This is a genomic window from Kitasatospora sp. NPDC058048 (assembly GCF_042885555.1).
GTDB classification, from domain to species: domain Bacteria; phylum Actinomycetota; class Actinomycetes; order Streptomycetales; family Streptomycetaceae; genus Kitasatospora; species Kitasatospora lactacystinica.
Genome location: NZ_JBHVRT010000010.1, coordinates 138,072 through 195,553 on the forward strand (window position 1 = coordinate 138,072; position 57,482 = coordinate 195,553).

Genomic DNA, 57,482 nt, shown 5'->3' on the forward strand with positions numbered 1-57,482 from the left:
TTTGACCGATGACCGGTCGGGTTCCGGTCCGATCCACCGTGGCGGACCGGACGGCCGTTCGGGGGTGGGTGGGCCCGTGCCCCGGCCCGCCCGGCGGGACACGGACCCGGCTCTCAGGCGGCCAGTCGGGGGCCCTCCCCGCCGTCCCCGGCCGGAAGCCGATCATCCGTATTCACCCGTTCGGCCGATGCTGTGTCCGGCCGGTCCCCGGGGCCGGTTCCGGTGGGGTTCTCGGCGTGGTGTTCGATTCCGTTCGTGCGATTGCCGGTGCGGGCCTCGATCGGGCTGAACGTCCCGGCGGCCCGGTCCAGGACATAGGCCTGGGCCGTCGCGAAGTCGAAGTACATCCCGACCAGCCGCAGGGTGCCCTCCTCGACCCGGCGCTCCACCGCCGGGTTCGCCATCAACTGGTCCAGCTGCTGGACCACGTTGGTGATGCAGAGCTGCTCCACGACGTCCACCGCCGGCCGGGCGGCGAACTCCGCCGGGACGCGTCGGAGCCGGTCCAGCGAGCCGCGGCCGTTGCGCAACCAGCGGGCCAGGGGGGTGGGCGGCCCGGGGCGCTCGTGCACGCCGTCCAGCAGGGCCTTCATCGCGCCGCAGCCGGAGTGGCCGCAGACCGTGATCGAGCGGACCTCCAGCACCTCGACCGCGTACTGCACCGCGGCGGCCACCGAGTCGTCGGCCGCTCCGGGTTCGTGCGGGGCCGGCACCAGGTTGCCCACGTTGCGCACGGTGAACAGGTCGCCCGGGCCGCTGTTGGTGATCATGCTGGTGACCATCCGGGAGTCCGCGCAGGTCAGGAAGAGCTGGGAGGGCGCCTGCCCCTCGCGGGCCAGCCGGGCGAGTTCCGGCCTGATCAGCGGGGCGGTGTGCCGCTGGAACACCCGGACGCCGTCCAGCAGTCGGCCGTGCGGGTCCTCCTGCTGATCGATGCAGTGGTGGCCGACCCAGGGCGTCCAGGCCCGGCACCGGTGCGGGCCCGGTGAACTGCCCGCGCGCACGGTGCCGTCCGGGTCCAGCACTTCGTCGTCCTGGCGGCGCGTCACCATCGAGACCCGGCCGCCCGCGTCCTGGTGCGCGGCCCGCCAGGTGTGCAGCGTCTCGTACGCGGCGTGGTCCAGGAAGGAGCCGTCGTGGATCACCGTGACCCCGGCCCCGGCGGGGATGCCGGCCAGCGCCCGGCTGAGCCGGGGTACGGCGGTGAAGGTGAGCGGGCCGTGCGTCCGGACGGTGACCGTCCCGTCGGGGCCGGTCTCCACATCCACGTGGGCGCGGGTCAGCCGGTAGAGCGCGAGCAGTACGGCGGTGCCGGCGCCGATCGCGACGCCCCACAGCACGCCGGCGGCCACCACGCCGAGCACGGTGATCAGGTAGACGGGGAACTCGCGGTGCCGGTGCACCCTGCGGATGTGCGCGAAGCTCACCATCTGCAGCCCGACCACCAGCACCAGCGCGGCGAGCGCGGCCAGCGGGATGTGGCGCAGCCCGCCGGTCAGCGCCAGCGCGGCGGCCAGCACCCAGATGCCGTGCAGCACCGAGGCCCACCTGGTCCGGCCACCGGCTCGCACGTTGGCAGTGCTGCGCACCGCGCCCCCGGCGACCGGCAGCCCGCCGACCAGGCCGCTCACCAGGTTGGCGAGGCCCTGGCCGCGCAGTTCGCGGTCGAGGTCGCCGGTCCGCCGGGACATCCGGTCGATCGCGACGGCGGACAGCAGTGACTCCACGCTGGCCACGGCGGTGACGGTGAGGACGGCGGCGAGCAGCCCGAGGACCGGGCCGTGCGGAAGCGCGGGCAGGAGCGACTGCGGGCGCCAGGCGGGCAGCTCGATGTGGGCGAGCCGCAGGTCCAGGGCGAGGACGAGGGCGGTGGCCAGCGCGACCCCGGCCAGTGGGCCGGGCACCTTGGTCAGCCGGGCGCCGAACTCGCCGGCACGGCCGGGGAGTCGGCCGAGCCGGGGCCAGCCGACCAGGACGGCGACGGTCACCGTGCCGGCCAGCACCGCGGCCGGGTGCGGGCCGGACAACTGGCCGGGAAGGGCCAGGATGTTGGCGATCGCGGAGCTCTGCGGGGAGCCGCCGAGGACGACGTGGAGCTGCGCGATCGCGATGGTGATCCCGACCCCGGCCAGCATGCCGTGCACGATCGCGGGTGAGACGGCGAGCGCTGTCCGGGCCACCCGGCGTGCGCCGAGGAGGAGTTGGAGCAGGCCGGCGGCGACGGTGATGGCGCAGGTGGCCTGCCAGCCGTACCGGGCGATCAGCCCGGCGGTGATCACCGTCAGCGCTGCCGAGGGGCCGCTGACCTGGAGCGGTGTGCCGCCGAACAGCCCGACCACGATCCCGCCCACGGCCGCGGCGGCCAGGCCGGCGGTGAGCGGGGCGCCGGTGGCGAGCGCGATGCCGAGGGAGAACGGTACGGCGATGAGGAAGACCACGAGGGAGGCGGAGAGGTCCTGGGCCCACCGGATCCGGGGGGTCGGGCCCGGTGGCGCGTGGTCGGTGGTGTCGGAGGCGATGGGGGCGCTGGAGATGTCGAGGGTCATTGTCTTCCCGTCTGTCCGGGGGAGCGAACGCAGTCAGGTCCGGCGGTGAGTCCGGGGTGGGGCTCCGGGGCGGATCGGCTGTCGTGGGTCGCGACGGTGTGGCGGGATGGCGTGGGCGCGGCGGGGGAGTGCGGGTGTCACCGGCCGACGTTGACCATCAGGCCCGCCAGGGCTCCGGGCGAGGTGCGGGACGTCTCACCGGGGGCCGCCGGGCGAACCATCAAGACTCGGTAAACCGAGGGTAATGAAAGCTTTGCACAGCGTGGTTCCGGGAGGGAAGCGGAAAACCCCCTGATTCACCCCAATGGGTGGTGGCCGAACGGTCGGGAATCTGCTGGTGGCAGGGGTCGTGGCACCCGCCCGGGGTCGGGAGCGGCGCCGGGGTCGGGGCGGTCCCGGAGCGGGAGCAGGCACGGCGAACGGGCCGCGGCCTCCCGGGGTGGGGAGGGCCGCGGCCCGTTCGGCTGCGGTGGTGCGGGTCAGACGTGGGCGCCCGCCGGGGCCGTGCGCCCGCCGTCGTCCGCGAAGCCGCCGAGGACGAACTCCTCGTCCACCTGTGTCGCGAGGTCGATGCCGACCTTGGAGTTGGCCCAACTCTCCGCGTTGCGGCGGTGGAAGAGCACCGCCTGCTCGGTGTAGCGGCGCGCGTCCCGCCGCCCGTACGCCGCGTCGGCCTCGAGCCGCAGCTCCTCCAGCACGGCCCGGTTGGCCGGCTCCAGGGACTTCAGCGGCGGTTCGGCGCCCTGCTCCAGGCGGCGTACCCAGTCCGACTGCCCGAAGGTGGTGAGCAGGTCGGCGCCGACCTCGCGGCGCAGGAAGGCCAGGTCGTCCGGGCCCTGCACCTTGTTGCCGACCACTCGCAGCTGCACGCCGAAGTCGCGGGCGTAGTCCCTGTACTGGCGGTAGACGGAGACGCCCTTGCGGGTCGGCTCGGCGACCAGGAAGGTCAGGTCGAAGCGGGTGAACAGGCCGGAGGCGAAGGAGTCCGAGCCCGCGGTCATGTCGGTCACCAGGTACTCGCCGGGGCCGTCCAGCAGGTGGTTGAGCAGCAGTTCCACCGCGCCGACCTTGGAGTGGTAGCAGGCCACCCCGAGGTCCTCCTCGGTGAACGCGCCGGTCGCCAGCAGCCGTACCGAGCCCTCGTCCAGCGCGATCGGGCGGGCGCAGGAGGCGTAGACCGGGTTCTCCTCGACGATCCGCAGCAGCCGCGAACCGCGGCCGGGCGGCGTGGTTTTGATCATCTCGTCGGAGGAGCGGATCAGCGGGTTGCTGCCGCGCAGGTATTCCTTGATCTCCGGCAGGTGTCCGCCCAGCGGGGGTAGTTCGGCGGCCTGATCGTCGGTCAGCCCCAGGGCGGGCCCCAGGTGCTGGTTGATGTCGGCGTCCACGGCGACGACCGGCCGGCCCATGGCCGCCAGGTGGCGGATGAACAGCGCGGACAGCGTGGTCTTCCCGCTGCCGCCCTTGCCGACGAAGGCGATCTTCATCTGGGGACTCCCGCTCTCGCTCAGGGCCCTCGCTGCGGGCCGCCTGCCCGGGGTGCGCGTGCCGCGACCCCTAGTTGGAAATCGTTATCGTCTCCGATAGTGGCCATGCTAGCCGGGGTTTGGGTTCCGCCGCGGGCGGGAAGTGAGGATTGCCTCTAATGGGTGATGCGGGGTTGCTGTTCCGGGAGGGGCGGCCCGTTCATTACTCTCGGGTAGGTGAGCACTGGAACTGATCCCCTCGCCCCGCTGGCCCAGCTCCCCGGGGTGCCCGACGCGGTGGCCGAGGTGCGCAAGGCCGTCGACCGCCTCTACGGCCACCGGGTGATGCGACGCCGGGCGGCCGAGGTCACCTCCGAATCCGCGCTGCGCGGCGCCCGCGCGTCGGCGGCCCTGGCCGGGGCCGACTGGCCGCTGGAGGAGGTCCGCCGCCGCAGCGACTTCGGCGCGGACCCCGAAGCCCGGACGGTCGGCGCGGCCCTGCGGATCGCCGCCGAGGCCGGCCAGCTGCTCAGCATCTGGCGGCACTCGCCGCTCCAGGTGCTGGCCCGGCTGCACCTGCTCGCGGCGGGCGACGGCGATCCGGCGGCCGGGCGCCCGCGACGGGCCGGCGAGGGCGCCGAGGAGCTGTTCCCGCTGGAGCTGGCGCCGGTGGAGAGCGTCGAGGTCGACGCCGTGGACGGGCCGCTGCCCGTGCTGCCGCCCGCTCCGGGCGCGGAGGAGGTCGCGGCCCGGCTCGACCAGCTCTCCCGGCTGCTGGTGGCGCGCGCGGAGGGCCAGGGGGTGGGCACGCCGGCCCTCGTCGTGGCCTCGGTGGTGCACGGTGAGCTGCTCGCGCTGCGGCCGTTCGGTACCCACAACGGGGTGATCGCGCGGGCTGCCCAGCGGATCGTGCTGATCGCCGAGGGGCTCGACCCGAAGTCGATCTGTCCGACCGAGGTCGGCCTGGCGGAACTCGGCACCGCCGCCTACCGCCGGGCCCTGGCCGGCTACCTGGCGGGCACTCCCGAGGGGATGGCGGCTTGGATCGCGCACTGCGGCCGGGCGTTGCGGCTCGGCGTCCGGGAGAGCACGGCGGTCTGCGAGGCGATGCAGCGCGGGATGGTCTGAGCGGCCGGACCGGAGCGGCGCGCGCTCCGCGAGGGGGCGCGCGAAGACGCGGATGCGGCGGCACCTGATCCTGCCGGGTGCCGCCGCTGGTGCAGATACCGGGTGACCATGCATGCACCGGAAGTGCCGATCAGACGGGGATCCTGCCCGTTCGTCTGGTCCGGCGGCCCGACAGCGGGTCGGCTGCATGTGGGTGCCCGGATATCTGTACGTGCGGTCCGTGGGGCCTGAACTGCGTTGTCGGTTTGACCTCTTAGGTCCTGACCGGGTCTCGCGGGCCGTGCTTCATTTGTATCGCGTTTCGGGCGAAAGGGGAACCCGAAACGAGAAGTCTGTCCCGGTTGACCGTTTTGTCCAAGGGGTGCCGGGCGGTGCGGCCTCAGGCGGCGGGGCGCCGCCGGCGGGCCAGGTACCAGATCACCCCGGCGGTCACCGCGGCCGTCCCGACCGCCACGGCGGTCAGCACCGAGCCGCTCGGGGCGGAGAACTCGGGCAGCCGGCGCCGCAGTTCCACCGGCTTGTCGAAGACCAGCACCGGCCACTCCCGCGCCTGCGCCTCCTTCCGCAGCGCCCGGTCGGGGTTGACCGCCGACGGGTGGCCGACCGCCTCCAGCAGGGGCAGGTCGGTGGAGGAGTCGCTGTAGGCGTAGGACGCGGCCAGGTCGTAGCCCTCGGTGGCGGCCAACTCCCGGATGGCGGCGGCCTTGTTCTCGGCGTAGGCGTAGTACTCGATCTCGCCGGTGTAGCAGCCGTCCTCGACCTTGAGCCGGGTGGCGATGACGTGGTCCGCGCCGAGCAGGCGGCCGATCGGCTCGACCACCTCGGAGCCGGAGCTGCTGACGATCACGACGTCCCGGCCGGCCGCGTGGTGCTGCTCGATCAGCGAGGCCGCCTCGTCGTAGATGATCGGGTCGATCAGGTTGTGCAGCGTCTCGGCGACGATCTCGCGGACCTGCTGGACGTTCCAGCCCCGGGTGAGCGCGGAGAGGTACTCGCGCATCTTCTCCATCTGGTCGTGGTCCGCGCCGCCGACCAGGAAGACGAACTGGGCGTACGCACTGCGCAGGACCGCCCGACGGTTGATCAGGCCGCCCTGGTAGAAGGGGCGGCTGAAGGCCAGTGCGCTGGACTTGGCGATGATGGTCTTGTCGAGGTCGAAGAAGGCCGCCGTGCGCAGCCCGCCGGGTCGGGGGCGCACGGGCGGGCGGAGTTCTCCGGGCCCGGTGGTGTCGCCCTGGGACTCGTCGGCGTACTCGTCGGCGTTCTCGGTGGTGTCCACGGGAACCGAGGATAGAGGGAGCCGCAAAACACCCCGCCATTCGGCGTACTCGTGGGCGTGCGGGTTTGTGTTTCTGGCCGCTCGGGTACACCATGGAAGTCACGGATCGTTCGCGACCGTGCTAACCCGGTCCGGCTCCTCCCCCCCGAGCCGGGCTGTGGATAGACGACCCCCGCTCTCCCCCCCGGCGGGGGTCGTCGCACGTCCGGGGCCATTTTCAGGGCTTGAACGCCCCTCGCGGCGCGTTCGCCGCCGTCGTGCCGACGGGTTCCAGGGGGTGTCGTCACCTCGGCCCGCCGATCGACTTTCGTCACTCTGCGTTGCCATTTGCTCAGGTTCGTCGGAGATCGAACGGCTGGTTCCGATCGGTGCCGCGGGCCCGCTCGGAAGCGGTCTCGGGAAGGTGTCGAGCACTCGTCGGGAGTGCCTTCGAACGGGATGCGGAGGGTCGCCGGTTCATCTCGGTGACCTCTTTTCGTCAATTCTTCACCGATTAACCCCCCGCCCGGGTGAACGTTTTCCTCCACAGGCCACGAGTTATCCACAGGCAATCGGAACTCGGATGACGGAATCCGGATCTCCCCCCACCGTGATGTCCGGCGGCGGTCGCCGGACAGGGCCTCACCCCTTCCATCCCCAGAGGATCTGTCGGGCGGCCGTCCGCCGGAACCGTCCGACGTGCGCCGCCGGCCACCCCGGTGGCCGGCGGCGCGGAGGGGAGAATCCATGTCGACGCCGATCGCCGACCACATCACCGCCGAGGGCCCCGCGGTCGCCGGGCCGCTCGTCGTCACCGAGGACGACGGCCTGGCCGAGCACCTGCTGCGGATCTGCGCGGCGGCGGGCACCGAGCCGAGGCTGGTTCGGGGCGCTCCGCCGACGCGGGAGCTCTGGGAAGGGGCCTCGCTGGTCCTGGTCGGGGACGACCAGGCCGTCCGCTGCTCCGGGCTGGGGCGGCGCGGCGGGGTGCTGCTGCTCGGGCTGGACCTGGACGACCCCGGGGTGTGGGTCAGAGCCGTCCAACTCGGGGCCGAGCACGTGCTGTTCCTGCCCGACGCCGAGGCCTGGCTGCTCGACCGGATCGCCGACGCGGCCGAGGGCGTCGGCTGCCCGGCGGTCACCGTCGCGGTGCTCGGCGGGTCCGGCGGGGCCGGAGCCTCGACCCTGGCCTGCGCGCTGGCGGTCACGGCCGCGCGGGCGGGTCGGCGGACGATGCTGCTGGACGGCGATCCGCTGGGCGGGGGCCTGGACATCCTGCTCGGCGGCGAGCGGGTCAGCGGGCTGCGCTGGCCCGATCTGGCCGGCTCCCGCGGGCGGGTCAGCGGGGCCGAGCTGGCCCGGGCACTGCCGGCGCTCAAACGGCTCTCCGCGCTGTCCTGCCTGTCCTGGGACCGCGGCGACACCCTGACGGTGCCGCCGGAGGCCATGCGCAGCGTGCTGGCCGCCTCCAGACGGCGCGGCGGGCTGGTGGTGGTCGACGTACCCCGCCACCTCGACGCGGCCGCCGGGCAGGCGCTGGAGCAGTCCGACCTGGCGCTGCTGGTGGTGTCGGCCGAGCTGCGCGCGGTGGCCGCCGCCGACCGGGTCGCGGCGGCGGCCCGGATGAGGCTCGGGGACGTCCGGGCCGTAGTGCGCCCGGCACGGGCCGGCGGACTCCCGGCCCGGCAGATCGTCCGCGGGCTGCGGTTGCCGCTGGCGGGAGAACTGGAGCCGGAGCCGGGCCTGGCCCAGGACGTCGTGAAGGGCGTCCCGCCCGGGAGCCGGGAGAGCGGCCCGCTCGCGCGCTTCTGCGCGAGCTTCCTGAACGAGGTGCTGCCGCCGGTGCCGGCGGTCGGAGGGGGTGTGTACTGATGGTCCGTCTGCGCAGAACGGTCCTCCGGACCGGCTCGCCCGAACCGGGCGGCGGTGCGCGGGAGCACCGGCCGCTGCGGAGCGTGCCGCCGCCCGGCGGGCCGCCCGAGCCCGCGCACGAGCCCTGCCCGTACGGCCGGACGGCCCGCGAGCAGCGCACGGCGGCGCTGGTGGACGCGGTCCGGCTGCGGCTGGCCGAGTCGGGGGCAGCCCCGACGGCCGGCTCGGTCGCCGCCGCGCTGCGGGCCACCCGCCCGCCGCTCGGCGGGGACGAGGTCCTGGACACCGTGCGCTCGCTGCGCGCCGAACTGGTGGGTGCGGGCCCCCTGGACCGGCTGCTGGCGGCGCCCGACGTCACGGACGTCCTGGTGAACGGTCCGGAGGAGGTGTGGGTCGACCGTGGCGGCGGCCTGCAGCGAGCCGACGGAGTCCGCTTCGCCGACGCCGCGGCGGTGCGGCGGCTGGCCCACCGGCTGGCCACCGCGGCCGGCCGGAGGCTGGACGACGCCCGCCCGTGGGTGGACGCCCGACTGCCGGACGGCACCCGGCTGCACGCCGTGCTGCCGCCGATCGCGGCCGGCTGCACGCACATCTCGCTGCGGGTCTGCCGTCCCCGGCCCTTCACGCTCGACGAGTTGGTGGCGGGCGGGTCCCTGCCGCCGGAAGGCGCGCAGCTGCTGGCGGGCATCGTGCGGGCCAGGCTGTCGCTGCTGGTGTCCGGTGGGACGGGCTCCGGGAAGACCACGCTCCTGTCGGCCCTGCTCGGCCTGGTCGGGCCGGACGAGCGGATCGTGGTCGCCGAGGACTCCGCCGAGCTGCAGCCGGCCCACCCGCACGTGGTCCGCCTGCAGAGCCGGCCGCCCAACCAGGAGGGACTCGGCGAGTTCACCCTGCGGGACCTCATTCGCCAGGCGCTGCGGATGCGCCCGGACCGGCTGGTGATCGGCGAGGTCCGCGGCGCCGAGGTGTCGGACCTGCTGGCCGCGCTGAACACCGGGCACGAGGGCGGCTGCGGCACGGTTCACGCCAACACGGCGGCGGACGTGCCGGTCCGACTGGAGGCCCTGGGCTCGCTCGCCGGTCTCGACCGGCCGGCGCTGCACAGCCAACTGCGGGCCGCGCTCGACGTGGTGGTGCACCTGGTCCGCGACCCGGGCTCGGGGCGGCGCCGGGTGGCGGAGATCCACACGCTGACCGGAGCCGGTGACGGGTCGGCCGTGACCATGCCCGCGGTGGCCTTCCCGGCGGCCGGCGGCCTGCGTCCCGGTGCGGGCTGGGAGCGGCTGATCGGACTGCTGGCGGCACGCGGGGTGTCGCTCGGGTCGGGGCGGCCGTGATCGCGGTGACGGTGACGGTGGCCGGGTCGGCGAGTGCGGACGCGCGGGCGGTGGAACTCGCCTTCGCCCTGCTGCTGAGCGGGTGCGCCGTGGGCGCCCTGCTGCTGCTAGGCGCTGCGGGGCGCAAGGATCGAGGAGGACGGAAGTGAACAATGTGACGCAGAGTCAGTCCGCCTTCTGCTGGGCCGCGGTGCTGTGCCTGGTGGCCGTCGCGGCGTGGCGTGCGGTGCAGGAGCAGTTGCCGGGCGGGCGGCGCTCCAGGCTGGTGCTGGCGGGCAGCGGGCCGCCGGTGCCGAGGGTTGGCCCGGAGACGGTGGTGCGGGCCCGGGGTCGGCTGCCGGGGTTTCTGGCACCCGAACTGCTGCTCCTGCCGGCGGGACTGGCCGCCGGGCAGGCCACCGCCTCGCCGGTGCCGGTGCTCGCGGCGGCCCTGGCCGTCCTGCCGCTGCGCGGGTGGCGGTCGCGCAGACGCCTGGCGGCGGAGGCTCGACACCGGGCCGCGGCCGTCGTGGAGCTCTGCGCCGGCCTGGCGGGGGAGTTGCGCGGCGGGGCGACGCCGGAGCAGGCGCTGCACCTGGTGACCGCGCGGCTCGCCGCCGACCCGGCGGGGCTGCGCGGACTCGGCGAGGAGCCGGTGGCCCGGCTGGCCGCGGGCCGCTACGGCGGGGACGTGCCCGCCGCGCTGCACCTGCTGGCCGAACTGCCGGGCGGCAGTGGGGCCGCGGCCATCGCGGCCTGCTGGCGGGTGGCCGCGGACAGCGGGTCGGGGCTCGCCGCCGCGCTGGACCGGGTCGCCGAGGCGCTGCGCGGCGAGCGGGCGCTGGCGGAGGAGATCGCCGGGGAACTGGCCGGGCCGCGCGCGACGATCGCCGTCCTGGCCGCGCTGCCGGGCATCGGGCTGCTCCTCGGCGCGGCGCTCGGGGCGCACCCGTTGGAGGTCCTGCTGCACACCCCGGCCGGGCTGGGCTGCCTCGTGGCGGGGGCAGCTCTGGAGGGCCTGGGCGTGCTCTGGACGGCACGCATCGTCCGTGCGGCGGCCCACGGAGGGCTGGAGGATTCCCCGGGGCGGCGCGAGCGAATTCGAGCCTCCGGCCGTACGGTGCCCGGCCCTTGGGCGAGCGGGCGGGTCTGCGGGCTGTCGCGGGTGCGCGCACGGGCGCTCGGGGCGGTGGCGAGGTGATGCGGGGCATCGAGTGGGTCGCACTCGCCCTCCCGGTGGGCGCGGCCGCTGTGGGGTGGACATCGGTGCGCGGCCGGGTGAGGCGCCGGCGGGTGCTCGCCCGGACCCGGGACGGAAAGGGGGTGGCAAGGCGAACCGGGCTGACGGCCACGGACGTTGGGCGCCGACGCCGGGTGGTGACAGTGGCCGTCGCCGGGCTCGCGGCGGCGGTGCTGCTCGGTGGTGGCACCGGACTGGCCGTCGGGGCGCTGCTGGCGGTGGGCGTTCACCGGTGGTCGGTCCGGGCGCGGTCGCCGGTCGACCGCCGGGAGGCCCGTGACGAGGAACTGCTGACCAGGCAACTCCCACTGAGCGCCGAGCTGTTGGCGGCCTGCCTCGGGTCGGCGGCGCTGCCTTCGGACGCCGTGTCGGCGGTGGGCCGGAGTGTGGGTGCGCCGCTGGGTCCCCGGCTGGTGGCGATCGGGGCCGAACTGGCCCTGGGCGCACCGCCGGAGCTGTGCTGGAGCCGACTGGGTGAGCAGCACCCGCCGTTGGCGCCGCTGGCGCGCTGCCTGGAGCGCAGCAGCCTCGGGGGTGTCCCCGCCGCGGGCCCGCTGATCGGGCTGGCCCAGGGGCAGCGCACGGCGGCTGCCCGCGCGGCCCACGCCCGGGTCCGCCGGGCGGCGGTGCTCGCCACCGCGCCGCTGGGGCTCTGCTTCCTCCCGGCCTTCGTCCTGATCGGCGTGGTGCCGGTGGTCGTCGGCCTCACCAGCCGCTTCGCGCAGGCGATGTGAACAAGAGCCGGATGTACGGACATCGACGGACAACGATCGAACAGGAGGATCTCATGACCGCAGTGATCGCGATCGGGACCGGTACCGGGCGGTCGCTCCGCCCGCTGGCCGGGGCGTGGCGGCGGAGGAGCCGTCGGGCAGCCTGGCGGGTGCGCAGGGTGGCCCGGCTCCGGGGCCGCTCGGACGCCGGGATGACCACGGCCGAGTACGCCGTCGGGACGCTGGGCGCGTGCGCCCTCGCGGCCGGGTTGTACAAGGTGGTGACCAGCGAGGCCATCACGGGCGCGTTGACCGACATGCTGGTGCGGGCGCTCCATGCCACCTAGGACAGGCCGTCGAACCCCTGCCGGTCGGCGGGCCGGGGCCGGGAGGCCCCGGCGCGCAGGCGCACCCCGTGGGGTGGTCGTCGACCGCCGACGGTCCCCGGCCCGGCGGCCGGGAGGCGCTCCCGCCACCGCCGTACGCGGCACGCTCCTCGACGCCGCCCCGCCCGCGCTCCCGGTGGGTGACAGGGAGCTGAGGACGGCTTCCGGCCGGGCCGGGGAGCGCGGCGCCGGCCGGGCGTGGCCGCTGCGGCCGCGCGGCGACGCGGGCTTCGTGACCGCGGAGACGGCGGTGGCGCTGCCGGCGCTCGTCCTGCTCACGGCGATGCTGATCTGGGGCGTGCTCGCGGCGGCCACGCAGATCCGCTGCGTGGACGCCGCCCGGGTCGGCGCCAGGGCGGCCGCACGCGGGGAGACGGACGCCGCCGAACTCGCCCGCGCGGCGGCACCGGCGGGCTCGCAGGTCCGGGTGGCCCTGGCGGCCGACACGGTGCGGGTCGAGGTGGAGGCGCCGTGCGCGGGGCCGGGAAGGCTCGGCGGGCTGCTCGCCGTCCGGCTCAGTGCGGCGGCCGTGGCGGCGCGGGAGGACGTCCTGGTGGCGGTCACGGCGGGAGGTGGTGGTCCATGGCCGTCCTGACCGGGCTGCGGGAGACGGCGGAGCGGGTGGCACGCGCCCGTGCGGCCCGAGCCGCCGCGGTGGGTGGGCGAGGGCCGGACGCCGGCTCGGCGACGGTCTGGCTGCTCGCCCTGGCGATGCTGGGCACGGCGGTGTTCGCCGGGACGATCGCGGTCGGCTCGGTGGTCGCCTCCCGGCACCGGGCCGAGTCGGCGGCCGACCTCGCGGCCCTCGCCGCGGCGGACCGGCTGCTGCTGGACCGGGACGGCGGCTGCGCCCGGGCCGCCGCGATCGCCGCCGCGCAGGGCGCCGGACTGGTGTCCTGTGCGGTCGACCGGTCGGCGGACGCCGTCGAGGTGGTGGCCGAGGTGGACGTCCGCGGGCTCCCGGCCCGGCTGCCGGTCGGCCCGGCGCGGGCGAGGGCCCGGGCCGGGCCGGTACGGGCCCCGGTCACCGGCTCCGAGGACGTGCCGGACGTCGGGCCGGTCGGGGATCCGAGCGAAGCTCCGGGCGGAGCCCCGAGTGCGGCGGCGGTCTCATGAACGGGCCGGCGCTCCACCGTCCGGTCCCGGGGCCGCCTCCGGCGAGTCCGGCGCCTCCGGACCGGCGCCCGTCTCCGAAGCGTCCGGAGCATCCGGAGCATCCGGAGCATCCGAAGCGTCCGGAGCATCCGGAGTCTCCGGGCCGTCGGGCGCCTCCCGTCCGTCCTGCGTCTCCGCGGCTCCGGCGGCCCCGGCCAGCAGGACGTCCAGGAGCCGGACGGCGGCGGCCTTGTCCAGCGGGTCGTTCCCGTTGCCGCACTTGGGTGACTGGACGCAGGACGGGCAGCCGCGCTCGCACTCGCAGGAGGCGATCGCCGTCCGGGTGGCCGTCAGCCACTGGACCGCCCGCCGGAAGCCCCGTTCGGCGAAGCCGGCCCCGCCCGGGTGGCCGTCGTAGACGAACACGGTCGGCAGGCCGGTGTCCGGGTGCAGCGGAACGGAGACGCCGCCGATGTCCCACCGGTCGCAGGTGGCGAACAGCGGCAGCAGTCCGATCGAGGCGTGCTCGGCGGCGTGGGCGGCGCCGGGCAACTGGTCGGGCGGGATGTCCGCGTCGAGCAGCTGGTCCTCGGTGACGGTCCACCACACCGCGCGGGTGCGCAGCGTGCGGGGCGGCAGGTCGAGTTTGGTCTCGCCCATGATCTCCCCGGTGGAGATCCGCTTGCGGAGGTAGCCGACCACCTGGTTGACCACCTCCACCGAGCCGAAGCTGAGCCGGCCCTCGCCCCATTCCACGGTGGTGTCGGTGTCCAGGACGGAGACGGAGGTGATGTCGCGGGCGGCCGTGGTGTACGGCGGGTCGGCCGGTTCGACCAGGGCCACGGAGTTCTCCAGGTCGAACTCCCGGACCAGGTAGGTGCGGCCCTGGTGGAGGTGGACGGCCCCGGTGTGGACGCTGGTGTGGGCGGCCGCGGCGTCCACGGTGCCGAGCAGGCGGCCGGTGTCGGCCTCGACGATCTGAACCGGACTGCCGCCGCTGCCGCGCAGGTCCACCGCGTCGGCCGCGCGCTCGCGACGGGTCCAGTACCAGGAGCCGTCACTGCGCCGGCGCAGCAGGCCGCGCCGTTCCAGGACCGGGAGCAGCGGCGCGGTGGACGGCCCGAACAGTTCCAGGTCGGCATCGGTGAGCGGGAGTTCGGCTGCCGCCGCGCACAGGTGCGGGGCGAGCACGTGCGGGTTGTCGGGGTCGAGCACGGTGGCCTCGACGGGCGCCGCGAACAGCGCCTCCGGGTGGTGCACCAGGTAGGTGTCCAGCGGGTCGTCCCGGGCGATCAGCACGGCCAGCGCGCCCTGGGCCTCCCGGCCCGCCCGGCCCGCCTGCTGCCAGAGCGAGGCCCGGGTGCCGGGGTAGCCGGCCATCAGGACGGCGTCGAGGCCGGAGATGTCGACGCCCAGTTCGAGAGCGGAGGTGGAGGCGAGGCCGAGCAGTCGGCCGGTGTGCAGATCGCGTTCCAGGGCGCGGCGTTCGTCGGCGAGGTAGCCGCCGCGGTAGGCGGCCACCCGTCCGGCGAGCGGGCGGTCGAGCTGGTCCTGGGCCTGGAGCGCCACGAGCTCGGCGGCACGCCGGGAGCGGACGAAGACGACGGTGCGGATCTCCCGCTCGACCAGGTCGGTCAGCAGGTGCGCGGCCTCGGCGGTCGCGGTGCGGCGCACGGGCGCGCCGTGCTCGCCGACGTTCTCGGTGAGCGGCGGCTCCCAGAGGCCGAAGACCATCGGCCCGCGCGGCGAGGCGTCCTCGGTGACGGCGACGGCGGGCAGGCCGGTCAGCCGCCGGGCGGTCGCGGCCGGGTCGGCGGTGGTGGCGGAGGCCAGCAGGAAGGTGGGTGACGAGCCGTAACGGGCGCAGATGCGACGCAGCCGCCGCAGCACCTGGGCGACGTGCGAGCCGAACACGCCCCGGTAGCTGTGGCATTCGTCGACGACCACGTAACGCAGCGCCTTGAGGAAGGAGGACCAGCGGGCGTGGCCGGGCAGGATGCCCCGGTGGAGCATGTCCGGGTTGGTGAGCACGTAGGAGGCGTACTGGCGGACCCACTCGCGCTCCTCGGCCGGGGTGTCGCCGTCGTACAGGGCGGCGCGGACCCTCGGCGGGGCGAGTTCGGCCGCCCGGCGGCGCTGGTCGGCGGCGAGCGCCTTGGTCGGAGCCAGGTAGAGCGCGGTGGCGCCGCGGCCGTTGCGGGCCTCGGTGCCGTCGAGGAGATCGGTGAGCACCGGTGCCAGATAGCCCAGCGACTTGCCCGAGGCGGTGCCTGTGGCGATCACCACAGTCTGGCCGCTTTTGGCCAGATTCATCGCTTCTGCCTGGTGCGCCCATGGCTGTTCCACCCCGAGGGCGCGTGCCGCGGCCATGACCTCCGGACGGATCGAGTCCGGCCACGGTGAATAACGTGCAGGTCGGGCGGGAAGGTGCTCCGTATGGGTGAGCCGGTCGGACCGCCCCCGGCCGGTGGCCAGGGTCGTGAGCAGTGCCTCGGGCGGGCTGTGTCGGGGCGGCATGGGGACCCAGTGTGTCACCGGCGTGACGGAGAATCGTCGTAAGCCATCGTGCGGGCATGGCCGCAGGTGGTTGAATGTGGCCGTGACGGCCGTATGGCCGTGGGTCGCAGCGCTGAGGCTTGCCACGCGTTGGCTGGGCGCGCCCGGGCTCGCGACCATGCGGTGGCGGCCGTCCGGCCGAGGATCGCACATGACGTAGCAAGGCAAGGTGCTGGAGGTTCCGTGGACCTGTCCCTGTCGACCCGTTCAGTCGGCGATCGTACGGTCGTCGAGGTTGGCGGCGAGATCGATGTGTACACCGCCCCGAAGCTGCGGGAGCAGCTGGTCGAGCTCGTCAACGACGGCAAGTACCACCTCGTCGTCGACATGGAGGGCGTTGACTTCCTCGACTCGACCGGCCTCGGTGTGCTGGTCGGCGGTCTGAAGCGGGTGCGCGCCCACGAGGGCTCGCTGCGCCTCGTCTGCAACCAGGAGCGCATCCTGAAGATCTTCCGCATCACCGGCCTGACCAAGGTCTTCCCGATCCACACCTCGGTGGACGACGCGGTCAACGCGACCGACTGACGCGGCCGGGCCGGCCCGGGTGGCCGGCCCGCTCGTTTCCTCGCGTCCGGGAGCCCGGGCCCGTGCGGCCCGGTGCGTCCTCGGACGCCCCTGGGCCGGTTCCGCCGGCCCGCAGGGGCCGGACCTCCGGCCCCGGTCGGAGCACCCCGAGGGGGAGAGATGGCAACCGTCGAACTTCGATTCAGCGCGCTTCCCGAGCATGTGCGGACGGCCCGACTGGTCGCCGCGGCCGTCGCCAGACGGGCCGGGGTCGACGAGTCGGTGCTCGACGAGGTCCGGCTCGCGGTCGGCGAGGCGTGCTCCCGCGCGGTCGGGCTGCACCAGCGCGGCGGCATCGGCGGCACGGTCCGGGTCGCGCTGACCGATCAGGAGAAGCGTTTCCTCATCGAGGTCGAGGACGAGGCCGGCCCCGCCGCCGTCCCGGCCTCCGGCGCCGCCGAGGGCGGCGACCCGGACGAGGACACCCTGGGCCTCGCCGTGATCACCGGCCTGGTCGAGGACCTGGAGGTCACCAACGGCACGGACGGTGGCCTGATCCGGATGAGCTGGCCGGTCTCGGTCCCCTCCGTCGCGGTCTGAGGCGCCGTCGGCGCCGCTTCCGCACGCCCCCGAGGGCTGGAGTCCGGTTCCCGGGCAGGCGTCGACACGTGGTGATCCCGGCGGTCGGCTGCTCCAGGACGACCGGGTCCGCTCGTCGATCGGGCCTCGTCGCGATGGACGGCGTCCGGGTGGGTTCGCGTCCCGTCACCCGGACGACCGGGCAGGCCGCCGGGACATCGCCAGGCGCCTCGACCTGCGAAGCGTTCCGGGCCGAGCTGCCGGTCAGCCGTCGGCGGGCACCCGGACGAGGAGGTCCGCGTCGGCATGCCCGTAGGCCAGCTGTGCGAGGACGCGCCCTCCCCTGCCGGCGCAGCAGCAGCGGCCGACCTCGCCCGTCGTTCCGCTCGACAGCGATCCCGCTCGACATCGAGCATCGGCACGGGCAGCAGGCAGCAGGCAGCAGGCAGCAGGCAGCGGGCGGCAGGCAGCGGGGGAGGGAAACCGGAAATCGGGGAACGGACACCGGCCGTGTAGGTTCGACGACCGATGACGACCGAAACCGAAAGGCTCCTCCCGGTGAACAAGCGACTGCTGGCCGTACCCGCCCTCGGCGTGCTGCTCGCGTTCGGTGCCGTCGGCTGTGGCGGCGACGACAACAACAGCAAGCAGCTGGAGTCCTGGGCGTCGACCGTCTGCGGCGCCGCCAAGGACCCGATCTCCCAGGCGCAGGCCGCGCTCGCCGACACCGGCCAGGTGAAGACCGGCGAAGTCCCCGCCGACCTCCAGAAGCGGCTCTCCACGGACATCGGGCGGCTGGCCAAGACCAACCAGGACATAGCCGCCGCCATCGACGGTGCCGGGGCGCCCAAGGTGCAGGACGGCGCGACCCTCCAGAAGGACACCGTCGACGAGCTGAAGAAGGCGGCCGACGGCTACGTCGAGGTCCAGAAGAAGCTGGACGCGCTGCCCAACACCGACCAGGCCAAGTTCGCCGACGGGCTGCGCAGCGTGGCCGACCAGGTGCAGCAGCTGGCCTCGCTCTCCACCCAGGCGCAGAGCAAGCTCCAGCGCGGCGATCTCGGCGCGGCGATGGCCAAGCAGGAGGGCTGCAAGCCGTCCCCGACCACCGCCCCGACCGGCGGTGCCACCGGTGGTGCGAGTGCCGGCGCGAGCGGTACCCCGGCCCCGGGCGGTGCGGGAACGACCCCCGCCCCCGGCGCCACCGACACCCCGGGCGCGCCAGCCACCACCCCGGCGCCCGGCGCGACCGACAGTGCGAGTCCGGCCGCTGCCGGTGCGACCACCGCTCCGTCCGCCCCGGCGGGCACCCCGGCGAACCCCGCTCCCAGCGCGAGCTGAGCCCCGGCGGACCGCACGATCCGACGCGCCCGCCCCCGCAACCGGCCCGTCCTCGGCCCGAAACCGGCCCGTCCCCGGCCCGGACCGGGCTGGTGATGGGCGGCGCGTCGGCCGTGACGAAGTCACGCGGGCGGGGGCGCCCTCGTGGAGCCGCCGGCCCTGCCCGCCGCCGGCCCCCGTGACCGCGAGCCGCCTCCGCGAGCCGCTGCGAGCCGCCGCCGGCCGCCGCCGAACGACTCGGCGCCCCCGGCAGGGCGGCGTGCGGTGGCTCCCGGGGGCGTGCGTGGTGGTGCGGGCTTCCGTCCGATGGCCGCGGGGCGCAGCGGCGGCCGCGGGGTGGGCGCCGGGGGACAATGGCGGGGTGATCAGTAGCCCCGTTCTCGACCCGACCCGCCTCGCCAAGTTCCGCGAGGCGCTGCTCGCCGCCTCGTTCACCGCCGATGGGTGCCTGGACCTGCTCGGGCCCACCGGCTATTCGGCGTTGGCCCGCAGCGAGGCGGTCCCGGCACTGCGGGCGACCCGCGGTGGCAGCCCGCTGGAGACGCTGGTGCGGCTGTTCCTGCTCCAGCAGCCGGTCCCGTACCGGGCGGCCGCCGCCGCGCTGCCGGTGGAGGACTGCCTGGCGGACGGCTGGCTGCGCCCCGACGGCGATCTGGTGCGCGCCACCGTCGACGTCCGGCCGTACGCCAACGAGGTGGCCGGGATGCCCAGTTCGGATGCCTGGGTGGTTTCCGACCTGGGCTGCGCGGTGGGCGGCGCGGGCGGCATCGGCTCCGGCGAGACCGCGCACGGGGTGGCCCGCAAGGACCTGGTGCTGGGCGTCGGCGGTGCTTCCACCACGCTGGCGAACATCACCGTGCGCCGTCCCGTCCGGGCCGCGCTGGACCTCGGTTCGGGTTCCGGTGTCCAGGCGCTGCACGCGGCCCGCCACGCCGGGACCGTCACCGCCACGGACCTCAATCCGCGCGCGCTGCGCTTCACCGAGCTGACCCTGGCGCTGTCCGGTTTCGACAACACCGAGGTGTCCACCGGAAGCCTCTTCGAGCCGGTCGGGGAGCGGAAGTTCGACCTGATCGTCTCCAACCCGCCGTTCGTCATCTCGCCGGGCGGCCGGTTCACCTATCGCGACGGCGGCATGGCCGGGGACGACCTGTGCCGCAGCCTGGTCCGCTCGGCCGCCGACCACCTGGAGCCCGGCGGCTACTGCCAGCTGCTCGCCAACTGGCAGCACGTCCAGGGCGAGGACTGGCAGGAGCGGCTGACCGGCTGGGTCGCGGGCACCGGCCTGGACGCCTGGGTCGTCCAGCGCGAGGTCCAGGACGTGGCCCAGTACGCCGAGTTGTGGCTGCGCGACGGCGGTGACCACCGCGGCCCCGGCGGCGACTACCAGGCCCGGTACGGCGAGTGGCTGGACGCCTTCGAGGCGGGCCGGGTCGAGGGCATCGGGATGGGCTGGATCACCCTGCGGGCGAGCGGCGCCGAGCGTCCGACCGTCCGGGTGGAGGAGTGGCCGCACCCGGTGGAGCAGCCGCTGGGCCCGCACATCGAGGCCTGGTTCGACCGGCAGGACTTCCTCCGCTCGCACGACGACGCGGGCCTGCTCGCGGCCCGCTACGTGCTGGCCGACGAGGTGGTCCAGGAGCAGGTCGGCGCGCCGGGTGCGGAGGACCCGGAGCACGTGATCCTGCGTCACAACCGGGGCATGCGGCGCGCCACCAAGGTGGACACCGTGGGTGCCGGGTTCGTCGGGGTTTGCGACGGGACGCTGTCGGCGGGCGAGATCGTGGACGCCATCGCGCAGCTGCTCGGCGAGGACCGGGTGGTCCTGCGGGACCGGGTGCCGGAGTCGCTGCGCCTGCTGACCGAGCAGGGGTTCATCGACCCGGTCCGCTGAGGCCCGACGTTCCACATCCCGACCCGACGCGTCCTGACCCGTCCTGACGCGTCCCGGCCCTCCGTGGCCGGATTCACCCCGCCCGGTTGTGCCGTGCCCGGATTCACCGTGTCCGGACCCCGGCCCTCCGTGACCGCACCCGCCGGGACCTGACCGGTTCACTCGCCCGTACCCCCTGGTTCGTCCGGCCGCCGCCGGGTGGCTGTCTCCCGTTGGCTCTCCGCTGTGAAGCTCTGTCCACAGGCTGTGGACAGAGTTGGGGAGCCGGGGGCCAGGGGTGGACACGACGACGGCGATGGTGGGCGGGTCGGTGCTCGCCCTCTTCGGTGGCGTGCTGCTGCTCTGGTGCGCCGCCGAGGTGGGGTTGCGCCTGCGGGTGCGCCGCCGGGGGGCGTCGGCGGTGGCCACCGTGATGGCCGAGGACGACGTGCACGGCCAGCTGGACAGTGCTCCGCTGCTCTCCTTCTCGGTGCCGCCCTCGGTCGGCGGCGCCGGCGTGTGCGGGATCGCCGGGCTGGTGATCGCCCGTCCGCGGGGGCACACCCCGCTGCGCCGTCCGGACCGCTTCGCGCCCGGAGCCTCGGTGCGGATCTGTTACGACCCGCGACGCCCGAGCAGGGTGGTGCTGGCCGCGGGGGAGGTCGGTCGGGCTGCCGTCGTGGACCTGCTGTGGAGCGTCCTGGGCGCGGGCTGCCTGGCGGCGGGCGCCGGGCTCCTGACCGTGGCCGGCGGCTGAGCCTCGCCCAGCGTTCGCCCCACCCCCGCCCCGCGCCCGCTCCACCCCCACCCCGCTCCGCGAGAACCCGTCGATTTTCCGTTGACAGATCTTGAAATCCGTCATTCCATCCTCCGGAACCTGCCGAAGGCCCCCCTCCGCGGGGCGCGAACCTCCGTCATCGGGTTACCGTTCGAGTGGCGTCGGTGAGCCCGGCAAGTGAAAAAGCGGGATCCGTCCGTTTGACAAGGGTGGCCGGGGTACGGTCACACTCCGCTGGTGGGGGTGTCGTGCCGCGGCAGCCCCGGGGCGGTGGAGGGGTCGGGCGGAGTGCAGCCCGTGCTGCCGGCGCCGACCAGCCACATAAGGACCGGGAGAGAAGAGCGAAGGTGTCCCCGAGCAGCGAGACCGCGCACGGACAGCGACTCGTCATTGTCGAGTCGCCGGCCAAGGCGAAGACGATCAAGGGCTACCTGGGCCCCGGCTACATCGTCGAGGCGAGCGTCGGGCACATCCGCGACCTCCCCAGCACCGCGGCCGAGGTGCCGGACAAGTACACCGGCGAGGTGCGGCGCCTCGGGGTGGACGTCGACCATGACTTCGCGCCCATCTACGTGGTCAACGCGGACAAGAAGTCCCAGGTCAGCAAGTTGAAGTCGCTGCTCGCGGAGTCCGACGAGCTCTTCCTCGCCACCGATGAGGACCGCGAGGGCGAGGCCATCGCGTGGCACCTCCAGCAGGTGCTCAAGCCCAAGGTGCCGGTGCACCGCATGGTGTTCCACGAGATCACCAAGTCGGCGATCCAGGAGGCCGTGGCCAACCCGCGCGAGCTCAACCAGCGCCTGGTCGACGCCCAGGAGACCCGCCGCATCCTCGACCGGCTGTACGGCTTCGAGGTCTCGCCGGTGCTGTGGAAGAAGGTCATGCCGAAGCTGTCGGCGGGCCGTGTGCAGTCCGTCGCGACCCGGCTGGTGGTCGAGCGCGAGCGCGAGCGGATGGCCTTCCGCGCCGCTTCGTACTGGGACCTGGTCGGCACCTTCGGTACCGGCCGCACGCCGGTCGATGCCGCCAACCCGGAGACCTTCGGCGCCCGGCTGGCCTCCGTCGACGGCAAGCGGATCGCCAGCGGCCGCGACTTCGGCCAGGACGGCCGGCTGAAGGCCGCCAGCGCGAACACCCTGCACCTGGACGAGCAGGCGGCCCGTCAGCTGGCCGCCGCCCTGGAGCAGACGGCGTTCGGCGTCCGCAGCGTCGAGTCCAAGCCGTACCGCCGCTCGCCGTACGCGCCGTTCCGCACCACCACGCTCCAGCAGGAGGCCAGCCGCAAGCTGGGCTTCGGTGCCAAGCGGACCATGCAGGTGGCCCAGAAGCTGTACGAGAACGGCTTCATCACCTATATGCGTACCGACTCCACCACGCTGTCGGACACCGCGATCACCGCCGCCCGGGCCCAGGTCACCCAGCTGTACGGCGCCGACTACCTGCCTGACGCCCCGCGCACCTACGCCAGCAAGGTGAAGAACGCGCAGGAGGCGCACGAGGCCGTCCGCCCGTCCGGCGACCGCTTCCGCACCCCCGCCGAGACCGGCCTGACCGGTGACGACTTCAGGCTGTACGAGCTGATCTGGATGCGCACCGTCGCCTCCCAGATGAAGGACGCGGTCGGCCAGTCGGTCACCGTCCGGGTCGGCGGCACCTCCGCCGACGGCCGGGACGTCGAGTTCTCGGCCACCGGCAAGATCATCACCTTCCACGGCTTCCTCAAGGCCTACGTCGAGGGCGCCGACGACCCGAACGCGGAGCTCGACGACCGCGAGCGCCGGCTGCCGCAGGTCGCCCAGGGCGACCCGCTGGCCGCCGAGCGGATCACCCCGGAGGGCCACGCCACCAAGCCGCCGGCCCGCTACACCGAGGCCTCGCTGGTCAAGGAGCTGGAGGACCGGGAGATCGGCCGCCCCTCCACCTACGCGTCGATCATCGACACGATCATCCAGCGCCGGTACGTCTTCAAGAAGGGGACGGCGCTCGTCCCGTCCTTCCTCTCCTTCGCCGTGGTCAACCTGCTGGAGAAGCACTTCGGCCGGCTGGTCGACTACGACTTCACCGCCAGGATGGAGGACGACCTCGACCGGATCGCCGCCGGTGAGGCGCAGTCCGTGCCGTGGCTGAAGCGCTTCTACTTCGGCGAGGGCGAGGGCCACGCCGCGGGCGGCGCCGCCGAGGCCGGCAACGGCGACGGCGACCACCTGGGCGGCCTGAAGGAACTGGTCACCGACCTCGGCGCGATCGACGCCCGGGAGATCAGCTCGTTCAGGGTCAGCGACGACATCACCCTGCGGGTCGGCCGCTACGGCCCGTACGTCGAGCGCGCCTCCACCGTCGAGGGCGAGCCGGGCCAGCGTGCCGACATCCCGGACGAGCTGCCGCCGGACGAGCTCACCGTCGAGCTGGCCGAGGAGCTGCTGGCCAAGCCCAGCGGCGACTTCGAGCTCGGCCCGGACCCGGTCGGCGGCAACATGCTGGTCGCCAAGGACGGCCGCTACGGCCCGTACGTGACCGAGATCCTGCCCGAGGGCACGCCGAAGACCGGCAAGAACGCGGTCAAGCCGCGCACCGCCTCGCTGTTCAAGACGATGTCGCTGGACACCGTCACGCTGGAGGACGCGCTGCGGCTGCTCTCGCTGCCCCGGGTGGTCGGCACCGACGCCGAGGGCGCGGAGATCACCGCGCAGAACGGCCGCTACGGCCCGTACCTCAAGCGCGGCACCGACTCCCGTTCGCTCACCAGCGAGGACCAGCTCTTCACGATCACCCTCGACGAGGCGCTGGCGATCTACGCCCAGCCGAAGCAGCGCGGCCGGGCGGCCGCCGCCCCGCCGCTCAAGGAGCTGGGCAACGACCCGGTCAGCGAGCGCCCGGTGGTGGTCAAGGACGGCCGCTTCGGTCCGTACGTGACCGACGGCGAGACCAACGCCACGCTCCGCAAGGACGACGACGTCGAGACCATCACGCCGGAGCGCGGGTACGAGCTGCTCGCCGAGAAGCGGGCGCGCGGACCGGTGAAGAAGGCGGCGAAGAAGGCCCCGGCGAAGAAGGCCGCGGCCAAGAAGACGACCACCGCCAAGACCGCGGCGACCAAGACCGCGGCCGCGAAGAAGACCGCCGCGAAGAAGACCACCACCACCAAGACGGCGGCGGCGAAGAAGACGGCGGCCAAGAAGACCGCCACGAGCAGGACGGTGGCCGACAAGGCCTCGGCCACCGAAGAAGGCTGATCCGCGGTCCCGCGGCCGGGCCCGCACCCCCGATCCCGGGGGGCGGGCCCGAGGCCCGTCGGGTCTGTGCGGGGTACGTCACAACCCGGTGATGAGCACGATCCGGAAGCGCGTTCGCCACATTCCGGCCAGGCCCAGCCCGCTACGCTGACCGTATGACGAGCGAGGAGCAGCCCACCCCCAGCGCCCCGGCCGCCAGAGCGGGGGTGTCCGACCTGCCCGAGGTCGCGCCCGCCGGGACTCCGGTGGACCGGGCCCGGGCGCTGCTGCGGACACGTGCCTACCGGCGCCTGTGGACCACCCAGCTGATCGGCGGCACCGCCGACCGGCTCGGTCTGCTGGTGCTGCTCGCGCTCACCGTGATCGCCGCCGCCCAGGACGGCCGGTTCGGCAGCCTGCCGCGCAGCCTCGCCTTCGCTCTCGCCGCGGTCCTCGCGGTCCGGGTGCTGGCGACCGGCCTGGTCGGCGTCGCACTGCTCGGCCCGGTGCACCGGCTGGTCACCGGCCGACTGGACCGGCGCTGGACGCTCTTCGGCGCCGACGTGCTGCGCGCCCTGCTGATCGGCCTCGCCCCCTGGTGGAGCGTCTGGCTGGGCTCCGCCGCCGAGCCCTCCGGGGCCGCCACCTACGCCCTGCTCGCCACCGTGTTCGTCACCGGTGCCGCCGAGCGGGTCCGGGGGATCACCAGGACCGCCGCCGTTCCCGGCCTGCTGCCTCCGGCCAACCCGCACCTGCCGGTCGCCGAGCAGCGCCCGGCCGCGGCCAACCTGGAGAGCGTCCGGAGCATCGACCGCTTCACCGGCTGGGTGACCGTGCCGCTCGGCGCGCTCGGCCTGGTGGCCTTCACCCTGCTCAACAACATCGGCGCGGCCCTCGGCTCCGACTGGCTCCGCGCCCACCAGCTCACCTTCGCGGCGCTCGGCGCGGCCGGGCTGTTCGCCGCCGCGGCGGTCCGCGACCACGTCCAGCAGCTGCCCGGCGGCCCGGTGTCCGTCGCCCCGGTCTCGCCGCTCCAGGGCCTGCGCGCCCCGACCGACGCCGCCCCCGGCCCCGCGCTGAGCAAGGGCCGAACCGGCGGCGCCCCGTACTTCACCTTCGCCGTCGCGGCCGGCTACGCCGCGATGGCGGGCGTCGCCGCGCTCGCGCTGCTCACCGCCGCCGAGCACCGCGCCGGGCCGATCGGCTACGGCCTGCTGGTGCTCGCCGCCGCCGGGACGCCCGCCCTGGGCGCCCGGCTCACCCGGGCCACGCTGCCCTCGCTGTCCCGCCGCCGGCTGCTCGCGCTGGCGCTGCTCACCCAGGGCGTCGCACTGATCCTGGCCGGGCTGGTGCTGGACTTCGTGCTGGTCCTGCTGCTCACCGTGCTGGCCGGGCTGGCCGCCGGGATCGTGATCTCGGCCGGACGCACCTTGCTCGCCCAGGAGGTCGAGGAGGCCCGGCTGCCGAAGGTCACCGAGCACCTGTTCGCGGTGCTCCGGACCGTGGTCGCCGCCGCGCTGGTCGTCGTCCCGCTGATCGCCGCCGCCTACGGGGACGTCGAGTACGGCACCGTCGAGCCCGGCTCCTTCACCTTCATCCACGGCGGCGCGGCCCTGGCCGTCGCCACCTCCGGGCTGCTCACGCTGGTGCTCGCCGCGGTCGTGCTGCTGCGCACCGACGACCGGCGCGGAACCGCGCCGTTCGTCCGGGACCTGATGGACTCGGTGCGCGGCCCGGGCGGCCCGGCGCCGCGCCTCGGCGCGGGCACCGGCTTCTTCATCGCCCTGGAGGGCGGCGACGGCGCCGGCAAGTCCACCCAGGCCCAGGCGCTCGCCGAGTGGATCCGCGGCAAGGGGCACGAGGTCGTGCTCACCCGCGAGCCCGGCGGCAGCCCGGTCGGCCAGCGGCTGCGCGGCCTCGTCCTGGACGTCGGCAACACCGGCCTGTCGCACCGCGCCGAGGCGCTGATCTACGCCGCCGACCGCGCCGAGCACGTCGAGAACGTCATCCGGCCGGCCCTCGCCCGCGGCGCCGTGGTGATCACCGACCGGTACATGGACTCCTCCATCGCCTACCAGGGCGCCGGTCGCGACCTGGCCGCGACCGAGGTCGCCCGGATCTCCCGCTGGGCCACCGGCGGGCTGCTGCCCGACCTGACCGTCGTCCTGGACGTCGACCCGACCAAGGCCCGCGAGCGCTTCACCGAGGCGCTGGACCGGCTGGAGTCCGAGCCCACCGAGTTCCACCTGCGGGTCCGGGCCGGTTTCCTCGCCCTCGCCGCCGCCGACCCGGCGCGCTACCTGGTCGTGGACGGCAGCCAGGCCCCCGGCTTCGTCACCACCGCCATCCGGCACCGGCTCGACCGCGAGCTGCCGCTCTCCGAGCAGGAGAAGGCCGCCCGCGCCGAGCAGGAGCGGCTGGCCAAGGAGGAGGCCGAGCGCCGCGCCGCCGAGGAGGCCCGCAAGAAGGCCGAGGAGGAGGCCGCCGAGCGCAAGCGGCAGGAGGTGCTGGCGCAGCTGCGGGCCGAGCAGGCGGAGAAGGAGCGGCTGGCCAAGGAGGAGGCCGAGCGGGCCGCCGCCGAGGCCCGGCGCAAGGCCGAGGAGGAAGCGCGCCGCAGGGCCGAGGAGGACGCAGCGCGTCGCGCCGAGCAGGAGGCCGAGCGGCGCAGGGCCGAGGAGGCCCGGCTGGCCGCCGAGGCCGCCGAGCGCAAGCGGATCGCCGACGAGGCGGCCGCCCAGGCCGAGCTCCAGCGGCAGCGCGAGCTGGCCCGCGAGGAGCAGCGCCGCCGGGCGGAGGAGGCGCTCCAGCGGGCCGAGGAGGCGCGGCTGGCGCAGGCCGCCGCGCTCGCGGCCGCGGCTGCGGCGGCGGAGTCCGCGGAGGGCCGGGCCGAGGCGCGGCCGGGTTCGGGTTCGGCGTCCGACACGGCGTCGGGTCCTGGCTCGGCCTCGGGTTCGGGTTCGGTGGCCGGGGAGTCGGCCGCGGAGACGACCACGGAGCTGCGGGCGGTCCGGGACATTCCGAAGGGTGTCCCGCAGGACACCCCGCAGGACGCGGCGCAGCCGGCGGCGCAGGCTCCGGTGGGCGGACTCGGGGACGAGGCGACGCGCGAGCTCTCGCTGCGGGACCGGCAGGCGGCCGTCCGGGCTGCCGAGGCCGCCGAGGCGCGCAAGGCCGCGGAGGCCGCCGAGGCGCGCCGGGCGGCCGGCGGAACCGCCGGTGCGGTCGACGAGACCGCCAAGCTGCCGGTGGTGCCGGCCTCGGCGGTGGACGAGACGGCCGTGCTGCCGAGGGTCCCGGCGGAGGCCGACCGGACCGAGGTGCTGCCGCGGATCGAGCCGGGCCGTACCGAGGAGCGTGCCGAAGGCCGTACCGGAGGCCGCACCGAGGGCCGGCCGGCGCAGGGGCCGCGGCGCGCGGAGCCGGTGGACAGCACCCGCGAGCTGCCGGTGGTCGACGCCGGGCCGACGGCCGAGCGGTCGCAGCCCGGTGCCGAGCGGCCGAGGCCGGAGTGGGCCGAGGAGACGCCGCTGGACGACCTGCCGAGCCTCACCGACACCCTGCTGGGCTCGCACGACGAGTGGTCGCGCTGGGAGCACGGCGGTCAGGGCCAGGGCGCTCCGTACGGCGGCCCGCAGGGCGGCGCGGAGCGGCCCGAGGGCCGCGGGGACGCACAGGACAAGGGCGACGGCACGGGCGACGGCAAGGGCGACGGCAAGGGCAAGGGCCGTCGCTGGGGCCGCCGGGGCTGACCGGACACGTCTGGGCGGCGCCGTCGGGGCAGGTCCCCGGCGGCGCCGCCGCGTTCCGCAGGGCCGCCTCCTCGCCCCGCCGTGACCCGGACGGAGCAGTGGGTGTCGGAGCGGAGACGTATGCTCGACGGCGGGGAAGAGGCGCCACGAGCGCTGCCGTACTGAGCTTGGGAGCAGCAGTGGCCGTCTGGGACGACCTGGTGGGCCAGGAGCGGGTGGTCGAGCAGCTGACCGCCGCCGCCCGGGCGGCCGGGGCGACGATCGAGGCCGGTCGCGGGACCGCCCCGGTCGAGGGCGCGAACGCCTCCCTCATGACGCACGCGTGGCTGTTCACCGGCCCGCCCGGCGCCGGGCAGGTCACCGCCGCGCGCGCCTTCGCCGCCGCCCTCCAGTGCACCAGCCCCGACCTCGCGCTCGGCGGCACGCCCGGCTGCGGGTTCTGCGACGGCTGCCACACCGTGCTGGCCGGCAGCCACGCCGACGTGAAGTACGTCCGTACCGACGGCCTCTCCATCGGCGTCGGCGACATGCGCGACCTGGTCATGCGCGCCTCCAGCTACCCGACCGGCGGCCGTTGGTCGGTGATCCTGGTGGACGCCGCCCACCGGCTCACCGAGGCCGCCGCGAACGCGCTGCTCAAGGGCGTGGAGGAACCCTCCCCGCGCACCGTCTGGCTGCTGTGCGCCCCCTCCGTCCAGGACGTGCTGCCGACCATCCGCTCACGCTGCCGCCTGCTGGTGCTGCGCACCCCCGCGGCCGAGGCGGTCGCCGACACGCTGGTCCGCCGTGACGGCGTCGACCCGGAAACCGCCCGGCTCGCCGCGCTGGCCGGGCAGGGAGACATCGAGTGCTCGCGCCGCCTCGCCGTCGACGAACAGGCCCGCACCCGCCGGACGGAGGTGCTGCGCATCCCGCTGGAGGTGGGAGACATCGGGGGCTGCCTGACCGCCGCCCAGCGCCTGGTCGACACCGCCAAGGCCGACGCCGAGGCTCTCGCCGAGACCCAGGACGCCAAGGAGACGGACGACCTCAAGGCCGCCTACGGCGCCTACGAGGGCGGCAAGGTGCCGCGCGGCATGGCCGGCGCGGTCAAGGAGCTGGAGAAGCGGCAGAAGAGCCGGGCCACCCGCACTCGCCGGGAGACCCTCGGCGTCGCCCTGCTCGACCTGCTCGGCTTCTACCGGGACGTGCTCGCCATCCAGCTCGGCTCCACCGGCGCGCTCGCCAACGAGGACCAGCGGCAGGCGCTGAACCGGGTGGCCCAGGCCGGGCCGGCGGAGAGCACGCTGCGGCGGATCGAGGCGGTGCTGGCCTGCCGTCAGGCGCTGGACCGCAACGTCGACCCGCTGCTCGCGGTCGAGGCGATGACGGTGGCGTTGCGCGCGGGCTGAGCGCGGGCTGAGCGCTGATCGGGGATGGCCGATGGCCGATTGCCGATCGGGGGGCGGGGCGGTCCGGTCCGGGGCCGTCCGGCTCCGGGCCCTCGGGCCGTCCGCCCGGGCGTCGCTCCGGCGGGCGGCGGCTGTACGCCTCCCGGAGCCGGTGCGCCATCCCACCTTCGAGTGAACGAGCGACACTCGCCGGGCACACCGTCGTGTGACTGTCCACCCGTTGTGCACGCTGGGGGCCGACTGCGCCCGCTGCCGGGGCGGTCGCCTTCCGTGCGCGCCGGGTCCGGTTCGGCGCGACCCCCTCCAGAGGTGGTGCGTCCCGTGGTTCGTTCGCTCCTCGTCATCCCCTTGCTGGCCGCCGCCCTCGGCGGTATCTGGCTGGCCCGTGGCGCCCAACACCGCTGGCGCGACCTGCGCGCCGCCGAGACCTACGAGCTGGCCGGCGACCGCTGGCCGATGCTGCTGCGGGCGGCCGGGGCGATGGTCTGCGGGGTGTGCGTCACCGCGCTGACGGTGCTCACCACGCTGGGCGCCTTCGGCGGTCTCGGCCGGGGCACCCAGGAGCCGGACCGGGCGGAGCCGGTCGTGGACGCGGCGGGCTCGGCTCCGGGCACGGACACGGGTGCCGGGACCGGTTCGGGGACGGCCGTCCGGCAGCAGCAGGCGGTGCCGCCCGCGGTCGCCGAGTCGGCCGCCGCCCCCGCCCCCGCCGACGTCGCAGCTGCCGCGGCCCCCGCCGTGGTCAGCCGCTTCGACAGCGTCGGCCACCCCGGCGGGGGCGAGCTGCTCCAGTCCGCCGTACTGGGCCCCGACGGCCACCCCCGCAACATCCGGGTCTGGCTTCCGCCGCAGTACGCCAAGGAGCCGAACGCCCGCTTCCCGGTCATCGTGATGCAGGCCGCCACGCCCCAGAAGACCGCCGACGCCGAGGTCCCGGACGTCTTCGAGGGCATCGGTTCGGCCCTCCAGACCGGCAAGTCCCACCCGTTCATCCTGGTCGCCCCCGAGGCGCCGAACGGCACCGCGCACCCCTGCGAACTGGTCGCCGCCGCCCCGGCCGCCGTCGCCGACGACGCGACGCTGCGCACCACCATCGCGACCTCCTTCCGCACCCTGCCGCCCGGCCCGGCCTCCTGGGGCACCCTCGGCGTCGAGGCCGGCGCGCCCTGCGCGGCCGCCGCCGGGCTCTCCCGGCCCGACCTGTACGGCGCGGCGGCGGCGGTCTCCGGCCGGTACGACGCCACCGCGCTCACCCAGACCGGTGCCGAGGCCCCGGCCGGCAGCGCCGCCAAGCTGCTGCTGGCCGCCGCCAGGGGCGACTCCGCCGGGCTGGACGCGGCCCGCAAGCTCCAGGCCGCTCTGAAGGCCGGCCCCGGAGCGGCGGCCAAGGCCGAGGTGCGGATCTCGGACAACGTGCAGGACTTCACCCCCGACCGGGAGCGGCTGCGGCTGGTCCGCCAGGCGGCGCAGTTCCTGGCCGAGGCGCTGGCCAGGGCGTCCTGAGGGCAGGTCCGGCGGGGCTACGCTGCCCGGTACCCCGGAGTGGGTGCCGGGCAGCGGCGTTTCCTCCGGGGTGCTTCGAGAGTTGTTCCCACTGCGGGTGTTCCTCCGGTGTTCCCCGGTGTTCCCCCGGTGTTCCTTGGGTTCTTCCACGTGCTGGTCGGTTGCGGAGAGGTGGCGGATGAGGGCCTTCGAGCGGGCACAGGCGCGGGCATCGGCGCGGGCATTGGTGCGGGCGCGGGCACGGGTGCTGGCCGCGGCGCTGGTCGTCGTCGGGCTGCTGGCGGGCGGTTGCAGCGCGGATCCGGCCGGGGCACCGGCGGCCCCCTCCCCGGACCCGGCTGCCTCCGGCACGTCCTCGGCCCCGACGGCCGCGAGGGCCGGAGCCACCCCGCTGGAGCCGCTGCCCGCCGCCGTCCCGGCCGCGCTCGCTCCGTACTACGCGCAACGTCCGGTCTGGCAGCCCTGCGACAGCGGGTTCGAGTGCACGACGTTCCGGGTGCCGCTGGACTACGACCACCCGGGGGACGGGGACCTCACCCTCGCGGCCGCCCGGGCCGCGGCGGAACCGGCGGGGCCCGGGAGCGCTTCCTCCGACCCGTCCGCCTCCGCCTCCGCCGCCTCCGCTTCGCAGGACACGAGGCTCGGCTCCCTCCTGCTCAACCCGGGCGGGCCCGGCGGCTCCGCGATCGAGTACCTGGAGGCCGCCGCCCGGACGTACGACCACGGGGTGCGGGCCCGCTACGACCTGGTCGGCCTCGACCCGCGCGGGGTGGGCCGCAGCAGCCCCGTCAGCTGCCTCAGCGGCGACCGGATGGACGCCTACACCGCCGTCGGCCTGGCGCCCGGCGACCAGGGCGGGGTCGACGCGCTGGTCGCGGCCGACAAGGAGTTCGCCGAGGGCTGCCGGACGCGGGCCGGGGCGGCGCTCGGCCACCTCAGCACCGTCGAGGCCGCCCGCGACATGGACGTGCTGCGCGCCCTGCTCGGCGACGAGAAGCTGAACTTCGTCGGCAAGTCCTACGGCACCTTCCTCGGCGCCACCTACGCCGGGCTGTTCCCGAGCCGGGTCGGGCGGCTGGTGCTGGACGGCGCGATGGACCCGGCGCTCGACTCCGTCACCGGCAACCGCACCCAGGCGGGCGGCTTCGAGACCGCCTGGGCCGCCTTCGCGCAGGACTGCGCCAAGCGCGAGGACTGCCCGCTCGGCCGCACCGAGCAGCAGGTCGGCGACCGGCTCACCGCCCTGCTCGGCGGGGTCCGCACCGCCGCGCTGCCCACCACCGACGCCGGCCGTCGGCTCACAGGGTCCCAGGCGACCACCGGTGTCATCCAGGCCATGTACGCCGACTTCCTCTGGCCCAAGCTGCGCGCCGCGCTCACCGAGGCCGAGGCCGGCGACGGCACCGGTCTGCTGAAGCTCTCCGACGACTACTACGGGCGCGAGCCGGACGGCTCGTACCCCAACCTGATGTTCGCCAACACCGCGGTGAACTGCCTCGACCTGCCCGCCCCGTTCCACGGCCCGGAGGACGTCCAGCGGGCGGTACCGGAGTTCGAGCGGGTCTCGCCTCACTTCGGGCGCGACATGGCCTGGATGGCCCTGACCTGCGCCTACTGGCCGGTCCGGGCCACCGGTGCGGCGCACACCGTCCGGGCCGCCGGCGCCGCCCCGATCGTCGTCATCGGCACCACCCGCGACCCGGCCACCCCGTACGCCTGGGCGCAGTCGCTGGCCGGCCAGCTGGAGTCCGGCCGCCTGATCACCTTCGACGGCGACGGCCACACCGCGTACGGCCGGCACAGCACCTGCGTGGACGGCGCGGTGAACCGCTTCCTGCTGACCGGGGAGGCCCCGGAGCAGGGCAAGCGCTGCGAGCGGTAGGGCGGGCCGGGCGCCGGCCGACCGACAGGTGGTTTTCACTTCAACCTATTACCGGTACGACGTACGATGAGCGCCCCCTGCCACCCTCCCCTGCACCGGAGCTCATCGTGCTCGGAGTCAACGACCTGGCGACGTACGTCCTCGGCGCCCTCGTCATCATCCTGCTGCCCGGCCCCAACTCCCTGTACGTCCTGTCCGTCGCGGCCCGCAAGGGCATCCGCACCGGCTACCGGGCCGCGGCCGGCGTCTTCATCGGCGACCTCACCCTGATCAGCCTCACCTCGCTGGGCGCGGCCTCCCTGCTCAAGGCCAACCCGGCCGTCTTCGCCGTGGTCAAGTTCGGCGGCGCCGCCTACCTCCTCTGGATCGGCTACGGCATGCTCCGCGCCGCCCGCCAACTCTGGCGCGAACGCCGCGCCGCGGCCGACCCCACCACCGAGCAGACCCCCGAAAGCACCGAGAACCCCTTCCGCCGCGCCCTGGTGATCAGCCTCCTCAACCCGAAGGCGATCCTCTTCCTGCTCTCTTTCTTCACCCAATTCGTCGACGCCTCCTACGGACAGCCCGCCCTCTCCTTCGCCCTCCTCGGCGGCATCCTCCAGACCTTCAGCTTCCTCTACCTCTCCCTCCTGATCTTCGCGGGCACCACCCTCGCCACCGCCTTCCGCCGCCGCAAGCGCCTCTCCGCCACCCTCACCAGCGGCGTCGCCGTCCTCTTCGCCGGCTTCGCCGCCAAACTCGCCGTCTCCTCCGCCTGACCCCCGCCCCCGGATACCGGGTAACGGATCACCCGCGAACCTGTGTAGACTGGCCCGCGTTGCCGCCACACACGGCGACGGTGCCGCCTTAGCTCAGCTGGCCAGAGCAACGCACTCGTAATGCGTAGGTCGCGGGTTCGAATCCCGCAGGCGGCTCTGTAGAAGCCCCAGGACTCACTCGCCGTGACCTGGGGCTTTTGCCTTTCCCCGATCTGCGGGCAGGCGTCGACGACGCGCCGCAGGATCGCTCGCGTGAGCGATGCGTGAGTCGGGTGTAGATCCCGCCTCGGTTCTTGCTCCTCGGCCCCGGCCTTCCCGGCTCCGCCCCCGGTCCGGACGGCTCGCTTCGGTGCGGATCCGCAACGGCGATCATGCGCCGCATCGTGCGCGGAGTCGGCCGCGACGGAGCGGAGGAGCGTGTCCGAGGCCGGCACCTCGGCCTGTTCGCAGCTGGTAGGGTGCGGCATCTGATTGGTCGCAAGCCCGGGGGGCCTGGTGCAGATCACTCTTCGTTTGGTGGACGCGCGCTCCGATGAGTTGGCCGCGCTGGAGAAGTGGCTCAAGTCCGAGCGTGATCTGCGTCGTGTGGTCATCCGGCGTGAACACGCGGCCACCCTTCCAGGTGACATGGGAGTGCTTGCGGACTGTCTGCGCTTTGCCATCGACGCGGGCCTGGTCGGGGTGCTGGCGCAGTCGGTGATCGACTACTGGCGGTCGAAGGCCGCCTCCCGTCCGGCCGAGGACAGGCCGATGCTGGTCATCGAACGCGTGGATGCTCCTGACGGCACGCGGACCATCACCATCGAGGCGCGTGACCCCGAAACTGCCGAGGCGGTGCTCCGCGAACTGCCGCGTTCTCTCGGCAGTTCATGAACGCCGAGCCGCCTGCTGGAGAGAAGTCACGCGCCGTCCTCATCTCGTCCCGCATTTTCACCGACAGTACGTTCGCCGAGCTCGAGGCGGTTGAGCGAACAGTCGAGAAGGTGAGTGAGCAACTGCGTGATCCTGCTGTGTGGGGGCTCAGGCTCGATCGCTGCCAGGAGATCTTGACGCACAAGAGCAACCCGGCCGAAATCCTCTCGGTCGTCCAGGCGGCGTCCCAGGCGGCGGAGGAGTGCTTCGTCCTCTACTTCGCGGGTCACGGTGTCGAAGAAGGCGGGCAACTCCTGTTGCCACTGACGCATTCCCGAGCCGACATGCCGAGCACCATGTTGGCGTTCGCCGACCTGATGAATGCAGTGGGCAGCGGGCCCGCACCGATCAAACTCGTACTTCTCGACTGCTGCCATGCCGGGCTGGCCATGGACGTCCTGCCCTTCGAGCAGCACGTTGCCGGAGAGGTACCCGAGGGCTGCTACGTCCTCGCCGCCTGCGAAGCCAACCGAACGGCAAAGTCACCCGAGGACAACGAGTTCACGGCTTTCGGCCAGGCCCTCATCACGTGCCTGGTGGCTGGTGGGCCACCCACTGAGCAGTTCTGGACACCGCGGCAACTCTTGGAGCATGTCGACAAGTGGCTCACCAGCCGTGGTTACCCGCGACCGGTCACCAACGACTCGCGGGTGGGTGAACTGCCCTGGGTGAGGAATCGGCGGTTCGTGAAGCCGTTCGAGGCGGCCGGCTATCAAGCGTCTGCGCCGGACAGTGACAGTGGGACGCCGGCGCAACCCGAGAAGATCCAGTACCTTGGCCCGGACCCGCTGCCGCTGCCGATCCCTTTCCTGGGGCGCGACGCATTGCTGGGTGAGGCGCGCCCAATGGTGCGCATGGGGCAGGTCCTTCCCGTGATGGGACGGGCGCAGGTGGGCAAGTCGGCGCTTCTCACCTCGCTTCTCGCCAAGGCCGACCTGCTGCCCGCGGGTTCCCTCCCGCCCGTGGTACTCGAGATCGAGCCCAGTGCGGCGGCTGAGAGCCCGCTGATGGAGGCGATCACCAGAGCGCTGCATCAGACGCTGGACGACAGCGAATTCATGGTTGCGGCCAAGCGTACGACCGACGGCCTTCTCGACCTCGTTCTGCCTCGTCAGGTCAAGGGCAGGAGTCTCATTCTCGTCATCAAGGCGTGTCGCATCGACTTGAATCGCCCGGAACTCCGTGAAGAGCTGGACGAGCTGCTGAGGCAGGAGGTATTCAAGCGCGCCGCGGTCATCGTGGAGACCACCGAGACTGTTGAGATCGACGGTGGAAGCCACCGGCCGAGGCCACTCGTCGTACCTGCGCTGGCCACATCGGACGCTCTCGCGTTGATCGGCGACTGGCTCGCCGACGAGAACCTCGTGACCGATGTCAACGGCCTGGATCTGGTGGGCTACGACGAGATAGTGCGTCGCCCCGGGGTCATCGAACGCGCCGTCCGCCTGGTCTGTCGAATTCACCGGAAGGACGATTACGACAGTTTCCTCGCGGGATTCGACGCCCGTTCCCGGGCGACGGTGGAGATTGGGCCTGAAGAGTTCGAAGAAGCTCTGATGGAGGCCGCAGAGCCGACCATCGCCAGCGTACTGGACAGGGCCTGGTCCACCGCGACAGGAATGGAACGCACCAAAGGCCAGGCCCTCCTCACCGTGTGGGGAGTCATCGACGAACTGCCACTCCCGGTAGTCGCGCTCCGGGGCATGGGGTTGCCGGACAGTGTGTTGCGGGTGCTTTTCAACGAAGGAATTCTCATCCCTTGGCGTCCCGCCGCCGACTTGGGACCTCCGACCGGGGATTCCCCCCGGCTGGAGGTCAGCCCGGTCAGTCGGGAGGCGCTCAGGAACGACCTCCTGCGTACGATCCGGTCCACCGCTGACATGGCGGCAGGCGCCGGCGGGGAGCGCCCGGGCGACGTTGTCGACCGGAACCTGATCGCTGCCGGGCGCCTGCTGGCCAACACGGTGCTGCCGAGCGGGGAGACGGAGGGGGAGTCGGAGGCAGTGCCCCGTGTGATCGAGGCACTGCGTCGGGCCGTGGGATGGATCGACCGCCATGTCCCGGATGCGCTGCCCGGGTTGCGCGCGCGACTCGGCCTCTACGTCAACGGCGACTCCGCGGACGCGGTCCTTCTGCCGGTGGCGCAGACGATCGGTTCTGTTCCGCTGACGGAGCCGGCGAACACCTCGCCGGAGACGGTCCCGCCGACTGGCGCGGAGAGTGAGCGATCGGCTGCCCAGAACGCTGTGACGGACGGTGCGGAACCCGGCAACGGCGCTGTGCGGCGATGGGAGTTGATCGACGAACTGTACGCGGCGGCGGGACGCCTCAACCTGGCCTCCCGGGCGTCGGTACAGGAGCCGGACGCAGCCGCGACCTTCCTGTCCGCGTTCGAGTACGCCGTATCGCTCTTGGAGGTGTGCGGTGAAGCCGCCCCGTGGCGTGTGCTTCGCTCTGTCGACCAGTGCGGCTTCCACGGGGCGCGCCGCCATCGCGCGCTTGCCCAGGTGGCCCCCGCCCGTGAACGGTTGACGCGACAGCTGGCGGCCCTCCGCGAAGGTCCCGCCAACGTCTCGCTGAACCGTCTGCTGTGGTCGACGTCCTGGATCCTGAACACGGCTGCTGCCCAGATTTCGGCAGACGTCAGCGCCGGTGCCTCCGGCAGTCTCGAGCTGGCGGAGCAACTGCTCGAGGTCTTTCCCCTGGCGCAGGAATCGCGGGCCCGCCAGACCCGGAACTGGTTCCTCTACAGGTTGGCAGGACTTCGCCGTGCGACGGCGACGACGGCGGACGAGCGACGGGCAGCGGTGCGTTCCGCCTATGAACTCGCGAACGAGAACGCCCGTTTGGCAAGCGTGGTCCCGGAGCGTCAGCAGCAGTGGACACACAACCTGCTGGCCAGCGGGTACATGTACGCACAGGAGACAAGGGGGGACGGAGAGCGGCTGGAGCTGGCCCAGGAGACGCTGTCGGCACTTGAGGAGGCGTGGGGCTCCAGGGACGACTGGCCAGTGCCACTGGTGGTCGAGGCGGCCGGATTCCTGCGCAGGGTCCACGAGCGGCACGCGGACCTGGAGTTGCAGTACGCGGGTGCCCGGGAGGTTCTCGCTCTACTGAACGGCCGGGCCGGAAGCCCTGCCGATCGGGAGGGGCCCAGCGCCAGCATGCCGGTGGACCACATGGTCGAACTGGCCGAGGCCAACGCGTTCCTGGCCTATGTCTACCGTGAGCGCAACGATCACCCGTCGGCCCGGCACAGCCTCCAACAAGGTGTACGCATGGCCCGGATCGCCGTGCGGTCCTTCCCCAGCGGACGTACCTACATGACGTGGCTCCGGCTGCTCCGCACGAAGCAGGCCTGGTCCGGGGGCGGTCGTGGACGGACGCTGCTTCCGGAGCACGCCAAGGCCGTCGAAGAGGTTCGCCGGTGGCTCGACAGTGGCGAGGAGGTCCGGGCCGGGAATCAGTCATTGGCCCTGCTGCACTTGTGGTGCCTGGACAGCGATTGGCAGCGGGAAGGGACCCTGGTGGTCGCGGCGCAGGCCGTACCCGTGCACAACACGGGCTGGGACACCGGCCGTTCCTTGCAGCAGGTGCGAGCCGACCAGGTTCACCGCGGACGCTGGAACACGCTGCTGGCGCATGAGCGGGTGTACGGTCCGACCTGGGCGCTGTACGAGGCCCGCATCAGGATCACTCGTGAGTATCAACGCTGGACCGCGATCTACAGCAGGCGCCCGCAGGAGGTCGATCACGGACCGGTCTGGGAACTGCTGGACAGGGCCGGGCAGTTGTTTCCGCGGAACCTGGACGTCATGAGGTCCCGTGCGTCCTACCACCGATACATCTGGGAGTACGGCGAGGCGGCTCGACTTCACGCCGAGGCGGCTCGCCAGGAGCTGGACGGGGACCGTTGGCGTCGTGGTCTGATCGAGGCGTCCGAGTGTCTGCTGAGACAGGCGATCTATGAAAAGGGGATCTCCTCCGCGGCGCGGGAGTCGGCCTTGTGCTCGGCTTCGGACTACCTGCAGGAGGTTTCCGAACTCCACACACAGGCCCCCCGCGTGTCGCTGCTGTCCGCTCGGATCGCCCTCGAGTTGGGCAGGACGGTGGACTGGGACCTGGCCGACTCCAAGTTTGCCGAGCTGATCGGTGACGACTACGTCGGCAACGTGGGGCGCTACCTCAATGAACGTCGGGATCGGACGGCCGCCGACATCGACATCGACAGCGGCCCCGCGGCGGACTCCGTTGAATGGGAGCATGCAGCAGCGCCCCATGAGGCACTCGTGGTGGATGATCTCCTTGAAGAGCACTTCACCGACGTTGAAGTCCTGATGTCTCTGGGGAGTCTCTATCTGCGGCGTTCCATCGTGAACGCAGAGCAGGATCCGGAAGCAGCCCGGTCCAGCGCCTGGCGCGCCTACAACTGCTTCGACGGACGCAGGGTCATGGAAGCAGCCGTCACCGGTCAGGAGAAGGTCGACACTGCCTTCATGCGCGGTCAGACCATTGCATGGGCGGCCGAACTCGCCGGCTCCACGGACCCCTTTCCCCGGGACAGCGGATGGCAGCGCGGGTGGCTGGATCTCGCGGAGTCCCGATTGCAGTCTGCCCGCAGTCGAAGTGCGGGCGGCTTCCACGAGTTGGTCTGCACGTGGGACAGCCGGTTGCGGGCGCTGAAAGCCGGGCTGAGGGGAAAGTGACGCACTGTCACCGGTTGAGTGCCGGTGCTGAGTGGTTCGTCCGCAAGAACGGACCGTGCCGCACTGCCGAAGGCCCGGGCCGGATTGGATCCGGTCCGGGCCTTTTGGTGTGCGCCGGCGGGTGGGGTCACTGGTCGAGGTAGGTGAGGGCGGCCAGGATGCGGCGGTTGTCGGTGGTGGTCGGGGGGAGGCCGAGCTTGGTGAAGATGTTGGTGATGTGCTTGGCGACGGCCTTCTCGGTGATGAAGAGGGCCTGGGCGATGCCGGCGTTGGAGCGGCCCTGGGCGAGGGATTCGAGGACGTCGCGTTCGCGGGTGGAGAGGGTGGCGAGGGCGGTGTCGCGGTCCTTGGCGGCCAGGAGCCGGGTGACGACCTCGGGGTCCATGGCGGTGCCGCCGGCGGCGACGCGGCGGATGGCGTCGAGGAACTGGGCGCCGTTGGTGATGCGGTCCTTCAGCAGGTAGCCGATGCCGCGGCCGCCGGTGGTGAGGAGTTCGCGGGCGTAGAGGGGTTCGACGTACTGGGAGAGCAGCAGGACGGGGAGGCCGGGGGTGGTGCGGCGGGCGGTGAGGGCGGCGCGCAGGCCCTCGTCGGTGAAGGTCGGCGGCAGCCGGACGTCGACGATCGAGACGTCCGGCCGCTGCTCGGTGAGGGCCCGGAGGAGGTCCGGGCCGTTGTCCACGGCGGCCGCCACCTCGTGGCCGTGGGCCTGGAGGAGGCGGATCAGGCCGTCCCTCAGGAGGAAGTGGTCTTCGGCGAGGACAATGCGCAAGGAAGCTCCATGGTCACCGTGGTCGGGCCGTCGGGGGGACTGCTGACGGAGACGACCCCGTCGAAGGTGGCGAGCCGTCGTTCGACGCCGCGCAGCCCGGTGCCCCGGCGGGCGTCCGCGCCGCCGCGCCCGTTGTCGGAGACGGTGATGCGCAGCACGCCGCGATCGTAGCGGAGTTCGATTCCGGCGCGGCCGGCGTCGGAGTGCTTGACGACGTTGGTGAGGAGCTCCGAGACCGCGAAGTAGGCGGCGGACTCGACGGGCATCTCGGGGCGGCCGGGCAGGTCCGCCGAGACCTCGGTGGGGACCGGGCAGACCATGGCCAACGCCCGTACCGCGTCGGTGAGTCCGCGGTCGGCGAGGACCGGCGGGTGGATGCCGCGGACCAGGTCGCGGAGCTCCTCCAGGGCCTTGGCCGAGGACTGGCGGGCCTCGACCAGCAGGGCGCGGACGGCCTGCGGGTCGCTCTCCAGGAGATGTTCGGCGGCGTCCAGGGTCATGCCCATCGCGACCAGCCGGGCCTGGGCGCCGTCGTGCAGGTCGCGCTCGATCCTGCGGATCTCGGCCATCCGGGTGTCGACGGCGGTGCTGCGGGTGGCGGTCAGGTGGGCGATCCGGCCGGCCAGCAGCTCCTGCTCGCCCGGGGCGAGCATCGAGTGGACGTGGCGGGCGTGCCGGTGGACGGTGCGGGGCGCGAGCCAGAGCGCGAACGGGAGGTGGAGCAGGCCGAGGACCCCGGCGAGGACGGCGGTGACGGTGCCCTCGATCGGGATGAACTCGAACCAGAGGCCGTCCCATTCGGCGGACAGCGGGACGCCGAAGAAGGCCAGGAAGACGCCCCAGAGGCCGGCGAGCAGGGCGGAGATCGGCAGGAAGGCCAGCACGCTGCCGAGGAACGGCTCGGCGAGGACCCAGCGGAACTCGCGGCGGGTCTGCGGGTCGCCCGTGATCCAGCGGTAGCGGGCGAATGCGCCGGAGGCGCCCTCGGGCACCGGGGGCAGCGGGCCGGTCGGCACGGGGAAGCGGATGCCGGACCAGTCGGTGGCCAGGGCGCGTTGACGGTCGGTCAGCGCGCGCACCCGGGCCATGGCCCGCGGGACCAGTCCGAGGCCCGGGCCGGCGAGGGAGAGCGCGCCGGTGACACCGAGGGAGTGGACGAGGGCGACGCAGGAGAGCCGGGTGAGGGTCAGGCTCCGGCGGAGGGCGGTGAGCCCGGCCGGTACGGAGAACCCGGCCGGTACGGCGGATCCGGCGGGTACGGAAGAGTCGGCCGGTACGGCGGATCCGGCGGGTTCGGAGAGCCCGGTGGGCTCGGCCGGTGCCGGGCTCTGTGCGGGTCGCGTCGTGCTGTCCATGGATGTGGTCCCCTCCCGGTGGTGCTGTCGCACGGCCCGGTCGTACCGGCCGTGAGGCCATTCTGGCGACGGCGGGAGGGTGTTGTCGGTGGGAGAAACTCCCCCTTCGGCCCTGCGGGATATCTGCCGAACGGCAGATGGCAGGAGTCCTCGGATCGGCCAGGCTTGCGAGCGTGTTCACGGGCCCCGGGGGACGGGCCCGGAACGGTGCATCCGATCACAGCCGCAAGGAGGATGAGGTGGAGCGACGTGCGAGATCCGGATACGGGACGGTCGTTCTCGTGGTGGCCGCGCTGGTGTCGCTCGCTGGTTGTGCCGACGCCATGGACGCCGCGCCCGAGGACAGGACCTTCGAGTTCGCCGGCAGGAGCCTGGACGTGAAGTCGCACGGTGCGCCGGCCGACCTGGTCGCGGTCGACCGCGAGGACGTCAAGGTCACCCGCTGGTTCGACACGAGCGGGAGGATCGGCAGCGCCGAGGAGTCCTGGGCGCTCGAGGACGGGGTGCTCGAACTCAGGGCGGGGTGCTCGGGGCTGGCCAATTGCGACACGAAGTACCGGGTCGAGGTGCCCCGGGGGGTCGTGGTGCTGCGGGACGGGCGTGGGACGGAGCTCAAGGGGTGAGGACGGAGAGCGTGCTCGAACTGGTGGATGTCACCAAGGTCTACAAGGGCGGAAAGCGGGCCGTCGACGGCATCACGATGCGGCTCGGTCCGGGAATGGTGGGGCTGTTGGGGCCGAACGGCGCCGGGAAGTCCTCGTTGATGCGCATCGTGTCGACGGTCACCCGGCCCACCGGCGGCCAGGTCCGTTACCGGGGTGCCGACGTGGTGGCCGAGCCGGACCGGCTGCGCCGGGAACTCGGCTACCTGCCGCAGGACTTCGGGGTCTACCCGAACCTGACGTCACGGGAGTTCCTGTCCTACCTGGCGGCCGCCAAGGGGATCGGCGCCCGCTCGGCCCGGGCCCGGATCGACGAGCTGATCCAGCTGGTCAACCTGACCGAGGCGGTCAAGCGCCCGCTCGGCGCGTACTCGGGCGGCATGCTCCGCCGGGTCGGCATCGCGCAGGCGCTGCTGGCCGACCCCCGGGTGATCGTGGTCGACGAGCCGACCGCCGGCCTGGACCCGGAGGAGCGGGTGCGCCTGCGCAACCTGCTCAGCGAGCTCGCGGCGGACCGGGTGGTGATGCTGTCGACCCACATCGTCTCCGACGTGGAGTCGGTCGCCTCCGACATCGCGGTGGTCGCCCGGGGGCGGCTGCTGCGCCGGGGCGCGCCGGACGAACTGCTCCGGGAGGTCGACGGGCGGGTGTGGGAGGCGGTGGTCGATCCGGCCGACCTCCTGGAGGTGCAGGCCCGCCACGTGGTCAGCCGGATGGTGCGGACCGGGAGCGGCGTGCGGCTGCGCATGCTCGCCGCCGAGCCGCCGCGGCCCGACGCGGTCCCGGTGCCGCCCGACCTGGAGGACGCCTACCTGGACGTCATCCACCGGCCGGGGGAGCGGGACGGGGCCGAGCCGCGGGCGGTGCGGCGGTGACCGGGTCGGTGCTCGCCGGGCTGGTGGTCGGCGACTTCCGCGACCGGGTGCGCCGGCCGGTGTACGCGGTGACGCTGCTCGCCGCGGTCGGGCTCGGCCACCTGGCCGTACCGGACGCGGGCGGCCACTGGACGATCATGGACGTGGGCGGGAACCGGGGCGTCTACAACAGCGCCTACGTCGGTGCGGTCACCGCCCTGGCCGGCGCCCTCTGGCTCACCTTCGGCGGCTTCTACGTGGTGCGCAGCGGCATCGCGCGGGACGAGACGACCGGGGTCGGACAGATCCTCGCCGCCACCCCGCTGCGCACCTCCCGGTACCTCCTGGCCAAGTTCCTGAGCAACCTGCTGGTGCTCGCCTCCATGGTCGGCGTGCTGGCCGTCACCGCGCTGCTGATGCAGCTCGCCCGCGGTGAGGACCGCGCGGTCGACCCGGCAGCCCTGGCGGAGCCGTTCCTGCTGCTCTCGCTGCCCCTGATGGCCGTCACCGCGGCGGCGGCGCTCCTGTTCGAGACGGTGCCGCTGCTGCGGGGCGGCTTCGGCAACGTCGTCTGGTTCGTGCTGGCCATGGTGCTCGCGATCGGCGGGCAGTCGGCCTCCGCGCCGCTGGACGGCCTCGGTGTGCACCGGATCGCGCGGTCGATGGGCGCGGCGCTGGAGGCCCAGCACGGGACGGCCGACCCGGGCGGGTTCAGCCTCGGCCTGACCAAGGTCGACAGGCCGCTGGGCACCTTCCGCTGGGACGGGTTCGACCCGTCCTCCGGGTTCCTCCTCGGCCGGCTGGCGCTGGTGCTGGCGGCGTTCGCCGTGGCGGCGCTGCCGGCGCTGTGGTTCGGCAGGTTCGATCCCGCACGCGGGTCCGGCGGGGCGGCCGCGCTGCGGGAGCCGGCCGCGCTGCGGGAGCCGGCCGAGGTTCCGACGGCCGCCGGGGCGGCGGGCCGGCTGTCCGGGCCCGACGGGACGGATCTCGCGGGCCGGCTGTCCGGGTCCGACGGGGCGGATCTCGCGGGCCGGCTGTCCGGGCTCCACGGGACGGAGCCCGCGGGGGCGCGCCGGACGACCGCGCGGGGTGCCCTGCCACGGACCGAACCGCGGCGGGCCGGGGCGTTCGGCCGGCTGCTGGCGGGTGAGGTCCGCATCCTGGTGCAGGGCGTCTCCCGGTGGTGGTGGCTGGTCGCGGCCGGGCTGACGGCGGCCGGGTTCGTGCTGCCGACGGACGTCGTCACCGGCCTGCTCCTGCCGCTGGTGTGGCTGTGGCCGGTCCTGATCTGGTCCCGGCTCGGCAGCCGGCAGGTGGAGAACGGTCTGGAGGTGCTGCTGGGCGCCTACCCGTCGGCCCGGCGCCGGCTGCTCGCCGAATGGGCGTCCGGGCTGGTGCTCACGGCGGTGACGGGCGCCGCCCCGCTGATACGCATGCTGGTGGCGGGCGACGGCGCGGGGACGGCCGGCTGGCTCGGCGGCGCGCTGTTCGTCCCGTCGCTGGCCATGGCGCTCGGGGTGGTGAGCCGGAGCCACCGGCTCTTCCAGGCGGTCTACCTGCCGCTCTGGTGGGTGCTGGTCAACAATGTCGCCGCCGTCGACTTCATGGGGGCCGTGCGCGTCGACGGCAGTCCGGCCGGTCCGGGCCCGCTGCTGGTCGGGGCGCTGTCCGCGGCGATGCTCGCGGTGGTGTTCCTGGTCGGGGCGGCCCGTCGGAACGTCAAGGGCTGAGGCCCGGGCCGGGGCACGGGCCCGGGGCGGAGGCCGGGGCCGGGTCGGACGCCGTGCGAAGCCGGGAGCCCGGCCCGTCGGCGGACGGACCGGGCTCCCCTCGCGCTTCGGGTCGCACCTCGGGGGCGCTGCTCCGCTACTCGTCGTCGCCGAGGTCGCCCGCGAGGTCGCCCGCGAGGTCGCCGTCCGGGGTGCCGCTGATCGCGTAGCCCTGCCGGCGCGCCTCGTAGCAGGCCACCGTGGCGGCCGCCGAGACGTTCAGCGAGCCGACCCGGCCCAGCTGCGGCACGAACACCACCTGGTCGCACAGGGCAAGCGCCTCGGGCGTGATCCCGCGGTCCTCGTGCCCGAGCACGAAGGCCACCGCAGGGGTCAGCTCCGCGGCGAACATCGGCACCGCCTCGTCCGCCAGCTCCAGACCGACGACCTTGAAGCCGTCCGCCTTGGCCGCCGCGACGGCCTCGGCGACGGTCGGGAAGTGCTCCACCTTCAGGTACTTGTCGGTGCCCATCGCGGCCTTCTGCGCGCCGGACGAGCGCACCGACGGGGTGTCCCCGGCCAGGTACAGCTTCTCGGCGCCCATCGCCGCGCCGGTGCGGACCACCGAGCCGACGTTGAACGGCGACTGGAGGTTCTCCAGGATCATCGCGAGCCGGAACTCGTTGCTGCGCCGCCAGGTGCGGTGCAGACGCTTCAGTTCGGTCCCGCGCAGCTGCTTCACGTCGTCGTACCTCGTCCGCTCTCGGAGCCCTCGCCCACCTCGGGGCGGGGCCGCGCTTCCAGAATCCGGGACCCGTTGACCGACGCGACCCGAGTGGTCGGGTAGCCCTGCTCGTTCAGCCACTTCTGGAGCGAGTCCGAGCCCAGGTGCTTCTGCACCACCAGGAACGCCGAGCCGTCCGGGGTCAGCCGGTCGAGCCAGTGCGTGAGCAGGCGGCGCAGCGCGGCCTTGCCGATCCGGATCGGAGGGTTGGAGTAGATGGTGGCGAAGCGGACGTCCTCGGGGACGTCGTCGGGCAGGGCCGCCCGGACGTTGCCGAGTCCCAGCGCCTCGGCGTTCAGCCGGACCAGCTCCAGGGCACGCTCGTTGACGTCCACCGCCCAGACCGGGAGGCGCTTGCGGCGGCTCGCCCAGGTCAGGGCGATCGGGCCGTAGCCGCAGCCGATGTCCAGGATCGGGCCGCGCACCCGCGGCTGCGGGGCGTGCTCCAGCAGGATCCGGGTGCACGGGTCGAGTCGGCTGCGGGAGAACACCCCGGTGTCGGTGGTCAGTTCCAGGGTGAGGTCCGGCAGGGAGACCGTGATCGGCCGGCGGTCGCTGGCCACCTCGGGTGCACCGGTGAAGTAGTGCGAGCCGGACATGATTTCCCCGTCGTTCGTATGGGCCTCGGGGCCACCGGGTGGGTGTGGGTTAGCCCTTTGTACGGCACCGATCGTACCCCCGGTGGTGCGGACGGCGGTGCGGACGGCGTTCAGGCCGGCGGTGCGGACGGCGCCCCGGACAGCGGTGCGGTCACGCGGCGCCGGGGGTCTTGCGGGTGGCCACGTTGATGCGGTTCCAGGCGTTGATGGTGAAGCAGACCGAGATCAGCTGCGCCAGCTCGGCCTCCGCGAAGTGCGCGGCGGCCCGGGCGTACACCGCGTCCGAGACGCCGCCGTGGATCCGGGTGATCTCCTCGGCCAGCGCCAGGGCGGCCCGCTCGCGCTCGCTGTAGACCCCGGCCGGGGCCTCCTGCCAGACCGGCAGCAGGTAGATCCGCTCGTCGGTCTCGCCGGCCTTGCGGGCGTCCTTGACGTGCATGTCCAGGCAGTACGCGCAGCCGTTCAGCTGGGAGGTGCGCACCTGGACGAGTTCGACCAGGGCCGGGTCCAGGCCCTCGCGGGCGGCGGCGTCCAGGGCGATCATCGCGCGGAACACCTTGGGCGCGGTGCGGGCGTGGTCGAGGCGGGCGGGGGCCTCGGCGGCGTCGGTGGTTGGGGTGGTCAGGGCGCTCTCGTTCGTCGTCATGGCTATGACCCTAGGGGCGGAATGAACCCGTTCCCTGGGCCATTCAGGGCTCTGTTCCATGGGTCAATCCGGCGGGTCGGCAAGGGGTTCGCGGCAGTCCCGGCAACACGCCGGAGCGGCGTCGGCACTTCGCGTCCCGGCGCCGGGCGGCGGATACTGCCAGTACGCCAGCCGGGCCCGTGAAGGCCTCCGAACAGTGAGGACGGATGCCATGCCGCAGGAACAGCACGAGGAATACCTGATCGAGGAGACCGCCGAGACCGTCGAGACCGACGAGAAGGCACCCGAGGGCGACACCTACGACGAGGTGGCCGAACGCCGGGCTCTCGGCGCTGACCCGGCGACCAACGTCGCGGACGTCGTGGAACAGACCCGGCCGGTCCGGCACGACGAGGAGGAGTACCGGGAGTAGCCGACGGGGCGGCGACGGGACCGGCTGCGGGCCCGCAGCCCCCCGCCCCGCCCCGCCCCGGGCCGCCGCCCCGCCCCGAGCCCCCGCCCCGCCCCGGGCCCCCGCCCCACCCCGGGACCGCCGCCCGCCCGGACCGGACGTCCCGGCTACAGGGCCCGGCGGCGTTGCAGCCAGACGAAGGCCGCCCAGCCCGGCAGCACCGGCAGGATCAGCGTCAGCAGGCGGTACAGCGCCACCGCGGCCAGTGCGCCGCCCTGTTCCATCGAGGCGGTCTGCTGGAGCAGCGTGAGCAGCATCCCGTCCACCGCGCCGGCCCCGCCCGGGGTCGGCGCCGCGCTGCCCACCGCGTTGCCCACCAGGAACACCACCGCGACCGCGGCGAAGGACGGCTCCGGGCCGATCGCCCGGGCACAGCAGTACAGGCAGGCGATCAGGCAGATCGACACCAGCAGCTGCCCGGTCACGCCCACCGCCAGCCGGGTCGGGCTGCGCAGCAGGTCCAGCAGCCGCGGCAGCACCTCGGCCGTCAGCGGCCGCAGCCGCGTCGCCAGCCACCGGCGCGCCACCGGGATCGCCGACACCACCGCCAGCAGCGCCGCCGCCCCCGCCAGCCCGGCGACCACCGCGGGCAGCGCGTCCAGCTCGGAGCCGCCCGGCTCGAAGCCCAGCAGATAGACGAAGGCCCCCAGCTGCAGCAGGTGCAGCACCAGGCCGATCAGCGTTCCCACGCCGACGCTGGACAGCGCCTGCGCGGTGGGGATGCCCGCCCGCTGCAACAGGCGGGTGTTCAGCGCGACCCCGCCGACGCCGCCGGGCGACACCAGCTTCACGAACGACCCGGCCACCTGCGCCAGCACCGCGTTGCGGAAGTTCAGCCGCTCCGGCACGAAACCGACGAAGCCCATCGCCGCCGCGACGTGGCTCGTCGCCGCCGCCGCCAGTGCCAGCGCCAGCCACCAGGGATCGGCGTCGGCCAGCGCGGAGACCGGATTGTCCTCCGCCGCGAACAGCTGCGGGATCAGCAGCCAGCCGGCCACCACGCCGCCCACGACGATCAGCAGGGTCCGCGGCCGCAGCCGCTCCAGCCGCACCGGGCGGCCCACCACTTGCGGGCGGGTGCGCAGGACCTCCGCGCGGATCTCGTCGAGGAGGCCGCCGGGGGCGGGGGAGTCGTGCGGGGTCCCCGGCTCGGGGTTGGTGGCGCCGCCGGCTGCGGCGGCAGACGGGGGAGCCACGTCACCGGCCACGGCGGCGGCTCGGGCGGTGGTGCGTTTGGCGTGCTGCCTGAGGGCGCGGCGGGTGGTGTGGGTGAGGGCGATGGGCTGGAGCAGCGGGAGGGCGGCGTCGATCGGGTCGGGGCCGAGGACGGCGGTGGCCGTGCGGACCGAACGGGCGGCGCCGGCGCGCAGGGCGAGGGTGGTGAGGAGCTGGGCGAGGTCGCAGCACAGGACGAGTTCGGTGGCGGCGATGTCGCCGTCGGCGAAGTCGACCAGGTGCACGGCGCCGGAGTCGTCGATCAGCAGGGAGGAGGGGACGAGGGCGCGGTGGGCGATCTCGCGGCGCTGGAGCAGGGCGAACTGTCGCCAGGTGTCGGTGAGCAGTTCGTCGGTGATCTCCTCGTCGGAGAGTTCGTCGAGGGTGCGTCCGGCCAGCCGCTCGTACGCGATGAGGGCGGTGTCCTGGCCGATGCCCGCGGTGGCGGCGATGCGGCGGGTGCGGACGCCGGCCGCGAGGGCCGCGTACGTGACCAGGGCCTCGTGCTCCAGGCCGGTGCGCGGGGAGCGCAGGACGCGCGGGTCGGGGGCGGTGCGCAGGCGCAGCCGGCGCCAGGCGCGCTGGACGGCGGCGGCGGTGACGGCCTGCCGGTCGAGGAGCTGGACGTCGAGGTCGGGGCGGTCGTCGGCCTGCCGGACCCGGTAGCGGTCGGGGCCGGCCGGCCGGGCCTCGACCGGGCGCAGGCCGCTGTCGCGCAGGGCGCGCAGGACCTCGCCGGGCCGGGGGCAGGGGTCGGGGGTGCCGACCGCGTACAGGGTGCCGTGGGCGCCGGTCCAGCCGATCAGCAGCCCGAGCAGGAGCGCGGTGGGGGTGGCGTACCCGCCGGTCAGCCCGGCCAGGCCGGAGAGGGCGAGGACGGTCCACGGCAGGCGGCGTTCCCGGCTGCCGGAGGCGGTCATGAAGGCGAGGGCCGGCGCGAGGTAGCCGTAGACGGACTCGGTGTGCCCGAGTCCGCCGCTGCCGGGCAGCGGCTGGGTGAGCGCGGAGAGCAGCGAGGGCGGGGCGAGGCTGTCGGCCCAGAGGTCCAGTCCGAGCGTGGCGCCGTACGCGAGGACGGCGGCGAGCAGCCCGTCGGAGACCTGCTGGAGGGCGCGTCGCCGGTCGGGGCCGAGCACCCGGCGGACGGCGAGGCCGACCGGGAGCAGCAGGACGGCGGCGGTGGTGAGACCGCCGGCCAGTCCGGCCAGCGGGCGCGGCACCAGGGAGGCCGCCTCGGCGACGTCGGCGGCGATGCCGCCGGTGGTGGCGCGGGCGTAGTCGGCGAGCAGCAGGGTGAGGGCGATGGTGAACAGGCCGCCGAGCAGCCGGATCAGGGCGACGGGCTGCCGGACCCGGTCGGTGGCGGGCAGCGGACGGGCCCGGAACCGGCCGGGGCCGGCCTGCTCGGGTATCCGGGCGGGGGCCGTTCCGGGGCTGCCGTCGGCCGGCACCCCGGTGCCGTCGGCGGACACTCCCGTGCCGTCGGCGGACACTCCGGTGCCGACGGCCGATGCCCCGGTGCCGTCGCTGCTGCTGCCGCTGCCGCTGTCGGTGCCGCTTCTGCCGCCGGTGTCCCGCGTTCCCGTGCCGCGTTTCCGTTGCGCGGGCGCACCGCCGGGGTCGGCCCCGCCGGTGTCGCCGTTCGTTCTCCCCGTCACGATCGCCACGGATGGCATGCTCCCATGCCGCCCGCGGGCGAGGGGCGGGGATTCGGCAGCGCCGGACGACGCGGCCCTACGCCTGCCGGGTCGGCAGGACGACCAGGTGGCGCAGGTTGACGTGCCGGGGGCGGCTCACGGTGTAGGCGACGAGGTCGGCGACGTCCTCGGCCGCGAGCGCCGGGATGGCGGTGAACATGCCGCCGAGCTGTTCGCGCAGCACCGGGTTGTCGATGTGCTCGGCGAGTTCGGTGTCGGTCAGTCCGGGTTCGATCGCGCTGACCCGGACGTCGCGCGGGCCGAACTCGCTGCGCAGGGCGGCGGACAGCTGGGTGAGCGCGGCCTTGGTGGCCCCGTACACCGCGTAGTCGGGGAAGACCACGTGCGAGGCGATCGAGGAGACGTTGACCAGGTCGGCGGTGCGGCCCTCGGCGGCGGCCGCGGTGAGGTCGGAGCCGAAGGCGCGGACGATCCGCAGCGCGCCGGTGAGGTTGGTGTCGACCATGCGGGTCCACTCGTCGATCCGGCCGTCGGCGAGCGGGTTGGGCAGCATCACCCCGGCGTTGTTGACCACCAGGTCGACCGGGCCGTAGGCGTCGTGGACGGCCTTCGCGGCGGCGTCCACCGAGGCCTGGTCGGTGATGTCGGTGGTGACGGCGAGCGCCTGTCCGCCCGCGGCGGCGATCTCGGCGGCGAGGGCGTCCAGCCGCTCGGTGCGGCGGGCGAGCAGGGCGACCCGGGCGCCGGATGCGGCGAGCAGCCGGGCGGTGGCGGCGCCCATGCCGCTGGCGGCTCCGGTGACGACGGCGGTGCGGTCGGCGGTGCGGTCGGCGGTGGACGGGTGGTTCATCGGGGGCTCCAGAGGTTCGGTCGGGCCGGTGCCGACCACTCTGCGCGGGCTGCGAGCGGTTACCCAGGGTTGCGCTTTTCCCGGGAACTCCCTTCCTGGGACGGGGGAACCGGGGAACGGCAGGGCCACCCTCGGGACGCCCGTCCGTGGCCGCCCTGAGCGGGCGTTCCGTGCCGGGGCGGCATAGCCTTTCAGTCATGAGCGCCTGCGAAGACCTCGCTCTGGCCCCTCAGAACATCGAGCCCCGGCCGCCCGCCGACGGCTGCGCCGACTGCCTGGAGCAGGGCCGCCGGGATTGGGTGCACCTGCGGATCTGCCTGGACTGCGGCCACATCGGCTGCTGCGACTTCTCCCCGCAACGGCACGCCACCGCGCACTTCCACAACACCTCCCACCCGGTGATCCGCTCGTACGAGCCGGGGGAGGACTGGCGTTGGTGCTTCGTCCACGAGGTCATGGGCTGAGCCGGTCACGCGTGTGACGGGGCCCGCGTACCGGCGCTCGCGCAGGCTCCCGCGGACGTCTCCCGGGTGTGGCGCCCGCACATCCCTTCCGCACTGGCACGGGCCTGCAATCCGGATAAAATCCGGACATAAAGCCCGTTCGGCCCCACCGGCCGGCATCCGTCCGGCCGGTGGCCGACGAAGGGAGGCCGACGATGACCAAGCGAACGCCCGGCAGCACCGCCAAGCTCCGCCAGGGCACCCAGGAACTGCTGGAACGCCGGGGCATGGCGAGCCCGCCCGCCCGGTTCGCGCCGATGCCGAGCGCCGCCGCGATGTCCTACGCCGCCGCCGGGCACGGTGCCGGCGAATCGTTCCGGCACGGTGGAAGGGACGCGCCGGGCGCGACGATGCACGCCGCCCCGGCGATGCACGCCGAGCTCAAGGGGCACCGGCACCGTGGCGCGGAGAAGCACTCCGCCCACTGAGCCGTGCCGCACCGTGCCGCACCGCAGTGCACTGCACCGGACCGTTCCTGGCGCGTCGTCAGACGTTCCCCTTCCCCTGCGGAAGCCGGTCGGTGTCAGTGGTGTGCGCTACGTTCGTCCCGTTCACCAGGGCGCAGGTACAGGCGCAGGTACGGGGCAGGACGACGGGGGCGGGGCGCACGATGACCGACGTGATCACGGAGGAGCCGGTCGAGCTCCAATTGGAGCGGTACCGCACCGAGTTGACCGGTTACTGCTACCGCATGCTCGGCTCGGTCTTCGAGGCGGAGGACGCGGTGCAGGAGACCATGGTCCGCGCCTGGCGCGGGCACCGGGGCTTCGAGGGGCGGGCCGCGCTGCGCTCCTGGCTGTACCGCATAGCCACCAACGTCTGCCTGGACGCGCTGAACGGCCGCAACGGCCGGGCCCGGCCGATGGACCTGGCCGGGCCGGTCACGGTGGCCGCGGCGCACGACACCCGGCTCCCCGAGGTGACGTGGATCGGTCCGGCGCCGGACGGCCGGGTGCTGCCCGAGACGGGGGACCCGGCCGAGGTGGCCGTCCAGCGGGAGTCGGTGAAGCTGGCCTTCGTCGCGGTGCTGCAGCGCCTCGCGCCCCGGCAGCGGGCGGTGCTGATCCTGCGCGAGGTGCTCGGCTGGAAGGCCGCCGAGGTGGCCGAACTGCTCGGCGTCACGGTGGCCTCGGTCAACAGCGCGCTGCAGCGGGCCCGGGCGGTGCTCGCCGTCGACGCGTCGGCGGCCCGGCCGGCCCCCGAGCTGGACGAGGGCCGGCGCGCGCTGCTGGACGGCTACGTCCGCGCTTTCGAGGCGTACGACATGGACGGTCTCGCCGCGCTGCTGCACGAGGACGTCACGCTCAACATGCCGCCGTTCTCGATGTGGCTGCGCGGGCGGGACGAACTCCGGGCGTGGATGCTGGGCCCCGGTCACGGCTGCCGCGGTTCCCGGCTGCTCCCGGTGACGGCCAACGGAGGTCCGGCCTTCGGCCAGTACCGGCCGAGTCCGGCGGGCGGGTTCGAGCCGTGGGCGCTGATCGTGCCGGAGGTGTCAGAGGGGCGGATCACCGGCTTCACCAACTTCCTGGACACCGACGTGCTCTTCCCGCTCTTCGGCCTCTCGCCCCGACTGGAGGCCGATCCCGTCGGGGAGTCCGCCGTCGAAGCTGCCGAGCCCGTCGAGCCCGCCGTGGAGTCCGTCGCCGAGTAGCTCCGCGAAGGCCGGGGGGTCGGCCGCGCCCGGCAGCAGCGCCGACAGGCCGCTGAACGCGAGCAGTTCGCGCAGCGGGCCGCCGGCGTTCAGCAGCACCACGGTCACTCCGTGCCGGGCGGCGGCCAGCCGCAGCCGGGCGAGCGCGTCGACGACGGCCAGGTCGGGGGCGGTCAGCGCGCCCAGGTCGCAGGTCAGTACGGGGCGTTCCGGTTCGGCTTCCACGGTGTTCATGCCGGATAGGACCGTCGGGGCGGCCTCGACTCATCGGTCGTCGGCTGGTGGCAGAGTGGGGGCGACCGAACCCGCCCCGTCCCAGGAGGAGCACCGTGACGGCTGAGCCGTTGAAGTCCCGCGAGGAATGGCTGGCCTCCCTGCCCCGGATCTACGCGGCGGCGGGGTGCCTGCTGCGGGACGGGTCCGGCCGGATCCTGATCGTGAAGGCCGGGTACCGCGAGCACTGGCAGTTCCCGGGCGGCACGATCGACCTCGGCGAGGGCCCGGTGGAGTGCGCCGAGCGGGAGCTGCAGGAGGAGACCGGCCTCGTCCGGCGGGCGGGCGAGCTGCTGGCCATCTCCTGGACCCACGCCTCGGCCGAACTCGACCACCCCGCCCAGCACTTCATGTTCGACTTCGGCGCCGTCCCGGACGGCACCCCCGTGACCGTCCCGGCCGGCGAACTGGACGACTACCGCTGGGCGTCGGTCGGGGACGCCCTGGAGCTGCTCGGCCCGGCCCGGTCGGCCCGGCTGCGGGCGGCGCTGGAGGCGGCCGGGGACGGCCGGGTGCGGATCGTCACCACCCACGTCTCCGGGTTCTGAGCGCACGTGCCCCGTCCCGGGCGGGAGTTCCGTCCGGGACAGGGCACGGGGCCTCACTGCTGCGGCTCGGCCTCCGCGTCCTGGGCGGCGACGATGGCGGCGATCGCCTCCGAGACGAAGGCCTCGGCGGCGGGCTTGTCCACCTTCAGCCCGGCCAGCACGCCCTGGCCGTTCTCCAGCTCCAGGAGGGCGAGCAGGAGGTGCTCGGTGCCGACGTAGTTGTGCCCGAGCTTGAGCGCCTCGCGGAAGGTCAGTTCCAGCGCCTTCTTGCTCTCGGCGTCGAACGGGATCAGCGCCGGCAGGTCGTCGGCGGCGGCCGGCAGGGCGGCGGCAGCCACCGCCCGCAGGGCCTCCGGGGTGACGCCCTGGGCGGTGAGCGCCTTCATGCCGATGCCTTCCGGCTCGGCGAGCAGGCCGAGCACCAGGTGCGCCGTGGTGATCTCGGCGTTGCCCGCCTTGCGGGCCTCCTCCTGGGAGGCCACCACGACGCTGCGGGCCCGGGGCGTGAACCGGCTGAACCCCTGGCTGGGGTCGAGGTCGTTCGGGGCGCCCGGATCCTTGGGCACGAAGCGCTTCTGGGCGGCCTGCTTGCTGACGCCCATGCTGCGGCCGATGTCGGTCCAGGAGGCGCCGGAGCGGCGGGCCTGGTCGACGAAGTGGCCGATGAGGTGGTCGGCGAGCTCGCCGAGGTGGTCGGCGGCGATGACCGCGTCGGAGAGCTGGTCGAGCGCGTCGGTGTGGACCTTCTTGATCGCGGCGATCAGGTCGTCGAGGCGCAGCGGAGTGCTGTTGGGAACAACGGGATTCTCCATGCGTCAACCGTAGGTTGTCGATCCGGGGATCGTCAACCATCGGTTGACGATGGTTTGCGGAGTTCTTCCCGGGCGTCCCGGGGGATCCTTTCGGGAGCCCCGGCGGCTCCGGGGGGCCCGCGCTACTCGGTGGGCAGCAGTCGCTCCCGGACGGCGGCGATCCGCTCGGGTGCGACGCCCGCCGCGAGCAGGTAGCCGACCGGGTCGAAGTCGTCGAGCGCGGCCGCCAGGGCGTCCTCGGCGGTGGTCCCGGCCTCGGCGAGCACCGCGTCGATCCGGCGGTACGGGTCGGGCAGACCCAGCATCCCGTACAGCGGACGGACGTTGGGGCCGCTCATCAGGTAGTCCTCGGCGATCGCTGCCCGGTCGACCCCGGCCAGGGCGAGCAGCAGCAGGACGGCCAGGCCGGTGCGGTCGCGGCCGGCGCCGCAGTGCACGGCCACGCCGCCGGGGCGGGCGTCGGCGAGCGCGGAGACCAGCGCGGCGGCGGCGTGCGGACAGTGGTCCAGGTAGGGGCGGAGCGCGAGCGGGGTACCGTCCAGTCGCCCGTGGGCCTCCCACCAGGCGGGGCCGGCCAGTTCGTCCAGCGGGACGCGGACCAGCTCGACGTCCTCGGGGAGCGGGAGGAGCGGCTTGTACTCCTCGGCGTTGCGCAGGTCGACCACGGTGCGGACGCCGTGGTCGAGGAGGGCGTCCCAGCCCTCGGCGGTGAGGCGGTCCAGGTTGTCCGCCCGGACCATCGCGCCGTGGGCGGTGGGCCGGCCGGAGGCGGTGGGCAGGCCGCCCAGGTCGCGGACGTTCAGGCAGCCGTCCCAGACGAGCGTGCGGTCCTCGGTGCTGCTCGGCGCGTGCGTCGTCCGGTACATGGGGGTCCCCGTTTTCCTCGGCGGGGGTCCCGTTACCCCCTCGTTATGAACGACTCCCGGGGGATCCGGATGGTTCCTCGCCGTTCGAGTCCCGGGAACCGGCCGTTCAGGGGAGTGTTCGGGGAAGTGTTCGGGGAGGCGGCTGTTCGGGGAACCGGGTGTCCGGGAGAGCGGCGGGCCGTGTGCTCAGGCGGCGGTCGGGGCCTCGGCCTCGGCGCGGACCAGCCGCTCCATCGGCTCGACCGCGATCTGGCCGAGCAGCGAACCGGCCACGATCGCGCCGATCAGGACGACGGTGGACAGCCAGGCCATGGTCGACACCGGCAGGGTGAAGGCACCGACCACCCGGGCCGCGCACTCGGCCAGTAGCGCGGTGCCCCAGATGCCCGAGAACAGGCGCTCGTGGCGGCGGAAGGCCCGCGCTCCGGCCGCCCGGCCCTCGACCAGCCGCTGCCAGGCGGCCGCGCGCTCCGGCCGGCCCTTGGTGAGGAAGGGCATCAGCATCGGGGTCATCACCGGTCGGCCGACCAGCGCGGAGACCAGGATCGCCAGTGCCACGGTGCCGCTCAGCCCGCCGTCCTTGGCGATCATCAGACGGGCGTCGCCGGTGACGAAGGTCAGCGCCAGGCCCGCCAGGTTGACGGTCAGCATCAGGGTGGCCCACAGGTTGAGCCTGCGCTCGACCAGCAGGCCGAGGACGGTCCGGGCGGCCGGGAAGGCGCTGCTCCAGGCCAGTGCGGCGAACTCGCTCAGGCCGAGGGCCGAGTGCAGCAGGTAGTAGCCGGCCAGCGGGGCGGCCACGTCGAGGGCCAGCGGGCGGAGCCCGGAGACCAGCGGGTTGGGGGCCTTGGCGCGGGTGGCGGCGCCGGTGGCGGGGAACGTGGTGGCGGACGCGGCCGGGGCGGTGCCGGTGAGGGCGGCGGCGCTGGTGACGGCGGCGGCACTGACGGTCTGGCTCACGGTGGGTTCCTCCCCGGCTGGTGGCCGCGGGCCGCTGCCCGCGTCGTGCCTCCAGTCTTTCCGTCCGACCCTCCGTCAGAGCAGTGCCGTCCGTTGCGTCATCCGCGTGACGGTTGTCATGGTGCGCCCCGTGACACCGTCTTCGACCTGCGGATTTCCTACCCTTCGTCGGGGAAGGTCCACAGCGCGCGGCCCAGGGAGTCCAGGCAGCGGACGGTGCCGAAGCGCTCGTCGCCGGCGGACAGGAAGCCCTGCGCGACACCCGCCAGAACGGTCCGGGCGACGCCGTCGCCGCGGGTCCAGGCGCCGGTCAGCACCAGCGCCCCGTCGGCCAGCTCGGCGCGCTGCACCCGGGCCACCGCCGCGGTCGGCAGCGCGGCGTTGACCGCCTCCAGCTCGGCGGGCAGGAGGTAGGTCTCCCCGGTGGAGGTGCGGTCCGCCTCGGCCCGGCGCCGCAGCTCCGGCAGGCCGTAACGGTGCACGGCGGCGACCGCGTCGTCCAGCGGGAGCTGCCAGCGCGGCCCGGGCAGCACCTCCCACCAGACGTCCTCGCCGACCGGCAGCACCTCGCCGATCCGGGCCCGCCAGGTCTCGACGCCGTACCGGGTGCGCGGGTCGGGGCGGTGGCCGGGGAGGGCCGCGACGCTCCAGTCGGTGCGGCGGACCACGCTGAGCTCGAAGGTGAAGGGCACCCGGTCGGCGGCGGGGCGCTCGACCAGGCCGACCAGCAGCCAGTGGGTCTCGTCCGGCAGGCTGAAGGTCCGGCGCCACCCGATGAGGCCCAGGGCGCGCAGGGCGGGTGCGAGGTGCTCGCGCAGGCCCTTCGCATGGAGCTCGTGGAGCCCGTGGAGCTCGTGGGCGGTCGTCATCGCGGTCTTTCCCTGCTGGTCGTGGTGCCGGACGGGTGCGCCGGGGGCGGTGTGCCGGGCCCGGTGCCGGTGGTGGTCCCCGTCAGTGCTGGTCCCCAGCGGCACGGCTCAAACCAGGCGGGGTCGTGCGACCGGGGCCCGCGCGGGTCGTGCGTGCGCCCTCGGACACGGCGGGGGTACGGCGGCCGACCGGGTGCTTCGGCGGACCCGGCATCGGGGCGGACCGCCGGCCCGGACTGCTTCGCCTACCGACAACGTAGGCCGGACGGGCCTGCCCGGGCCGTGGGCGAACGACAGCAGTCCTCGGGACCTTGGCCCCGGTCGCGGGCGGTCGTTCGGCCGGAGCCGAAGTGTTCGCCCGAATGGCGCATCATGTGGCGGGTGCAGAGTGCAGAGCGCCCCGGAGCGGGCACCGACGGACCCGTCGGCCGGTCCGGACCAGTCCCACCCGCCGGCCCGCCGCCGGGCCCGGCCCCCGCTCCTCCCCCCGACCTGACCGAGGCGGTCCGGGCCGCGCAGGCCGGGGACGAACAGGCGTTCCGGCTGCTTTTCCGGACCGTCCAGCCGGGCCTGCTGCGCTACCTGCGGGTGCTGGTCGGCGGCCGGCCGGAGGACGCGCAGGACGCCGAGGACATCGCCTCCGAGACCTGGCTGCAGATCGCCCGCGACCTGCGCGGC

Annotated in this window: 46 protein-coding genes, 1 tRNA gene and 1 pseudogene (1 of these 48 only partly in view); 32 read left to right on the forward strand and 16 right to left on the reverse strand. The window is 74.1% G+C overall.

Translation table 11 applies throughout. The annotated features are described in order from the left end of the window. Window positions 1-113 precede the first annotated feature (113 nt). Both ACFVVA_RS13710 and ACFVVA_RS13715 read right to left on the reverse strand, forming a co-directional pair. Window positions 114-2,546 carry a SulP family inorganic anion transporter gene (locus tag ACFVVA_RS13710; protein WP_387688957.1) on the reverse strand — a complete coding sequence of 811 codons (2,433 nt, stop codon included), beginning with the start codon at window positions 2,544-2,546 and terminating at the stop codon, window positions 114-116. 479 nt (window positions 2,547-3,025) lie between these two features. Beyond that, window positions 3,026-4,033, reverse strand: a complete 1,008-nt coding sequence (locus ACFVVA_RS13715) for an ATP-binding protein (protein WP_387688959.1) — start codon at window positions 4,031-4,033, stop codon at window positions 3,026-3,028. Between the two features lie 216 nt (window positions 4,034-4,249). Between ACFVVA_RS13715 and ACFVVA_RS13720 the strand changes: the two genes are divergently transcribed. After that, on the forward strand, window positions 4,250-5,140 hold the full coding sequence (locus tag ACFVVA_RS13720; RefSeq protein WP_387688961.1) for an oxidoreductase: 891 nt from the start codon (window positions 4,250-4,252) through the stop codon (window positions 5,138-5,140). 379 nt (window positions 5,141-5,519) lie between these two features. On the opposite strand, the gene ACFVVA_RS13725 is transcribed toward ACFVVA_RS13720, so the two are convergent. Further along, window positions 5,520-6,338 (reverse strand): HAD-IB family hydrolase, encoded by an 819-nt coding sequence (locus tag ACFVVA_RS13725; RefSeq protein WP_359902135.1) that lies wholly within the window; start codon window positions 6,336-6,338, stop codon window positions 5,520-5,522. Between the two features lie 807 nt (window positions 6,339-7,145). Between ACFVVA_RS13725 and ssd the strand changes: the two genes are divergently transcribed. The 8 genes from ssd (at window position 7,146) to ACFVVA_RS13765 (ending at window position 13,041) form a co-directional block, all read left to right on the forward strand. Next, window positions 7,146-8,270 carry a septum site-determining protein Ssd gene (gene ssd, locus ACFVVA_RS13730; RefSeq protein WP_359902017.1) on the forward strand — a complete coding sequence of 375 codons (1,125 nt, stop codon included), beginning with the start codon at window positions 7,146-7,148 and terminating at the stop codon, window positions 8,268-8,270. Then, window positions 8,270-9,607, forward strand: coding sequence for a TadA family conjugal transfer-associated ATPase (locus ACFVVA_RS13735; RefSeq protein WP_387688963.1), 1,338 nt, complete (start codon window positions 8,270-8,272; stop codon window positions 9,605-9,607). The genes ssd and ACFVVA_RS13735 overlap by 1 nt, the downstream gene beginning before the upstream one ends. Beyond that, entirely contained in the window at window positions 9,604-9,756 is a 153-nt protein-coding gene (locus ACFVVA_RS13740; protein WP_387688965.1) for a hypothetical protein, read from the forward strand. Before ACFVVA_RS13735 ends, ACFVVA_RS13740 begins: the two co-directional genes overlap by 4 nt. Continuing rightward, window positions 9,753-10,787 (forward strand): type II secretion system F family protein, encoded by a 1,035-nt coding sequence (locus ACFVVA_RS13745; RefSeq protein ID WP_387688967.1) that lies wholly within the window; start codon window positions 9,753-9,755, stop codon window positions 10,785-10,787. The genes ACFVVA_RS13740 and ACFVVA_RS13745 overlap by 4 nt, the downstream gene beginning before the upstream one ends. Window positions 10,788-10,969: 182 nt before the next feature. After that, entirely contained in the window at window positions 10,970-11,560 is a 591-nt protein-coding gene (locus tag ACFVVA_RS13750; protein ID WP_387688969.1) for a hypothetical protein, read from the forward strand. 53 nt (window positions 11,561-11,613) lie between these two features. Beyond that, window positions 11,614-11,886 (forward strand): DUF4244 domain-containing protein, encoded by a 273-nt coding sequence (locus ACFVVA_RS13755; protein ID WP_387688971.1) that lies wholly within the window; start codon window positions 11,614-11,616, stop codon window positions 11,884-11,886. A gap of 73 nt (window positions 11,887-11,959) precedes the next feature. After that, entirely contained in the window at window positions 11,960-12,520 is a 561-nt protein-coding gene (locus tag ACFVVA_RS13760; protein ID WP_387688973.1) for a TadE family type IV pilus minor pilin, read from the forward strand. Beyond that, the gene (locus ACFVVA_RS13765; protein WP_387688975.1) at window positions 12,508-13,041 is read left to right on the forward strand and encodes an Rv3654c family TadE-like protein; all 534 of its coding nucleotides are present in this window, start codon (window positions 12,508-12,510) and stop codon (window positions 13,039-13,041) included. Before ACFVVA_RS13760 ends, ACFVVA_RS13765 begins: the two co-directional genes overlap by 13 nt. Here ACFVVA_RS13765 and ACFVVA_RS13770 read toward each other — a convergent pair. After that, window positions 13,036-15,537: a DEAD/DEAH box helicase gene (locus ACFVVA_RS13770; protein ID WP_387688977.1), complete on the reverse strand. Its 2,502-nt coding sequence runs from the start codon at window positions 15,535-15,537 to the stop codon at window positions 13,036-13,038. The genes ACFVVA_RS13765 and ACFVVA_RS13770 overlap by 6 nt on opposite strands. A 222-nt stretch (window positions 15,538-15,759) precedes the next feature. Here ACFVVA_RS13770 and bldG point away from each other — a divergent pair, with 222 nt between their 5' ends. The 14 genes from bldG to ACFVVA_RS13840 all read left to right on the forward strand — a co-directional run bounded on the left by bldG (window position 15,760) and on the right by ACFVVA_RS13840 (window position 38,764). Beyond that, complete coding sequence (gene bldG / locus ACFVVA_RS13775) at window positions 15,760-16,101, forward strand: anti-sigma factor antagonist BldG (RefSeq protein WP_049659132.1); 342 nt, start codon at window positions 15,760-15,762, stop codon at window positions 16,099-16,101. Window positions 16,102-16,260: 159 nt separating this feature from the next. Beyond that, window positions 16,261-16,680, forward strand: a complete 420-nt coding sequence (locus tag ACFVVA_RS13780; RefSeq protein ID WP_359902044.1) for an ATP-binding protein — start codon at window positions 16,261-16,263, stop codon at window positions 16,678-16,680. 537 nt (window positions 16,681-17,217) lie between these two features. Beyond that, complete coding sequence (locus ACFVVA_RS13785; protein ID WP_387688979.1) at window positions 17,218-18,000, forward strand: hypothetical protein; 783 nt, start codon at window positions 17,218-17,220, stop codon at window positions 17,998-18,000. A gap of 361 nt (window positions 18,001-18,361) precedes the next feature. Beyond that, complete coding sequence (locus tag ACFVVA_RS13790; protein ID WP_387688981.1) at window positions 18,362-19,894, forward strand: methyltransferase; 1,533 nt, start codon at window positions 18,362-18,364, stop codon at window positions 19,892-19,894. A gap of 277 nt (window positions 19,895-20,171) precedes the next feature. Next, window positions 20,172-20,630 (forward strand): DUF3592 domain-containing protein, encoded by a 459-nt coding sequence (locus ACFVVA_RS13795; protein ID WP_387688983.1) that lies wholly within the window; start codon window positions 20,172-20,174, stop codon window positions 20,628-20,630. A gap of 368 nt (window positions 20,631-20,998) precedes the next feature. Beyond that, window positions 20,999-23,884, forward strand: a complete 2,886-nt coding sequence (gene topA, locus ACFVVA_RS13800; RefSeq protein WP_387688985.1) for a type I DNA topoisomerase — start codon at window positions 20,999-21,001, stop codon at window positions 23,882-23,884. A 155-nt stretch (window positions 23,885-24,039) separates the two neighbouring features. After that, on the forward strand, window positions 24,040-27,612 hold the full coding sequence (gene tmk, locus ACFVVA_RS13805; RefSeq protein WP_387688987.1) for a dTMP kinase: 3,573 nt from the start codon (window positions 24,040-24,042) through the stop codon (window positions 27,610-27,612). A 179-nt stretch (window positions 27,613-27,791) separates the two neighbouring features. Then, on the forward strand, window positions 27,792-29,003 hold the full coding sequence (locus ACFVVA_RS13810; protein WP_387689154.1) for a DNA polymerase III subunit delta': 1,212 nt from the start codon (window positions 27,792-27,794) through the stop codon (window positions 29,001-29,003). 321 nt (window positions 29,004-29,324) lie between these two features. Further along, on the forward strand, window positions 29,325-30,506 hold the full coding sequence (locus ACFVVA_RS13815; RefSeq protein WP_387688988.1) for a hypothetical protein: 1,182 nt from the start codon (window positions 29,325-29,327) through the stop codon (window positions 30,504-30,506). A gap of 178 nt (window positions 30,507-30,684) precedes the next feature. Continuing rightward, window positions 30,685-32,388 (forward strand): alpha/beta hydrolase, encoded by a 1,704-nt coding sequence (locus tag ACFVVA_RS13820; protein ID WP_387688990.1) that lies wholly within the window; start codon window positions 30,685-30,687, stop codon window positions 32,386-32,388. Window positions 32,389-32,495: 107 nt separating this feature from the next. Then, window positions 32,496-33,146 (forward strand): leucine efflux protein LeuE, encoded by a 651-nt coding sequence (leuE, locus tag ACFVVA_RS13825; RefSeq protein ID WP_387688992.1) that lies wholly within the window; start codon window positions 32,496-32,498, stop codon window positions 33,144-33,146. 82 nt (window positions 33,147-33,228) lie between these two features. Beyond that, window positions 33,229-33,302 (forward strand) — tRNA-Thr (locus tag ACFVVA_RS13830). A gap of 360 nt (window positions 33,303-33,662) precedes the next feature. Further along, window positions 33,663-34,019 (forward strand): hypothetical protein, encoded by a 357-nt coding sequence (locus tag ACFVVA_RS13835; RefSeq protein WP_387688994.1) that lies wholly within the window; start codon window positions 33,663-33,665, stop codon window positions 34,017-34,019. Further along, entirely contained in the window at window positions 34,016-38,764 is a 4,749-nt protein-coding gene (locus ACFVVA_RS13840; protein WP_387688996.1) for a caspase family protein, read from the forward strand. The genes ACFVVA_RS13835 and ACFVVA_RS13840 overlap by 4 nt, the downstream gene beginning before the upstream one ends. A gap of 127 nt (window positions 38,765-38,891) precedes the next feature. On the opposite strand, the gene ACFVVA_RS13845 is transcribed toward ACFVVA_RS13840, so the two are convergent. Continuing rightward, entirely contained in the window at window positions 38,892-39,536 is a 645-nt protein-coding gene (locus ACFVVA_RS13845) for a response regulator transcription factor (protein WP_359902074.1), read from the reverse strand. Beyond that, a complete protein-coding gene (locus ACFVVA_RS13850) occupies window positions 39,500-40,891 on the reverse strand; it encodes a sensor histidine kinase (protein ID WP_387688998.1) in 1,392 nt (463 codons plus the stop codon). The genes ACFVVA_RS13845 and ACFVVA_RS13850 overlap by 37 nt, the downstream gene beginning before the upstream one ends. 239 nt (window positions 40,892-41,130) lie before the next feature. Between ACFVVA_RS13850 and ACFVVA_RS13855 the strand changes: the two genes are divergently transcribed. Genes ACFVVA_RS13855 through ACFVVA_RS13865 form a run of 3 tightly spaced genes read left to right on the forward strand, consistent with a single transcriptional unit; the run spans window position 41,131 to window position 44,137 of the window. Beyond that, a complete protein-coding gene (locus tag ACFVVA_RS13855) occupies window positions 41,131-41,514 on the forward strand; it encodes a hypothetical protein (RefSeq protein WP_387689000.1) in 384 nt (127 codons plus the stop codon). Between the two features lie 11 nt (window positions 41,515-41,525). Next, window positions 41,526-42,428 (forward strand): ABC transporter ATP-binding protein, encoded by a 903-nt coding sequence (locus tag ACFVVA_RS13860; RefSeq protein WP_387689157.1) that lies wholly within the window; start codon window positions 41,526-41,528, stop codon window positions 42,426-42,428. Further along, the gene (locus ACFVVA_RS13865; RefSeq protein ID WP_387689002.1) at window positions 42,425-44,137 is read left to right on the forward strand and encodes an ABC transporter permease; all 1,713 of its coding nucleotides are present in this window, start codon (window positions 42,425-42,427) and stop codon (window positions 44,135-44,137) included. The genes ACFVVA_RS13860 and ACFVVA_RS13865 overlap by 4 nt, the downstream gene beginning before the upstream one ends. A gap of 136 nt (window positions 44,138-44,273) precedes the next feature. Here ACFVVA_RS13865 and ACFVVA_RS13870 read toward each other — a convergent pair whose 3' ends face one another. The 3 genes from ACFVVA_RS13870 to ACFVVA_RS13880 form a co-directional block, all read right to left on the reverse strand. Next, a complete protein-coding gene (locus ACFVVA_RS13870) occupies window positions 44,274-44,858 on the reverse strand; it encodes a TrmH family RNA methyltransferase (RefSeq protein WP_387689004.1) in 585 nt (194 codons plus the stop codon). Next, window positions 44,855-45,499 (reverse strand): methyltransferase, encoded by a 645-nt coding sequence (locus ACFVVA_RS13875; protein WP_359902088.1) that lies wholly within the window; start codon window positions 45,497-45,499, stop codon window positions 44,855-44,857. The genes ACFVVA_RS13870 and ACFVVA_RS13875 overlap by 4 nt, the downstream gene beginning before the upstream one ends. A 151-nt stretch (window positions 45,500-45,650) precedes the next feature. Next, window positions 45,651-46,145, reverse strand: a complete 495-nt coding sequence (locus tag ACFVVA_RS13880; protein WP_387689006.1) for a carboxymuconolactone decarboxylase family protein — start codon at window positions 46,143-46,145, stop codon at window positions 45,651-45,653. A gap of 211 nt (window positions 46,146-46,356) precedes the next feature. Between ACFVVA_RS13880 and ACFVVA_RS13885 the strand changes: the two genes are divergently transcribed. Then, window positions 46,357-46,557, forward strand: coding sequence for a hypothetical protein (locus tag ACFVVA_RS13885; RefSeq protein WP_380541579.1), 201 nt, complete (start codon window positions 46,357-46,359; stop codon window positions 46,555-46,557). A 146-nt stretch (window positions 46,558-46,703) separates the two neighbouring features. On the opposite strand, the gene ACFVVA_RS13890 is transcribed toward ACFVVA_RS13885, so the two are convergent. Together ACFVVA_RS13890 and ACFVVA_RS13895 are read right to left on the reverse strand one after the other, a co-directional pair. After that, on the reverse strand, window positions 46,704-49,478 hold the full coding sequence (locus tag ACFVVA_RS13890) for a lysylphosphatidylglycerol synthase domain-containing protein (protein WP_387689008.1): 2,775 nt from the start codon (window positions 49,476-49,478) through the stop codon (window positions 46,704-46,706). 67 nt (window positions 49,479-49,545) lie between these two features. After that, complete coding sequence (locus ACFVVA_RS13895) at window positions 49,546-50,319, reverse strand: SDR family oxidoreductase (RefSeq protein WP_387689010.1); 774 nt, start codon at window positions 50,317-50,319, stop codon at window positions 49,546-49,548. 197 nt (window positions 50,320-50,516) lie between these two features. Here ACFVVA_RS13895 and ACFVVA_RS13900 point away from each other — a divergent pair, with 197 nt between their 5' ends. The 3 genes from ACFVVA_RS13900 to ACFVVA_RS13910 all read left to right on the forward strand — a co-directional run bounded on the left by ACFVVA_RS13900 (window position 50,517) and on the right by ACFVVA_RS13910 (window position 52,476). Continuing rightward, window positions 50,517-50,783 carry a UBP-type zinc finger domain-containing protein gene (locus ACFVVA_RS13900; RefSeq protein WP_359902101.1) on the forward strand — a complete coding sequence of 89 codons (267 nt, stop codon included), beginning with the start codon at window positions 50,517-50,519 and terminating at the stop codon, window positions 50,781-50,783. Window positions 50,784-50,977: 194 nt separating this feature from the next. Next, entirely contained in the window at window positions 50,978-51,250 is a 273-nt protein-coding gene (locus ACFVVA_RS13905; RefSeq protein ID WP_387689013.1) for a hypothetical protein, read from the forward strand. A 182-nt stretch (window positions 51,251-51,432) separates the two neighbouring features. Then, entirely contained in the window at window positions 51,433-52,476 is a 1,044-nt protein-coding gene (locus tag ACFVVA_RS13910) for a sigma-70 family RNA polymerase sigma factor (protein WP_387689015.1), read from the forward strand. A gap of 45 nt (window positions 52,477-52,521) precedes the next feature. Here the strand turns inward: ACFVVA_RS13910 and ACFVVA_RS13915 are convergent. Further along, window positions 52,522-52,719: pseudogene (locus ACFVVA_RS13915) on the reverse strand (STAS domain-containing protein); the annotation flags it as partial. Between the two features lie 86 nt (window positions 52,720-52,805). Here ACFVVA_RS13915 and ACFVVA_RS13920 point away from each other — a divergent pair. Further along, window positions 52,806-53,297 carry an NUDIX domain-containing protein gene (locus tag ACFVVA_RS13920; protein WP_387689017.1) on the forward strand — a complete coding sequence of 164 codons (492 nt, stop codon included), beginning with the start codon at window positions 52,806-52,808 and terminating at the stop codon, window positions 53,295-53,297. A 53-nt stretch (window positions 53,298-53,350) separates the two neighbouring features. On the opposite strand, the gene ACFVVA_RS13925 is transcribed toward ACFVVA_RS13920, so the two are convergent. From ACFVVA_RS13925 to ACFVVA_RS13940, 4 genes are all read right to left on the reverse strand, one after another. After that, window positions 53,351-54,109 carry a Clp protease N-terminal domain-containing protein gene (locus ACFVVA_RS13925; RefSeq protein ID WP_387689019.1) on the reverse strand — a complete coding sequence of 253 codons (759 nt, stop codon included), beginning with the start codon at window positions 54,107-54,109 and terminating at the stop codon, window positions 53,351-53,353. 122 nt (window positions 54,110-54,231) lie between these two features. Further along, window positions 54,232-54,975 (reverse strand): tyrosine-protein phosphatase, encoded by a 744-nt coding sequence (locus tag ACFVVA_RS13930; protein WP_387689021.1) that lies wholly within the window; start codon window positions 54,973-54,975, stop codon window positions 54,232-54,234. 186 nt (window positions 54,976-55,161) lie between these two features. Further along, on the reverse strand, window positions 55,162-55,935 hold the full coding sequence (locus ACFVVA_RS13935; RefSeq protein WP_387689023.1) for a VC0807 family protein: 774 nt from the start codon (window positions 55,933-55,935) through the stop codon (window positions 55,162-55,164). A 158-nt stretch (window positions 55,936-56,093) separates the two neighbouring features. Beyond that, a complete protein-coding gene (locus ACFVVA_RS13940; RefSeq protein WP_387689025.1) occupies window positions 56,094-56,804 on the reverse strand; it encodes a hypothetical protein in 711 nt (236 codons plus the stop codon). 381 nt (window positions 56,805-57,185) lie between these two features. Here ACFVVA_RS13940 and ACFVVA_RS13945 point away from each other — a divergent pair, with 381 nt between their 5' ends. Continuing rightward, on the forward strand, window positions 57,186-57,482 hold the beginning of the coding sequence (locus tag ACFVVA_RS13945) for an RNA polymerase sigma factor (RefSeq protein ID WP_387689027.1). 597 nt of this gene lie beyond the right edge of the window; the window shows 297 of its 894 coding nt (coding positions 1-297); it begins with the start codon at window positions 57,186-57,188; the stop codon falls past the right edge of the window.

What these genes read in the sequence shown, in the direction of transcription:
- ACFVVA_RS13710 (WP_387688957.1), bottom strand. Translation starts at nt 2,546, where the DNA reads ATGACCCTCGACATCTCCAGCGCCCCCATCGCCTCCGACACCACCGAC.
- ACFVVA_RS13715 (WP_387688959.1), bottom strand. Translation starts at nt 4,033, where the DNA reads ATGAAGATCGCCTTCGTCGGCAAGGGCGGCAGCGGGAAGACCACGCTG.
- ssd (WP_359902017.1), top strand. Translation starts at nt 7,146, where the DNA reads ATGTCGACGCCGATCGCCGACCACATCACCGCCGAGGGCCCCGCGGTC.
- ACFVVA_RS13735 (WP_387688963.1), top strand. Translation starts at nt 8,270, where the DNA reads ATGGTCCGTCTGCGCAGAACGGTCCTCCGGACCGGCTCGCCCGAACCG.
- ACFVVA_RS13755 (WP_387688971.1), top strand. Translation starts at nt 11,614, where the DNA reads ATGACCGCAGTGATCGCGATCGGGACCGGTACCGGGCGGTCGCTCCGC.
- ACFVVA_RS13765 (WP_387688975.1), top strand. Translation starts at nt 12,508, where the DNA reads ATGGCCGTCCTGACCGGGCTGCGGGAGACGGCGGAGCGGGTGGCACGC.
- ACFVVA_RS13770 (WP_387688977.1), bottom strand. Translation starts at nt 15,537, where the DNA reads ATGCCGCCCCGACACAGCCCGCCCGAGGCACTGCTCACGACCCTGGCC.
- ACFVVA_RS13780 (WP_359902044.1), top strand. Translation starts at nt 16,261, where the DNA reads ATGGCAACCGTCGAACTTCGATTCAGCGCGCTTCCCGAGCATGTGCGG.
- tmk (WP_387688987.1), top strand. Translation starts at nt 24,040, where the DNA reads ATGACGAGCGAGGAGCAGCCCACCCCCAGCGCCCCGGCCGCCAGAGCG.
- ACFVVA_RS13820 (WP_387688990.1), top strand. Translation starts at nt 30,685, where the DNA reads ATGAGGGCCTTCGAGCGGGCACAGGCGCGGGCATCGGCGCGGGCATTG.
- ACFVVA_RS13840 (WP_387688996.1), top strand. Translation starts at nt 34,016, where the DNA reads ATGAACGCCGAGCCGCCTGCTGGAGAGAAGTCACGCGCCGTCCTCATC.
- ACFVVA_RS13850 (WP_387688998.1), bottom strand. Translation starts at nt 40,891, where the DNA reads ATGGACAGCACGACGCGACCCGCACAGAGCCCGGCACCGGCCGAGCCC.
- ACFVVA_RS13875 (WP_359902088.1), bottom strand. Translation starts at nt 45,499, where the DNA reads ATGTCCGGCTCGCACTACTTCACCGGTGCACCCGAGGTGGCCAGCGAC.
- ACFVVA_RS13880 (WP_387689006.1), bottom strand. Translation starts at nt 46,145, where the DNA reads ATGACGACGAACGAGAGCGCCCTGACCACCCCAACCACCGACGCCGCC.
- ACFVVA_RS13885 (WP_380541579.1), top strand. Translation starts at nt 46,357, where the DNA reads ATGCCGCAGGAACAGCACGAGGAATACCTGATCGAGGAGACCGCCGAG.
- ACFVVA_RS13895 (WP_387689010.1), bottom strand. Translation starts at nt 50,319, where the DNA reads ATGAACCACCCGTCCACCGCCGACCGCACCGCCGACCGCACCGCCGTC.
- ACFVVA_RS13900 (WP_359902101.1), top strand. Translation starts at nt 50,517, where the DNA reads ATGAGCGCCTGCGAAGACCTCGCTCTGGCCCCTCAGAACATCGAGCCC.
- ACFVVA_RS13905 (WP_387689013.1), top strand. Translation starts at nt 50,978, where the DNA reads ATGACCAAGCGAACGCCCGGCAGCACCGCCAAGCTCCGCCAGGGCACC.
- ACFVVA_RS13910 (WP_387689015.1), top strand. Translation starts at nt 51,433, where the DNA reads ATGACCGACGTGATCACGGAGGAGCCGGTCGAGCTCCAATTGGAGCGG.
- ACFVVA_RS13925 (WP_387689019.1), bottom strand. Translation starts at nt 54,109, where the DNA reads ATGGAGAATCCCGTTGTTCCCAACAGCACTCCGCTGCGCCTCGACGAC.
- ACFVVA_RS13930 (WP_387689021.1), bottom strand. Translation starts at nt 54,975, where the DNA reads ATGTACCGGACGACGCACGCGCCGAGCAGCACCGAGGACCGCACGCTC.
- ACFVVA_RS13940 (WP_387689025.1), bottom strand. Translation starts at nt 56,804, where the DNA reads ATGACGACCGCCCACGAGCTCCACGGGCTCCACGAGCTCCATGCGAAG.